The 44459-nt window shown below is 69.8% G+C and carries 51 protein-coding genes and 2 tRNA genes; 11 read left to right on the top strand and 42 right to left on the bottom strand.

Features of this window, described 5'->3' with window-relative positions; genetic code table 11:
* Positions 1-349 precede the first annotated feature (349 nt).
* The 7 genes from H9I38_RS10175 to H9I38_RS10205 all read right to left on the bottom strand — a co-directional run bounded on the left by H9I38_RS10175 (position 350) and on the right by H9I38_RS10205 (position 5568).
* Complete coding sequence (locus tag H9I38_RS10175) at positions 350-733, bottom strand: barstar family protein (protein WP_226338714.1); 384 nt, start codon at positions 731-733, stop codon at positions 350-352.
* The gene (locus tag H9I38_RS10180) at positions 730-1194 is read right to left on the bottom strand and encodes a ribonuclease domain-containing protein (protein ID WP_226338715.1); all 465 of its coding nucleotides are present in this window, start codon (positions 1192-1194) and stop codon (positions 730-732) included. The genes H9I38_RS10175 and H9I38_RS10180 overlap by 4 nt, the downstream gene beginning before the upstream one ends.
* Complete coding sequence (gene rlmB, locus H9I38_RS10185) at positions 1191-2186, bottom strand: 23S rRNA (guanosine(2251)-2'-O)-methyltransferase RlmB (protein WP_226338716.1); 996 nt, start codon at positions 2184-2186, stop codon at positions 1191-1193. The genes H9I38_RS10180 and rlmB overlap by 4 nt, the downstream gene beginning before the upstream one ends.
* A 71-nt stretch (positions 2187-2257) precedes the next feature.
* Positions 2258-3700 (bottom strand): cysteine--tRNA ligase, encoded by a 1443-nt coding sequence (cysS, locus tag H9I38_RS10190; protein WP_226338717.1) that lies wholly within the window; start codon positions 3698-3700, stop codon positions 2258-2260.
* Between the two features lie 9 nt (positions 3701-3709).
* Positions 3710-4243 (bottom strand): 2-C-methyl-D-erythritol 2,4-cyclodiphosphate synthase, encoded by a 534-nt coding sequence (gene ispF, locus H9I38_RS10195; protein WP_226338718.1) that lies wholly within the window; start codon positions 4241-4243, stop codon positions 3710-3712.
* Entirely contained in the window at positions 4240-5067 is an 828-nt protein-coding gene (ispD, locus tag H9I38_RS10200; protein WP_226338719.1) for a 2-C-methyl-D-erythritol 4-phosphate cytidylyltransferase, read from the bottom strand. Before ispD ends, ispF begins: the two co-directional genes overlap by 4 nt.
* Before the next feature lie 18 nt (positions 5068-5085).
* Positions 5086-5568 (bottom strand): CarD family transcriptional regulator, encoded by a 483-nt coding sequence (locus H9I38_RS10205; protein WP_226338720.1) that lies wholly within the window; start codon positions 5566-5568, stop codon positions 5086-5088.
* A 212-nt stretch (positions 5569-5780) separates the two neighbouring features.
* Between H9I38_RS10205 and H9I38_RS10210 the strand changes: the two genes are divergently transcribed.
* The gene (locus H9I38_RS10210; RefSeq protein WP_226338721.1) at positions 5781-6338 is read left to right on the top strand and encodes a hypothetical protein; all 558 of its coding nucleotides are present in this window, start codon (positions 5781-5783) and stop codon (positions 6336-6338) included.
* Positions 6339-6500: 162 nt separating this feature from the next.
* Here the strand turns inward: H9I38_RS10210 and H9I38_RS10215 are convergent, their stop codons facing one another.
* Both H9I38_RS10215 and H9I38_RS10220 read right to left on the bottom strand, forming a co-directional pair.
* On the bottom strand, positions 6501-7181 hold the full coding sequence (locus tag H9I38_RS10215) for a winged helix-turn-helix domain-containing protein (protein WP_226338722.1): 681 nt from the start codon (positions 7179-7181) through the stop codon (positions 6501-6503).
* Positions 7178-8332, bottom strand: a complete 1155-nt coding sequence (locus tag H9I38_RS10220; protein WP_226338723.1) for a sensor histidine kinase — start codon at positions 8330-8332, stop codon at positions 7178-7180. The genes H9I38_RS10215 and H9I38_RS10220 overlap by 4 nt, the downstream gene beginning before the upstream one ends.
* A 181-nt stretch (positions 8333-8513) precedes the next feature.
* Between H9I38_RS10220 and phoU the strand changes: the two genes are divergently transcribed.
* Entirely contained in the window at positions 8514-9176 is a 663-nt protein-coding gene (phoU, locus tag H9I38_RS10225) for a phosphate signaling complex protein PhoU (protein WP_226338724.1), read from the top strand.
* Between the two features lie 101 nt (positions 9177-9277).
* Here phoU and H9I38_RS10230 read toward each other — a convergent pair whose 3' ends face one another.
* Positions 9278-10027: a phosphoglyceromutase gene (locus H9I38_RS10230; RefSeq protein WP_226338725.1), complete on the bottom strand. Its 750-nt coding sequence runs from the start codon at positions 10025-10027 to the stop codon at positions 9278-9280.
* A gap of 67 nt (positions 10028-10094) precedes the next feature.
* On the opposite strand from H9I38_RS10230, the gene H9I38_RS10235 reads away from it, so the two are divergent.
* Complete coding sequence (locus H9I38_RS10235) at positions 10095-10940, top strand: class I SAM-dependent methyltransferase (protein WP_413463542.1); 846 nt, start codon at positions 10095-10097, stop codon at positions 10938-10940.
* 31 nt (positions 10941-10971) lie between these two features.
* On the opposite strand, the gene H9I38_RS10240 is transcribed toward H9I38_RS10235, so the two are convergent.
* Positions 10972-11301 carry a DUF2516 family protein gene (locus tag H9I38_RS10240; RefSeq protein WP_226338727.1) on the bottom strand — a complete coding sequence of 110 codons (330 nt, stop codon included), beginning with the start codon at positions 11299-11301 and terminating at the stop codon, positions 10972-10974.
* Between the two features lie 19 nt (positions 11302-11320).
* The gene (locus H9I38_RS10245; protein ID WP_226338728.1) at positions 11321-12523 is read right to left on the bottom strand and encodes a trans-sulfuration enzyme family protein; all 1203 of its coding nucleotides are present in this window, start codon (positions 12521-12523) and stop codon (positions 11321-11323) included.
* 82 nt (positions 12524-12605) lie between these two features.
* On the opposite strand from H9I38_RS10245, the gene tmk reads away from it, so the two are divergent.
* From tmk to H9I38_RS10260, 3 genes are all read left to right on the top strand, one after another.
* Complete coding sequence (tmk, locus tag H9I38_RS10250; RefSeq protein WP_319002230.1) at positions 12606-13298, top strand: dTMP kinase; 693 nt, start codon at positions 12606-12608, stop codon at positions 13296-13298.
* Positions 13295-14533, top strand: a complete 1239-nt coding sequence (locus tag H9I38_RS10255; RefSeq protein WP_226338729.1) for a DNA polymerase III subunit delta' — start codon at positions 13295-13297, stop codon at positions 14531-14533. Before tmk ends, H9I38_RS10255 begins: the two co-directional genes overlap by 4 nt.
* A 90-nt stretch (positions 14534-14623) precedes the next feature.
* A complete protein-coding gene (locus H9I38_RS10260; RefSeq protein WP_226338730.1) occupies positions 14624-16213 on the top strand; it encodes an alpha/beta hydrolase in 1590 nt (529 codons plus the stop codon).
* Between the two features lie 99 nt (positions 16214-16312).
* Here the strand turns inward: H9I38_RS10260 and H9I38_RS10265 are convergent, their stop codons facing one another.
* The gene (locus H9I38_RS10265) at positions 16313-17062 is read right to left on the bottom strand and encodes an HAD family hydrolase (protein WP_226338731.1); all 750 of its coding nucleotides are present in this window, start codon (positions 17060-17062) and stop codon (positions 16313-16315) included.
* 244 nt (positions 17063-17306) lie between these two features.
* On the opposite strand from H9I38_RS10265, the gene H9I38_RS10270 reads away from it, so the two are divergent.
* The 3 genes from H9I38_RS10270 (at position 17307) to H9I38_RS10280 (ending at position 19849) form a co-directional block, all read left to right on the top strand.
* Positions 17307-18032, top strand: a complete 726-nt coding sequence (locus H9I38_RS10270) for a LysE/ArgO family amino acid transporter (protein WP_226338732.1) — start codon at positions 17307-17309, stop codon at positions 18030-18032.
* A 330-nt stretch (positions 18033-18362) separates the two neighbouring features.
* On the top strand, positions 18363-19172 hold the full coding sequence (locus tag H9I38_RS10275) for a tyrosine-type recombinase/integrase (protein WP_226338733.1): 810 nt from the start codon (positions 18363-18365) through the stop codon (positions 19170-19172).
* Between the two features lie 38 nt (positions 19173-19210).
* On the top strand, positions 19211-19849 hold the full coding sequence (locus tag H9I38_RS10280; RefSeq protein ID WP_226338734.1) for a hypothetical protein: 639 nt from the start codon (positions 19211-19213) through the stop codon (positions 19847-19849).
* A 58-nt stretch (positions 19850-19907) separates the two neighbouring features.
* Here H9I38_RS10280 and H9I38_RS10285 read toward each other — a convergent pair whose 3' ends face one another.
* The 22 genes from H9I38_RS10285 to H9I38_RS10395 form a co-directional block, all read right to left on the bottom strand.
* Complete coding sequence (locus tag H9I38_RS10285) at positions 19908-20150, bottom strand: hemolysin XhlA family protein (protein ID WP_226338735.1); 243 nt, start codon at positions 20148-20150, stop codon at positions 19908-19910.
* A gap of 246 nt (positions 20151-20396) precedes the next feature.
* Positions 20397-21293: a peptidoglycan DD-metalloendopeptidase family protein gene (locus tag H9I38_RS11020; protein ID WP_319002231.1), complete on the bottom strand. Its 897-nt coding sequence runs from the start codon at positions 21291-21293 to the stop codon at positions 20397-20399.
* Between the two features lie 9 nt (positions 21294-21302).
* A complete protein-coding gene (locus H9I38_RS10300) occupies positions 21303-21977 on the bottom strand; it encodes a hypothetical protein (protein WP_226338736.1) in 675 nt (224 codons plus the stop codon).
* Positions 21978-21989: 12 nt separating this feature from the next.
* Positions 21990-23252, bottom strand: coding sequence for a polysaccharide deacetylase family protein (locus H9I38_RS10305; protein ID WP_226338737.1), 1263 nt, complete (start codon positions 23250-23252; stop codon positions 21990-21992).
* Complete coding sequence (locus H9I38_RS10310) at positions 23249-24511, bottom strand: hypothetical protein (protein WP_226338738.1); 1263 nt, start codon at positions 24509-24511, stop codon at positions 23249-23251. The genes H9I38_RS10305 and H9I38_RS10310 overlap by 4 nt, the downstream gene beginning before the upstream one ends.
* Positions 24511-26805 carry a hypothetical protein gene (locus H9I38_RS10315; RefSeq protein WP_226338739.1) on the bottom strand — a complete coding sequence of 765 codons (2295 nt, stop codon included), beginning with the start codon at positions 26803-26805 and terminating at the stop codon, positions 24511-24513. Before H9I38_RS10315 ends, H9I38_RS10310 begins: the two co-directional genes overlap by 1 nt.
* Positions 26806-26856: 51 nt before the next feature.
* Positions 26857-27219 (bottom strand): hypothetical protein, encoded by a 363-nt coding sequence (locus tag H9I38_RS10320; RefSeq protein ID WP_226338740.1) that lies wholly within the window; start codon positions 27217-27219, stop codon positions 26857-26859.
* Entirely contained in the window at positions 27220-27600 is a 381-nt protein-coding gene (locus H9I38_RS10325) for a hypothetical protein (protein WP_226338741.1), read from the bottom strand.
* Positions 27601-27602: 2 nt separating this feature from the next.
* Positions 27603-28082: a hypothetical protein gene (locus H9I38_RS10330; RefSeq protein ID WP_226338742.1), complete on the bottom strand. Its 480-nt coding sequence runs from the start codon at positions 28080-28082 to the stop codon at positions 27603-27605.
* Positions 28079-28435, bottom strand: coding sequence for a hypothetical protein (locus tag H9I38_RS10335; RefSeq protein ID WP_226338743.1), 357 nt, complete (start codon positions 28433-28435; stop codon positions 28079-28081). The genes H9I38_RS10330 and H9I38_RS10335 overlap by 4 nt, the downstream gene beginning before the upstream one ends.
* Before the next feature lie 11 nt (positions 28436-28446).
* Complete coding sequence (locus H9I38_RS10340; RefSeq protein WP_226338744.1) at positions 28447-28743, bottom strand: hypothetical protein; 297 nt, start codon at positions 28741-28743, stop codon at positions 28447-28449.
* Complete coding sequence (locus H9I38_RS10345) at positions 28740-30380, bottom strand: HK97 family phage prohead protease (RefSeq protein ID WP_226338745.1); 1641 nt, start codon at positions 30378-30380, stop codon at positions 28740-28742. Before H9I38_RS10345 ends, H9I38_RS10340 begins: the two co-directional genes overlap by 4 nt.
* The gene (locus tag H9I38_RS10350; RefSeq protein WP_226338746.1) at positions 30377-31546 is read right to left on the bottom strand and encodes a phage portal protein; all 1170 of its coding nucleotides are present in this window, start codon (positions 31544-31546) and stop codon (positions 30377-30379) included. The genes H9I38_RS10345 and H9I38_RS10350 overlap by 4 nt, the downstream gene beginning before the upstream one ends.
* 80 nt (positions 31547-31626) lie before the next feature.
* Positions 31627-33099, bottom strand: coding sequence for a terminase large subunit domain-containing protein (locus H9I38_RS10355; protein WP_226338747.1), 1473 nt, complete (start codon positions 33097-33099; stop codon positions 31627-31629).
* Positions 33096-33479 (bottom strand): hypothetical protein, encoded by a 384-nt coding sequence (locus H9I38_RS10360; protein ID WP_226338748.1) that lies wholly within the window; start codon positions 33477-33479, stop codon positions 33096-33098. The genes H9I38_RS10355 and H9I38_RS10360 overlap by 4 nt, the downstream gene beginning before the upstream one ends.
* An 83-nt stretch (positions 33480-33562) precedes the next feature.
* On the bottom strand, positions 33563-33781 hold the full coding sequence (locus H9I38_RS10365) for an HNH endonuclease (protein ID WP_226338749.1): 219 nt from the start codon (positions 33779-33781) through the stop codon (positions 33563-33565).
* 43 nt (positions 33782-33824) lie between these two features.
* Positions 33825-34046: a helix-turn-helix transcriptional regulator gene (locus tag H9I38_RS10370; protein ID WP_226338750.1), complete on the bottom strand. Its 222-nt coding sequence runs from the start codon at positions 34044-34046 to the stop codon at positions 33825-33827.
* A complete protein-coding gene (locus H9I38_RS10375) occupies positions 34046-34234 on the bottom strand; it encodes a hypothetical protein (protein WP_226338751.1) in 189 nt (62 codons plus the stop codon). The genes H9I38_RS10370 and H9I38_RS10375 overlap by 1 nt, the downstream gene beginning before the upstream one ends.
* The gene (locus H9I38_RS10380; protein ID WP_226338752.1) at positions 34231-34389 is read right to left on the bottom strand and encodes a hypothetical protein; all 159 of its coding nucleotides are present in this window, start codon (positions 34387-34389) and stop codon (positions 34231-34233) included. Before H9I38_RS10380 ends, H9I38_RS10375 begins: the two co-directional genes overlap by 4 nt.
* Positions 34390-35443: 1054 nt before the next feature.
* Positions 35444-35752, bottom strand: coding sequence for a hypothetical protein (locus tag H9I38_RS10385; RefSeq protein ID WP_226338753.1), 309 nt, complete (start codon positions 35750-35752; stop codon positions 35444-35446).
* A complete protein-coding gene (locus tag H9I38_RS10390) occupies positions 35749-36300 on the bottom strand; it encodes a hypothetical protein (protein ID WP_226338754.1) in 552 nt (183 codons plus the stop codon). The genes H9I38_RS10385 and H9I38_RS10390 overlap by 4 nt, the downstream gene beginning before the upstream one ends.
* Positions 36297-36545, bottom strand: coding sequence for a helix-turn-helix domain-containing protein (locus H9I38_RS10395; protein WP_226338755.1), 249 nt, complete (start codon positions 36543-36545; stop codon positions 36297-36299). Before H9I38_RS10395 ends, H9I38_RS10390 begins: the two co-directional genes overlap by 4 nt.
* A gap of 108 nt (positions 36546-36653) precedes the next feature.
* Here H9I38_RS10395 and H9I38_RS11080 point away from each other — a divergent pair, with 108 nt between their 5' ends.
* Complete coding sequence (locus H9I38_RS11080) at positions 36654-36962, top strand: helix-turn-helix domain-containing protein (protein WP_226338763.1); 309 nt, start codon at positions 36654-36656, stop codon at positions 36960-36962.
* On the opposite strand, the gene H9I38_RS10405 is transcribed toward H9I38_RS11080, so the two are convergent.
* The 6 genes from H9I38_RS10405 to H9I38_RS10430 all read right to left on the bottom strand — a co-directional run bounded on the left by H9I38_RS10405 (position 36918) and on the right by H9I38_RS10430 (position 42168).
* Positions 36918-36990, bottom strand: a tRNA-Thr gene (locus H9I38_RS10405). The genes H9I38_RS11080 and H9I38_RS10405 overlap by 45 nt on opposite strands.
* Before the next feature lie 176 nt (positions 36991-37166).
* Positions 37167-38009: an aldo/keto reductase gene (locus H9I38_RS10410; protein ID WP_226338756.1), complete on the bottom strand. Its 843-nt coding sequence runs from the start codon at positions 38007-38009 to the stop codon at positions 37167-37169.
* Between the two features lie 141 nt (positions 38010-38150).
* Positions 38151-38603: a hypothetical protein gene (locus H9I38_RS10415; protein WP_226338757.1), complete on the bottom strand. Its 453-nt coding sequence runs from the start codon at positions 38601-38603 to the stop codon at positions 38151-38153.
* Positions 38603-38818: a YbdD/YjiX family protein gene (locus tag H9I38_RS10420; protein WP_226338758.1), complete on the bottom strand. Its 216-nt coding sequence runs from the start codon at positions 38816-38818 to the stop codon at positions 38603-38605. Before H9I38_RS10420 ends, H9I38_RS10415 begins: the two co-directional genes overlap by 1 nt.
* Positions 38811-41054 (bottom strand): carbon starvation CstA family protein, encoded by a 2244-nt coding sequence (locus tag H9I38_RS10425; RefSeq protein ID WP_319002232.1) that lies wholly within the window; start codon positions 41052-41054, stop codon positions 38811-38813. The genes H9I38_RS10420 and H9I38_RS10425 overlap by 8 nt, the downstream gene beginning before the upstream one ends.
* Before the next feature lie 142 nt (positions 41055-41196).
* Positions 41197-42168, bottom strand: a complete 972-nt coding sequence (locus H9I38_RS10430; RefSeq protein ID WP_226338759.1) for an NAD(P)H-quinone oxidoreductase — start codon at positions 42166-42168, stop codon at positions 41197-41199.
* Positions 42169-42298: 130 nt separating this feature from the next.
* On the opposite strand from H9I38_RS10430, the gene H9I38_RS10435 reads away from it, so the two are divergent.
* A tRNA-Ser gene (locus H9I38_RS10435) sits at positions 42299-42386 on the top strand.
* A gap of 119 nt (positions 42387-42505) precedes the next feature.
* Here the strand turns inward: H9I38_RS10435 and H9I38_RS10440 are convergent.
* Positions 42506-44314 (bottom strand): hypothetical protein, encoded by a 1809-nt coding sequence (locus H9I38_RS10440; RefSeq protein ID WP_226338760.1) that lies wholly within the window; start codon positions 44312-44314, stop codon positions 42506-42508.
* Positions 44315-44459 lie beyond the last annotated feature (145 nt).

Raw genomic sequence — 44459 nt, forward strand, 5'->3', positions numbered from 1 at the left:
AGATAAAACTCTACACACCCGCCACCGACCACGCAAATCGAAGAGCTCCCCCACCGCCAGAGCGCTCCTGGGGCTCACCCTCCGCTTCAGAAACCCCGTCATCTCGCGGATGTGCCGTGCAGCCGGGCCGCGTCCCGGACGGCGCAGCCGCCGTCGTCGTCGCCTTCTGAGGTTCATGACTCCCGTCACAACGCCAGCGGCGGCCCTCCTCGGGATGAGGAGGACCGCCGCTGGTTCGGGGTGAGGCCGCAGGGGACGCGACTGCGCGGGCTGAGGGCCGTGGCCTGTGGCGTGTCCCTAGGGGTGGGGAAGAAAACCGTGTCCCCCTGGGGAGAGGTGAGCGAGGGCGTCAGGCTCCCTCGGCCTTGCGGGACGTCTCGGGCTTCACGAGCACCACGTCGAAGGGGATGATGTCCCCGGCGTCCTGCTCGGTGTCCTCGAGGATCTGCTCGATGACGGCCTCGTCCTCGGTCGCGGCGAAATCGGGGTGCACGCCCACGATGAGGGTGGTGGGGCCCACGAGGGCATGGAGGAAGTCGTGCATGGCGTCCGCGAGCGCGTCCAGGTTCCGCCCGAAGTACTCAGGGAAGGAGAGACGGCGCGCGAACTCGCGGATGACCTCGTCCTTGGTCTCGTAGGGGAAGACCACGAGGGGAATGCGCCCCTCGGACACGGCCTCGTCCCCGAGGCGCTCGAGCTCCGCCTCGACGTCTGCGGCATGGATGACGTTCATCGGCCCTCCTCAATGAACCGGAAGTGCTGGTAGTGGTCGCTCGTGTAGTACTTCTCGTGCCCGGCGCCCACGACGATCCGGTGGGCCCCTCGGTTCGAGGCGCCCGGCGTCTTCACCGTGTACTCCTTGTAGTACCCGCTCTTCTTCTGCGGCAGGACGCGCTCGTAGTTGCCGAAGCGCACGCCGTCCCGCTCATACGGGAACGGGCCGCCCGTGCGGATGAGGCCCAGGGTCTTGCGCGCCTCCGCGGGAAGCCTCGACTCCTTGACGGACGGAAGGTCCGAGGGATTGCTCGGCGCACTCGCCGCGGGGCCTTCTCCCTGCGGGGCGGCAGATCCGCCGCTGCCCGAGCCGTCCGCTCCTCCGCATCCGGCGAGGAGGAGAACGAGCGAGGCCGCGGCCCCTGCCCGCGCGAGGAGCGAACTCCGCTGTCCTCGCGGCCCGGGCTGCAGCGCCGTCACGCGGAGGCGCTCCGCTGCCGGGCCACCTCGTAGAGGCTGATGCCCACGGCCATCGAGGCGTTGAGGGACTCCATCTCGCCGTCGATCGGGATGGAGACGATCTGGTCGCAGTTCTCCCGCACGAGCCGGGACAGTCCCTTGCCCTCCGAGCCGACGACGATGACGATCGGCTCCTGCGCCAGGGCGAGGCCGGGCAGGGAGACCTCCCCGCCGCCGTCGAGCCCGAGGACGAAGCAGCCGAGCTTCTTCGCCTGGCCGAGCAGCGTGTTGAGGTTGGTGGCCTTGGCCACGGGGACGCGGACCGCGGCGCCCGCCGAGGTCTTCCACGCCGAGGCCGTCATGCCCGCCGAGCGGCGCTCCGGAATGATGACGGCGTGGCCGGAGAACGCCGAGACGGAGCGGATGATGGCGCCGAGGTTGCGGGGATCCGTGATCCCGTCCAGCGCCACGATGATCGGCGCGGCCGAGAGGTGTCCCTTGTTCCACTGGTCCGTGAGGCGCTGCACCGTGGCGAGCCCGTCCGCGTACTCGTAGGGCGGGATGTGGAGGGCGAGGCCCTGGTGCACCGCGTCCTCCGTGAGGCGGTCCAGCTCGGCCTTGCTCGCCTCGAGCAGCGGGATGCCGCGCTCACCGGCGATCTTGAGGGCCTCCTTGACGCGGTCGTCCATCTCGATCCGCGTGGCCACATACAGGGCCTTGGCCGGGATCTCGGCGCGCAGGGCCTCCACCACGGAGTTGCGCCCGGTCACGGTCTCCGCGGACGTGCGCGTCCGGGAGCGCTGGGCGCCGCCGCGCTGCGCTCCGCCGTGCTTGGCGGCCGAGCGCTCCGCGAGCTGCTTGGCCCGGTGCGCCTTGTGGTAGACGCGATCCTCCGCCTTGGGCGTGGGGCCCTTGCCCGCCAGGGCCTTGCGGCCGTGGCCGCCAGTGCCGACCTGGGGGCCCTTCTTCTTCGAGGGTTTCCTCTGTGCGCCGGGACGCTGATTGCCTGCCATGCCCTCCACCTTACGGGAGGCGCTGGGCGCCCGGGCCGCGTGCGGGGGCTCCGCCGAGCGTGACGCTCGCCCTACCCCTTGACGGACCAGCGGGAGCCCGCGGCCGAGTCCTCGACGACGACGCGGGCGGCCGCGAGGAGATCCCGCAGCCGGTCCGCCTCGGCCCAGTCTCTGCGGGAGCGGGCCTCCTGACGGCGGGCGAGGACGTCCTCCACAAGGGTGGCCAGAGCCGCTTCCGCGGAGGAGTCCCGGGAGGCGCCGGTGCCGGCGTCGTCGAGCCCGAGGACCGAGGTCATGGCCCTCACGCTCGCCGCGATGCCGCGGGCCTTCTCCGCGTCCCCCGCCGCGAGGGCGCTGTTGCCCGCGCGGACGTGCTCGTGGATGACGGCGACGGCCTGGGGCGTCGAGAGGTCGTCGTCCATCGCGGCGCCGAAGGCCTCCGGGACCTCGGCTGCCGGCTCCACGTCCCCCGCGTTCTCGAGGAACGAGTCGATGCGGGCCACCGCCGCAGCGGCCTCCGCGATCGAGGAGGGCGCGTCTTTGGACGCGGGACGGTAGTCCAGCACGGAGCGGTAGTGGGCGGCGGTGAAGTAGTAGCGGACCACGCGCTCGCCGACCTCGTCGATGAGCTCCTGGGGAGAGACGGTGTTGCCCACGGACTTGGACATCTTCTCCCCGCCCATCGTCACGAGCCCGTTGTGCATCCAGATGTCCGCGAAGGCATCCCCCGCGGCCGTGGACTGGGCGAGCTCGTTCTCGTGGTGCGGGAAGCGGAGGTCCAGGCCGCCTCCGTGGATGTCGAACCGGGAGCCGAGGTACTTGGCGGCCATGGCGGAGCACTCGAGGTGCCAGCCGGGGCGCCCGCGTCCCCACGGGCTGGCCCACGCGGCGGACTCCGGCTCGCCCTCCTTGTGGCCCTTCCACAGCGCGAAGTCCCGGGGGTCCTTCTTGCCGCGGGGGTCCGCGTCTGGCGCCGCCTGCATGTCATCGACGGACTGCCGCGTCAGCGCTCCGTACTCCGGGAACGAGCGGACGTCGAAGTACACGTCCCCCGAGCCGTCCAGCGCCGGATAGGCGTGGCCCCGCTCGATGAGGCGCTCGATGAGGGCGAACATCTCCGGGACGTGCCCCGTGGCGCGGGGCTCGTACGTGGGCCGGCGGACGCCGAGACGGTCGTACGCGCGGTTGAAGGCCTGCTCGAAGCGGTACGCGAGCGCCCACCACTCCTCGTCCGGCACCTGGCCCGGCGCCGGATTCTCCACGCCGCGGGACTCGACGGACTTGGCGAGGATCTTGTCATCGATGTCCGTCACGTTCCGCACGGTGGTGACGCGGAGGCCGCGGTGCTCGAGCCAGCGGCTCAGCGTGTCGAACGCGACCGCGGAACGGACGTGCCCCACGTGCGGCTCGCCCTGGACCGTGGCGCCGCAGTAGTAGAGCCCCACGCGGCCGGGGACCACCGGCTCGAAGTCGCGGATCTCTCGGGTGCGGGAATCGTAGAATCGCAAGCTCACGCCTCCAGCCTATGCGCTCGGTGAGCCGTCCGAGCGGGCGGCGGGCACCAGGAGCGCGCTCGCCATGGCCATGGCCCCCTCGGCGCGGCCCAGGAAGCCGAGGCGGTCCGTCGTCGTCGCCGAGACCGAGACGGGGGCGCCCGCGATCTCGGAGAGCCGCGCCTCCGCCTCCAGCCGGCGCGGGGAGAAGACGGGGGCCTGGGCCACGAGCTGCACCGCGATGTTGCCGAGGACGAAGCCGGCCTCCGTCACAAGCCGGACCGCTTCCGCGAGGATGCGCTCGCCCGAGGCGCCGCGCATGTCCGGGCGGTCCACGCCGAAGTTCGAGCCGAGGTCCCCGAGCCCGGCCGCGGAGAAGAGGGCGTCCGCGCAGACGTGCGCCACGACGTCCCCGTCCGAGTGCCCCTCGAGCGCCCGCTCCCCCGGCCACTCCAGGCACGCGAGCCAGAGCGGGCGGTCCGGGTCCTCGCTGAAGGCGTGGACGTCCACGGCCACGCCGGTGCGCGGGATGACGACGGCGGGGGTGCGCTGCTCTGCGTTCACTTCTCTCCTGGTTCTGGGCGGGGCTGGTCTGGACGGGACTGGTCTGGGCGGGGCCGCCGGGCGGCGAGGACGTGCTCGGCGATGACGAGGTCGATCGGCGAGGTGATCTTGAGGGCGTCGGGGTGTCCGGCCACGAGCCGGACCTCGCCTCCGGCGGCCTCCATGAGCATCGAGTCGTCCGTGGCGGCCGCGGAGGGCAGCTCCGAGGCGGCGGCGTGGGCGGCGCGCAGCGGATCCGTGCGGAAGCCCTGCGGGGTCTGGACGGCGCGCAGCCGGGAGCGCGCCGGCGTGGACTCGATCCGCGTCCCGTCCTCGGAGACGGCCTTGACCGTGTCCACCACGGGGACCGCGGGGATGGCCCCGTCCGCACCGGCGCGGACCGCCTCGGCGACCTCGGCGAAGACGGCCGGAGGGGTCAAGGCTCGGGCGCAGTCGTGCACGAGGACGATGGGGCGGCGGACCGCTTCGAGCCCCGAGCGGACGCTGTCCGAGCGCTCCTGCCCGCCGGGAGCCCACGCGAACGCCGCAGCCGCCTCGCCGAACGCGGACTCGACCGCGGTCTTGAGCGCCTCCGCCTGCTCCGGGGCGGGCGGATGGAGGATGACGACCTGGGCGCCGGGGAGCGCGGCCAGGACGCCCCGGAGGGCGTGGACCACGAGGGGCTCCCCCGCGAGGAGGGCGAGGGCCTTGGGCATCCCCGCCCCGAGGCGGGTTCCCTGGCCGGCGGCGGCGAGGAGGACGGCGACGTCCTCCTCACCGGAAACGCCGGAAGGCGCCGCAGAGACTGCGGCGCCTTCCGGCGTGTTCACCGTTCCGGCGGTCACGATGCCTGAGAGCGGCGGCTAGGAGGCGAGGACTTCGTCCAGCACCGTGGCGGCCTGCTCCTCATCCGTCTTCTCAGCGAGCGCGAGCTCGGAGATGAGGATCTGGCGGGCCTTGGAGAGCATCCGCTTCTCCCCCGCGGAGAGGCCGCGGTCATTGTCCCGGCGCCACAGGTCACGGACCACCTCGGCCACCTTGATGACGTCTCCGGAAGCCAGCTTCTCCAGGTTGGCCTTGTAGCGGCGGGACCAGTTGGTGGGCTCTTCGACGAACTCCGCGCGGAGGACGTCAAACACATGCTCGAGGCCCTCCTTGCCGACCACGTCACGCACGCCGACCATGTCCACGTTCTCGGCAGGGACCTCGATGGTGAGGTCTCCCTGGGCGACCCGCAGCTTGAGGTACATCCTCTCCTCACCCTTGATGACGCGCGTCTTGATCTCCTCGATCGTGGCAGCGCCATGATGGGGGTAAACGACGGTCTCGCCAACCTCAAAAATCATGTGGATATTCCCCTTTCGCGGCCTCCATCCTAGCACGGAAGCGCCGAGAGTCCGCGTTCGGCTTTACTTCCGACAACCGTCCGGGATAGGTTCGAAGGTTCGCCTCCCTGCCTTAACCCCGCAGCCGCTGAGAACGGGTATCCTGGGAGTGATCTGTCAGTCTGCCAGCCGTTTCGAGGGCGCAGGATCCACACGCCACAGGAGTATTGAGAGTGACCAACGTTCGAGCATTCAGCGCCCGCCGGATCGCAGCGGCGTCGCTCATCGCCTTCTCCCTCGCCGGGGCCACCGGATGCGCCTCGATCAACGAGCAGGCCACCACCAAGGACTACAACCCCTCGGACGGCGTCCGCGCCACCGTCCAGGACGGCCAGTCCCAGGTGGACTTCCGCAACCTCATGGTCGTGAGCAACGGCAAGGGCAAGGAGGGCCGCGTGCTCGGCCGCATCGTCAACAACGGCGACTCCCCGGCCACGGTCACCATCAAGGTGGACGGCAAGCCGGCCGGCGAGCAGATCAAGGTCGGCACCGGCCAGAAGAACTTCGCGGATCTCGCCTCGGACACCCAGAAGGCCATGGTCCAGAGCGTCTCCAAGGCGCCGGGCGAGGGCATCAGCGCCACGGTCACGGCCAACGGCAAGTCCCAGGACGTGGACATCCCCGTTCTCGACGGCTCGCTGGAGCAGTACCGCAAGTACCTGCCGGGCGGCTACTCGCCGGCGCCGTCGCCCTCTGCTTCCGAGAAGTCCTCGGAGAAGAAGTCCCACTGACGCTCCGCCGAGGAGCAGGGCAGCAGACCCGAGCATCACAGAAGGGCCCTGCCGTCTGGCGGGGCCCTTCTGCGTCCGGAGTCGAGACGGCCGCCCAGGCTGAGGAGGCCGTGTGGGCTGAGACGGCCGCCCGGGGCTGGGGAGGCCGTCCGGCGCGGGGCCTCAGGCCTCGAACTTGTAGCCGAGGCCGCGCACCGTGATGAGGTGCTGCGGCGAGGAGGGGTCCGGCTCGATCTTCCCGCGCAGGCGCTTGACGTGGACGTCGAGGGTCTTCGTGTCCCCGACGTAGTCGCTGCCCCAGACCCGGTCGATGAGCTGGCCGCGTGTGAGCACGCGCCCGGTGTTGCGCAGGAGCATCTCGAGCAGCTCGAACTCCTTGAGCGGCAGCGAGACCTGCTCACCGTTGACGCTCACGACGTGCCGCTCCACGTCCATCGAGACCGGGCCGGCCGAGACCGCGCTGGAGACGAGCTCCTCCGGCTCGCTCTGGCGGCGCAGCACCGCGCGGATGCGGGCCACGAGCTCGCGGGAGCTGTACGGCTTGGTGACGTAGTCGTCCGCGCCGAGCTCGAGGCCCACGACCTTGTCGATCTCGGAGTCCTTCGCGGTCAGCATGATGATGGGGACGTTGGAGGACTGGCGGATGGTCCGGCAGACCTCCGTTCCGGAGAGCCCCGGGAGCTGGAGGTCCAGGAGGATGAGGTCCGGCGAGAAGCGGGCGAACTCGGTGAGCGCCTTGTTTCCGTCCTCCGCGACAAGGGGCTCGTACCCCTCCTTGCCGAGCAGGTAGCTCAGAGGATCGCTCAGCGATTCTTCGTCTTCGACAATGAGGATGCGGGTCACTCGACTTCCTTTTCCTTGACGTCGGCCAGCGCCGATTCATCGATGGGCATGCGCACGGTGAACGTGGAGCCGTGGCCCGGCTGGGACCACACGGCCACGTCTCCGCCGTGGTTGCTGAACACGTGCTTGACGATGCTGAGACCGAGGCCGGTTCCCCCGGTCTGCCGCGAGCGCGCGGAGTCCACGCGGTAGAAGCGCTCGAAGATCCGCTCCTGGTCCTCCGGTGAGATGCCGGGGCCCTGGTCCGCCACGGAGACCGAGACGACGCCCTCGCTCGCCCGGGCGCCGACCCCCACCGCGGTGCCCTCCGGCGAGTAGCGGATGGCGTTGTCGATGAGGTTCCGCAGCCCCATGGTGATCTGGTCCGCGTCCCCGTGGACCACGACTCCGGAGGGCGGCCCGGTCTTGATGGAGATGCCCTTGCTCTCCGCCGCGAGCGTGTTCTGGTCCACCGCCTCGGTGATCGCCGAGTCGATGGCCACGGAGGAGCCCTTCACCGTGACGTTGGTTCCCTGGAGGCGGGACAGCTCGATGATGTCCTGGACGAGCGCGGAGAGCCGCTTGGACTCCTTGTGGAGGCGCTGGGCGAAGCGCCGCACCTCGTCCTCGTCCTCCGCGGCGTCCTCGACGGCCTCGGCGAGCAGCGAGATGGCCCCCACGGGGGTCTTGAGCTCATGGGAGACGTTGGCCACGAAGTCGTTGCGCACCGCCTCGGTGCGCGTGACCTCCGTGCGGTCGTCCGCGAGGAGCACGATGAACTCCTCCCCCAGCGCTGCGGCGCGGACGTGCACCACGATGTTCAGCCCGCTCATGGGCGTGCGCGGGAGATCGAACTGTGCCTCCTCGATGACGCCGTCCCGCCGCACGCGCTCGGCCATGGTCCGCAGCTCCTCGTGCACGAGGCTGTGCCCCTTGATGAGCCCGTAGGCGTACGCGGAGGGGTTGGCCTTGACGACCCCGTTGAAGGAGTCGACGACGACGTAGGCGCGGCCGACGACCGAGAGGACCTCGGCGGCGCCGTCGCCGATGGTGGGGGCGACGACGTCCCGCTCGCGCCGGCGGCGCTCGGAGGCGTGGAAGGCTCCGACGGCGATCGCGCCGACCACCACACCCAGGAACAGGGCGAGGACGGCGACGACGAGGGAGCTCACCCCACCAGCATAAGCAGGGCGCGCGCCGCAGAGGAGGGCTCCGGAGCGGAACCGCGGGTCCGTTCAGCTAGAGTTCACGCAGGCTGCCACGGGTGTTCACGCCCGCGTGACAGTCTCACGGACGTGGCGAATGCTCCGATGCACGTCACCCACCACGACGCGACCACGCAAAGGATGTCCAGTGCGCAAGGCTTTCCAGGAAGAATTGGCCACCATCAACGAAGAGCTCATCAAGATCGCCGAGCTCGTGGCGAACGCCATGGACGAGTCCGTCGCGGCGCTCCAGGCCTCCGACACGGAGAAGGCCCAGGAGGTCATCGCAGCCGACGCCCGGATCGACTTCCTCCAGCACGAGCTCGACGAGCGCTCCATCGACGTCCTCGCGCTCGAGGGCCCCGTGGCCTCGGACCTCCGCCTCGTCGTGGGATCCCTGCGGATGAGCATCTCGCTGGAGCGCATGGGCGACCTCGCCCGGCACATCGCGCAGCTCGTCCGCCTGCGCTTCCCCGCGGAGGTCATCCCGGCCTCGATCCGCCCCACCTTCGAGGAGTTCGCGGCGACGGACCGGCAGATCGCCCGGGACCTCGTCGAGCTCCTGCGCACCCGCGAGCTCGACGTCGCGCAGCGGATCGTCGAGGCGAACACGCGCGTCAACGAGCTCCACGCCTCGGTGTTCCAGCAGATCGCCGCGGGCGAGTGGGACGCGAACGCCGCGACGAGCGTCGACGTCGCGCTGGCCTCCCGCTACTTCGAGCGCTTCGCCGACCACGGAGTCTCCGTGGCCCGGAAGGTCACCTACCTCGTCTCCGGCGACTGGGAGCCGATGCACAACGGCATCGGCTGACCCGCCGCCTGAACCGTTCTCCCACGCAGAGCGCCCCTCCCGCTGAGCAGCGGGAGGGGCGCTCTGCGTCTGAGACGGCCGGGACGCCGTCAGGGCTGCGGCTAGGCCTTGCCCTTCTTGCCCTGGTTCGCCACGGCCTGGGCGGCGGCCTCGGCGGCCTCCGGGTCCAGGTAGCGGCCGCCCTTCTGAACGGGGCGCAGGGACTCGTCCAGCTCGTAGACGAGCGGGATGCCCGTGGGGATGTTGAGGCCCACGATGTCCTCGTCCGAGATGCCGTCGAGGTGCTTGACGAGCGCGCGGAGCGAGTTGCCGTGGGCCGTGATGAGCACGCGCTTGCCGGACTTGACGACCGGGGCGATCTTCTCATCCCAGTACGGCACGAAGCGCTCGATGACGTCCTTGAGGCACTCGGTGCGCGGCACCTCGAGGCCCTCGTAGCGCGGATCCTCCGTCTGGGCCCAGCGGTCCGCCGGGTCGATCGCGGGCGGCGGGGTGTCGAAGCTGCGGCGCCAGAGCATGAACTGCTCCTGGCCGTACTGCTCGAGCGTCTCCGCCTTGTCCTTGCCCTGGAGTGCGCCGTAGTGGCGCTCGTTGAGGCGCCAGTCCCGGGTCACGTCGATCCAGGTGCGCTCCGCGGACTCGAGCGCGAGGTTGCTCGTGACGATGGCGCGCTGGAGGCGGCTCGTGAAGAGGTGGTCCGGGAGGAGGTCCGCCTCCTTGAGGAGCTCGCCGGCGCGCTTGGCCTCGGCCCGCCCCTGCTCGGTGAGCGGGACGTCCACCCAGCCGGTGAAGAGGTTCTTCTCATTCCATTCGCTCTGCCCGTGGCGCAGCAGGATCAGTGTGTACGTCATGCCCCTCACTCTAGCCATTCGAGGGGGAGCGCGGAGACCCGCAGGGCACCCAATTAGGATGCCTAACGTGGTGGAGAAGGCGAGAGCGCTGCAGGCGCGCCCCGGACGGCCCGTGGGCCATGCGACCCGGGGCACGACGGCGGCGAACCGCATGCGCCGCGTGGACCGGTGGCTCGCCCAGACCCACGCCTCCCTCCTCGCGTCCGAGGAGAGCCCGCTCATCGTGGACCTCGGGTTCGGGGCGAGCCACGTCACGCCGCTCGAGCTGTTCCGCCGGATGCGGGTCCCCGCGCCCCTGGCCGAGGTGGTGGGACTCGAGATCGACCCGGAGCGGGTGCGCCGCGCCTCCGCCTTCGCCGAGCCCGGGCTGAGCTTCCGGGTGGGCGGGTTCGAGGTGCCCACCGAGCGCCGGCCCGTGGCCATCCGGGCCTTCAACGTCCTGCGCCAGTACCCCGAGTCGGACGTCCCCGCCGCCTGGAGCGCCATGACCGCGCGGCTCGCGCCCGGCGGCGTCCTCATCGAGGGGACCTGCGACGAGATCGGACGGATTGCCACCTGGGCCGCCGTCGACGTCCGCGGGCCGCAGACCCTCACGATCGCGGTCAACCCGTGGCGGATCGGCCGCCCCAGCGACGCCGCCGAGCGCCTCCCAAAAGCCCTCATCCACCGCAACGTCCCCGGAGAAGGGGTCTACGAGCTGTTCCGGGCCGCGGACCGGGCGTGGGAGCTGGCCGCGGGCCTCGGCTCCTTCTCCCCGCGGCAGCGCTGGATGGCGACGGCGAACGCCCTCGCGGCGGACGGATGGGTGCTCGGGCCCGGCAACCGGGACGGGCGGGTGCTCGGAGGGCCGCAGCGCTTCAGGCTGGGCGAGATGACCGTGCCGTGGGAGCGGGTGGCGCCGTCGCCGTCGTGATCCGCGGGGCGCGCACGGCGGGCCGGGGGCGTCAGGCGAGGGCGCGCTTGACGTCCGCGAGGTAGATGCCCGCGGCGATGACCGCGACGACCTGGAAGATCTGGCCGCTGAAGTGGCCGGCGACGAGGCCGTTGCGGAGCGTGAAGGAGAGGATCGCGAGGACGTTTCCGACGCAGACGAGCGCGGCCACGCCGGTGATCGCGGCCCAGAACCCCTTGGTGCGCTTGCCCATGACCTCGAACATGCGCGCCGGGCGGCGCAGGCAGTCCGCGAACGCGACGACGGCGACGACGCCGGCGAAGAGCGAGAGGCCCGCGTCCACGACGAAGAGGATTCCCTGGAGCAGCATTCCGATGGTCATAGTGGCTCCAGTCTACGGCTCAGGCCTGCCCGGAGGCTGAGCCCGCGCCGGGGGCCGAGTCCGAATCCGCCTCCCGGCCCGGCTGCGGGAAGACGGAGGCGAGCGCCTGCTCGAGGTCCGCCCAGAGGTCCTCGACGGACTCGATCCCCACGGAGAGGCGGATGAGGCGCTCGGGGACGCTCGCGACCTCGCCCGGATGCCGGTGGCGCCGCTCGAGCGTGGACTCCACTCCCCCGAGGCTCGTGGCGCTCGTCCAGAGGCGCAGGGCCGCGATGACGGCGTCCGCCTCCTCGACGCCGCCGCGCAGGCAGACGCTCACCACCGAGCCGAAGCCGTCCATGGTGCGGGCGGCCGTCTCGTGCCCGGGGTCAGACGGGAGCGAGGGGTGGCGGACCGTCTCGACGGCGGGGTGGCACGCGAGCCTCGCGGCGAGCTCGGCCGCGCTGGCCTGGGAGCGCTCGACCCGGACGGCGAGGGTCCTCAGACCGCGCAGGGCCAGCCACGCCTCGAACGGCCCCGCGATGGCCCCGTGGAGGGTGCGGTGGGAGACGAGCCGCCCCCGCAGCTCCTCCGTGGCGGGCACGGCGGCGCCGAGGACCACGTCCGAGTGGCCCGCGAGGTACTTGGTCACGGAGTGCACGACGACGTCCGCCCCGGACTCGAGCGGGCGCTGGACGAGCGGCGTGGCGAACGTGTTGTCCACGAGGCTGAGGACGCCGCGAGCGCGGGTCTCGGCGAGGAGGGCCGGGAGGTCGCTCACCTCGAGCATCGGGTTGGTGGGCGACTCGAGCCACACGGCGGTCCGCTCCGGGGCCAGGGAGGCGAGGCGCTCCGCGAGGGGATTCGAGCCGTCCACGTCGAAGAACTCGAGCTCGAGGAGTCCCCGCGCCTCGAGGTCCCGGGCGAGGGCGATGGTGCCCGGGTAGGTGTGGCGCGGCATGAGCAGGCGCGCTCCCGCGGGCACGAGCGAGAGGGCGCCGGCCACCGCGCCGAGCCCCGAGGCGAAGAGCACGGCGGGGACGGGCGCGCCCTCGAGGTCCCCGAGGGCCTCCTCGAACGGCTCCCACGTCGGGCTGGACATCCGCCCGTAGGTGCGCAGCCCGGACGCGTCTCCCCGCCCCACGAACGTGGAGGCGACGGTGATGGGCGGGTTGAGCGGCTGGTCTTCCTCATGGCCGGGGCGGCCGAGGCTGACGAGGCGGGTCTCGGGGCTGAGCGTCATGGACCCAGGGTAGTGAGAGAGAGTTGTCCACATGAAGCCGGCTCCATATCGTGAACGGAAGGCCGGGAGATACGCTGGGAGGGTGAGCCAGAGCATGCCCGAGCCAACCGTCCGCCAGCCCGAGCGCAGGGGCCTGTTCGTGGTGTTCGAGGGCGGGGACGGAGCCGGGAAGAGCTCCCAGATCCCCGAGCTGGCGGCGTGGCTGACGAGCCTCGGCCATGACGTCCTCGCCACGCGCGAGCCGGGAGGAACGGAGATCGGCGAGAGCATCCGCCCGCTCATCCTCGAGCACGGCCACGGAGACGTGGACGCCCGGACCGAGGCGCTGCTCTACGCGGCGGCGCGGGCCGCGCATGTGGAGCAGGTCATCCTGCCGCGGCTGCGGAACGGGGGCTCGGTGGTGTGCGACCGCTTCGTGGACTCCTCCGCCGCCTACCAGTCCGCGGGGCGGGAGCTCTCGAAGGACGAGGTGCTCGCCGTCAACGCGTTCGCCACCCAGGGGCTGGTCCCGGACCTCACGGTCCTCCTGGACATCTCTCCGGAGGAGGGCCGGGCCCGCCGCTCCTCCTCCCGCCCCGGCGAGGACCGGATCGAGTCCGAGCCGGACGGCTTCCACGCCCGCACCCGCCAGGCCTTCCTCGACCTCGCCGCGGCGAGCCCGGAGCGCTACGAGGTGATCGATGCCCGCCTCTCCAAGCGGGAGATCCAGGAGCGCGTGCAGTCCCGCGTGGCGGAACTCCTCGCGGAGCGCGGCGAGCAGGGAGCGCGGCCGTGAGCCCCGCAGGCGCCGGCGTTCCGGAGCGGAACGTCCCGGAGCAGGGCGTCCCCGGAGCGCAGCTCGAGCTCTCGGGCGTCTGGGCGGACCTCGTGGGCCAGGAGCGGGCCGTGGAGCCCCTCGCCGCAGCCGCGGCGTCCGAGACCCCGCACCACGCCTGGCTCCTGACCGGGCCTCCGGGGTCCGGCCGCTCCAACGCCGCGCTCGCCTTCGCGGCGGCGCTCAACTGCGAGCGTCCGGACGTCTCGCCGCGCGGCTGCGGGGAGTGCGAGTCCTGCGTGCTCGCCCGGGCCAAGAGCCACCCGGACATCACGCGGATCGCCACGGACAAGTCCGTCATCACCATCCAGGAAGCCCGCGAGATCGTCCAGCGGGCCTTCGACCGCCCCACGCGCGGGCGCTTCCGCGTCATCGTCATCGAGGACGCGGACCGCATGGCGGAGCGCACCACGAACGTCCTCCTCAAGGCCATCGAGGAGCCCCCGCCGCACACGGTGTGGGTCCTCTGCACGCCGAGCCCCGGGGACGTGCTCGTGACCATCCGCTCGCGGTGCCGGCTCGTGAGCCTCAAGCTCCCGGACCCGGCGGACGTGGCGCGGCTCCTCGTGGAGCGGGACGGGTTCGAGCCGCAGACGGCGGAGCTCGCGGCCCGTGCGGCCCAGAGCCATATCGGCGTGGCCCGCCGCCTCGCCTCGGACGCGGACGCGAGGAGCCGGCGGAAGGACATCGTGACCCTGCCGCTGAGGCTGAAGACCGTGGCCTCCGGCATGGGCGCGGCCCAACGGCTCGTGGAACTCGCGGACTCGGAGGCGGAGGCCTCGCTCGCGGAGCGGAACGCGGCCGAGAAGGCGGATCTGCTCCGCCAGCTGGGCGTGGAGGAGGGGGCCCCGGTCCCGCCCCAGCTGCGCATCCAGGTCAAGCGCCTCGAGGAGGAGCAGGCCCGCCGGGCCAAGCGCAGCCGGAACGACTACTACGACCGCGCCCTGACCGACCTCCTCTCCTGGTACCGGGACGTGCTCATCCTGCAGACCGGCGTCTCCGCGGAGGACTCCTCCCGCTCGCTCGTGAACCCGGACCTCGCCGAGGACCTCGCGGAGGCCGCGCGCAGCACGCCCCCGGAGGACACCCTGCGCTCCATGGACTCCATCAACTCGACGCGCCGCCGGCTCGTCACCACCAACGTGGCCCCCGCCCAGGCCATCGAGGCGATGATGGCGTCCCTGGTCCCCCACTGATCCCGCTCCCCCGCTGATCCTGCCCCCTCGATCCCCTCCCCCGCCGACCTGTTCCGCCGACCAGCCGCCACACCGAACCGAGGAGATTCCGTGATCCAGTCCCGCCCGTCCCAGACGTCCCGGAGACGCCCTGCGCTCGCCGCCGCAGCGCTCGCGCTCTCGCTGGCCGCGGCGGGCTGTTCCGGCCCCTCCGCGGGCGGGGACAAGAAGGCGGACGGCGCGGCGTCGGGCGGCTCGGCGTCGTCGTCCTCGAGCGCGGCGCAGCCGATGCCCTCGACCGACCCGGCGCTCGCCCGCTTCACGGGGCAGACCGTCCACTGGAGCTCCTGCGAGGGGGACAAGGAGTGCGCGGACATCACCGTCCCCGTGGACTACGCGCACCCTGACAAGGAGACGATGCGCATCCGCGCCATCCGGATCCCGTCCTCGAACCCCAAGGCTCCCGCGCTGTTCGTCAACCCCGGCGGGCCGGGAGGCTCCGGCTACGACCAGGTGAAGGACGACGACGGGAAGTTCGACTCGGACGCCATCCGCTCCCGGTACAGCGTGGTGGGGTTCGACCCGCGCGGCGTGAGCCGATCGGAGGGCATCCAGTGCCTCACGGACAAGGAGAAGGACGCGGAGCGCGCCGCGAACATCGACGACTCCACACCGGATGGCCTGGCGAAAGCCCATGCGGCGGCCAAGGCGCTCGGGCAGAAGTGCAAGGAGAAGTCCGGACCGGTCCTGGCGCACATGGACACCGCGAGCGCCGCCCGGGACCTCGACGTCATGCGGGCCGCCACCCAGAGCCCCCGGCTGAACTACCTCGGCTTCTCCTACGGGACGTACCTCGGCGCCATGTACGCGCAGCTGTTCCCGGACAACGTGGGCCGGTCCGTCCTGGACGGCGCCGTGAAGCCGAATGCGACGCCTCAGGAGATCGACGAGGGCCAGGCCGTGGCGTTCGAGAAGTCCTTCACCGCCTACGCCAAGAGCTGCGCTCAGCGAGGCGACTGCCCGCTCAAGGGCGAGCCCAAGGAGCAGCTCGCCCAGCTGACCGAGCTCATCGCGAAGTACAGGAAGACGCCCGGCAAGACCTCCGACGGGCGCGTCTTCACGGCGGACGACCTGGTCCAGGCCCTCATCCTGCCGATGTACGAGGACAGCATCTGGCCCATGCTGGACAAGGCGATCCGCGGAGCGATGGAGGGCAAGCCGGACGCCGCCATGCGGATCGCGGACCTCTCCCTGGAGCGTGACGAGTCAGGCCACTACTCCGGCAACCAGGACGTGGCGTTCTCCGGCGTGCAGTGCCTCGACCACCCCGGACGGCCGAGCGACGCCGAGATGAAGGCGGACGCGGAGCGGCTCAAGAAGAAGGCCCCGTTCACCGCGCCGCTCATCTCCTACTCGCAGCTCCCCTGCGTCGAGTGGCCGGTCACCCCGGCCAAGGGCGCTCCGGCCATCAAGCCGGCCAAGCCCGTGACGGCGCTCGTCATCGGCACCACGGGAGACCCGGCCACCCCCTACGAGTGGTCCAAGGACCTCGCGAGCACGCTCGGCGGCGACTCGCGCGTGCTCACCTCCGTGGGCCACGGCCACACCGCGTTCGGCCGTGCCGGCTCCTGCGTCACAGACGCGGTGCTCGACTACCTCTCCGAGGGCCGGCTGCCCAAGGCCGGAAAGGTGTGCACGTAGGAGGCCCCGCCTCGGGGTGCCGGCGTCGGGGCCCGGCCTCGGGAATCGGTACCGGGCCCCTGCCTCGGGGACCGGTGCCTGGGCGAATGTCTCGCGGCCTTACCCCCGCTCCCCGGAGAGGAGCCCGGGCAGCCCCGCCACTGAGTCCATGACGTCCGTGGCGCCGGCGTCCCACAGCTCGCCCGCGCTGAAGGCGCCCGTGGTCACGCCGACCACATCCGAGGCGCCCGAGCGCAGTCCCGCCGTCATGTCGTTCGGGGTGTCCCCCACCACGACGACCTCCCGGACGTCGTCGACGTCCAGCGCCAGCACCGCCGTGAGGACGATGTCCGGAGACGGCCGCCCGCGCCCGGCGTCGGAAGGGCAGAGGCTGAGGTCCGCGAGGCCCATCCACCCCAGCGACTCCAGGATGGTGTTCTGGGTGTGGCGCGCGAGCCCCGTGGCCAGGCAGACGAGCACGCCCTCCGAACGGAGCCAGGCGATCGCATCTGCCGCTCCCTCCACCGGGCGGACGCCGCGCTCGCGGACGAGCTCGTCGTAGCGGTCCTCGAAGCGGCGGTTGGCCTGGTGGGCCGTGCTCACGTCGTCGTGGAAGAGGCTCCGGAACACGCCGAAGCGGCTCGTGCCGTGCGCCTGCCGCCACAGCCTCTGCACCTCGGACTCCGCCTCGGATCCCGCGGCGATCCCGTGGGCGTCGAGGACCTCGCGCAGACAGTCCTCCTGGATGAGGCCGTCGTCCACCGTGGTGCCGGCCATGTCGAGGACGGCGAGCTGGGGCCGGCGCACGGGCCGCGGCGAGCGGGCGGACTGGTCGGAGCGGGGCGGACGGAGGACGGACAGCGAGGGCACGGACGGCTCCTCTCGGGAGACACGGCGGACGGACGGGAGAGGGCGGGCAGGCGCCCGGGCGCCGTCGGGCATGCCTCGCACGCTGTGGCGGACGGGACTCGGGCGACGGGGCCGTGGAACCTCTCCGGGACGTCCATCCTCCTCAGCGGAGATGGCGAGCCGCGCAAACGACCCGTGTCCACTGCGTGAATCTTGAGGACGGCCCGCGCGGGGAGCAGGGCCGCCCGACCGTAGGATGTGGGTCATGCTCCTCGCCGCCGTCCCCGCGCCCCTCCACGCCGCCGCCTCCGGCCTGGGCACGGGCCTCGCCCTCATCGCGGCCATCGGAACCCAGAACGCCATGCTCCTGAGGCAGGGAATCCGCCGGGACGCCGTCACACGGCTCATCGCCGTCTGCACGCTCTCCGACGTGCTCCTCATCTCAGCCGGGGTGGCGGGGATGGGCGCGCTCGTCCAGGCCGCCCCGCAGCTCATCACCGCCGTGACGTGGATCGGCGCGGCGTTCCTCTTCGTCTACGGGCTGCTCTCGCTCAAGAAGGGGCTCTGGGGCCCCGGGGAGACCATGCAGGCGGACGCCGCCGCGCCCGACGCCTCGAGGCGAGGCGCCGGGGCCGAGGCCGAGGCCGAGACAGGGTCCCAGGCCGCCGCCGGGGCCGGGGCTGCCGGGCGCCGGCCGCGGCTCGGCCGTCACGGCCGTGCGGTTCTCACCATGCTGGCCCTCACGTGGCTCAACCCGCACGTGTACCTGGACACGCTGGTCTTCCTCGGATCCGCCGCGGCCGCCCACGGAGCGAGCCGCTGGCCGTTCGGCTTCGGCGCCATGCTCGCGAGCCTCATCTGGTTCTGCGCCCTCGGCTACGGCGCCCGCTTCCTCGCCCCGCTCTTCTCCCGCCCAGTCACGTGGAAAGTGCTCGACACCGCGGTGGGCGTCCTCATGATCGTCCTCGGCGTCATGCTCCTGCGGGGCTGACGGATGAGAGAGGAAGACGGCGGCGGAGCGGGACGACGACGGCCCGCGAATGCCGATGAGTATCCTTGAAACGGCTCAGCTGGCCCACGGGCTGTCCGCAGCGATCCCGCGAGCTGCAGAATCGCGCAGCGCTGATGCGGGCATGCGAAAGGCCCCCGCTCCGAAGAGCGAGGGCCTTGGCTGAGCCCCCTGCCGGGATCGATCCGGCGACCTTATCATTACGAGTTGCCCGTTGCTCTCGCCCTCGTGGCGTGATTGCGATCTGTTACGTCTGCAATGCTTCGCAACGGTAGCTTTTTGCCGGTCGGCTTTCCGGGTATTTAACTCGCCATGAGCACGACCCGCCTTCTCGTAGACTTCGCGGCCTACCAGCGCGCTGCAGGCCTTTCCCACCGCACCATCCGAGAGCGCGAGGGTGTGCTCCGGCAGCTCTCCCAGCACGTCAGCCTCGAGCGGGTGAGCGCCCGGGAGGTTATCCGCTTCATCGGCCGGCCAGGACTCAGGGCGTCGAGCCGGGCGACGTACCGGACGAGCATCGCTGCCTACACAAAATGGGCATGTGAGGAGGGCATCCTCGGCATGGACCCCATGGACCGGGTCCCTCGCGTAAAGCGACCGAGACTCGTGCCCCGCCCCATAACGGCAGCCGATATCTCCCGGCTCGTGGAGTCCTCACGGCGTCTCACCCGCGTGAAGATCCTCCTCGCAGCGCTCGCCGGCCTTCGCGTCCACGAAATCGCCAAAATCCGCGGCGAGGACATCGACCTCGACGCCCGCACCCTCACGGTTGAAGGCAAGGGCGGGCACATTGCACTCATTCCGCTGCACCCGCAGCTTGTCGAGATCGCGCAGGGCATGCCGCGAATTGGCTTCTGGTTCCCCTCCGAGACACGGCGCGGGCATGTCCACGCCCGCGCTGTCGGAAAAGCCATCCAACGCGCAATCGACCGGGCTGGCGCCGACGGCACGCCTCACCAGCTGCGCCACTGGTACGGATCAAGCCTGCTCGCGAGCGGCGCGGACCTACGCACCGTTCAAGAGCTAATGAGACACGTCTCCATCCAATCGACTCAAATCTATACGCTCGTCCCAGATGAAAGACGACACGAAGCGGTCTCCCGCCTCTCCATAGCCGCGTGAATCTTGCATTTCCAACCAAGTCGAATTATGATCGCGGTATGGATATTTTCAGCCATATTTCCGAAGTTTTCAAGGCCGTTTATGCGTTCCTCAAGGATGCCGCCCCCATCGGCGGACTCATCGCAGGAGGATACGCGGTAAGACAGTTCCGATTAAATCGGAAGAATAGCGATGCACAGACGCGACCATACATCTCCGCAAGACTGCTCCCAGGAATTTGGGGGCCAGGCAACTACGACCTCCTCGTCGAGAACCACGGAAAGTCAGCAGCCCGTGACATCCGCCTGACCATCGACGGGTCGATCGACGACCCCAAGGGAGATGGAGCACTCGCGGAATCGCTACGAAAGCCCTACACGGGCAACTACTCGTTTGACCTCCCGCCCGGAGCCCGTCGCAGGTTCGCCTGGAAGCTCAAGATTTCCGCCGCCACCCACGAGGGCGTTTCTTCCGGGCCAGTCCCCCTCAATATCACGTATACAGACAGCATTCATTTGAACAAGAAGAAGGATAAGTATTCCGAAAATATTTCCGTTGACGCGGAAGAATTGGGGAAGTTGCTCGCCGCCCCACTGGAAGGGTTTCACCCCGCGGACCGCAAGAGCTACACGTTGAAGCACATCGCCGATCGACTGGCTTTGCTCGTCCGCGCCATCGAACGTAACCACATCGAATAGTTCCCCTACGAAACGGTGGTCTCTCGCGCGGATTTTTGCGAGAGACCACCGTTATTTTCTACCGGCTTCCTAGCCGGACTGCGACGTCGATGACGAGGCCGACGAGGCCCGTGCCGATGAGTCGAGCGATCCAGGTCTGCGCGGACTCAAGACGCTGCACCCGGTCACGGAGCGGCTGGACCTCGCCCCGGAACTCCGCCTTCGTCGGATGAGCTGTGTCCAATTTCGTCTCGATGCGGTCGAGGCGGCGGACGACCTCGCCGAGGGTGATGTCGTCGAGGCTCGTGTCATCGGCCACCACGCACCGCCCTCCGCCCCCGGGCCACGGCACGCCGCGGCGCCACACGTTGCGTCGCCTCGGCGGGGTGCTCCTCGCGTGGCGTGCGCTTGAGGTACCCGCCCGCGAACGCCAGGATCGCGGTGAGGGCAGCCGCTGCCTCCGACGGCACCTGAAGGTGGCAGACCTCCTCCGCGAACCACACGATGAGGACGGCCAACGATCCGGCGAGCCCGGCGGCCGTGACTTTCGCTGTTGGTCTCATAGCCGTTATCCCTTCTGGACCCAGGCCCGGTTGCCGGCGTACACGATGGTCGAGACCGTCCAGCCGTTGAGGTGCATGATGTGCTCGCCGGAGAGCCCGTACTGGCCGCCGATGGCAGCCGCGACGCCCTGAGGAGACGCGACATCCGCCGCGGTGACGGTGTGGACCACGGCCCCCGGGATGAGGATGCGCTGCCCCACCTCGATCCGGTCCGGGTGGCGGATGCCGTTGTGCTGGGCGAGCTCGGCGATGGTCTTGCCGTAGTGGGCGGCGATCCCGCCGAGCGTGTCCCCCGGGTCGACAATCCAGAACAGCCCCGCCGGGGCGATGGCGTGGCGCGGCGTCACGGGACGGGCCGCGGCGCGTGCGGCGGCGAGGGCGGCGGCTTTGTTCTCCGCGTCGATCTGCAGCTGCGGGTCGTACCGGGCCCACAGAATGCCGGCCACCTTGCCGGGGGCGAGGTCTACGCGGGCTTCGAGGATGCACTCGAAATGCAGGTGCGGCCCGGTGGACTGGCCGGTGTTGCCGGAGAGGCCGATGACCTGCCCGCGGGTCACCCGCTCCCCCGCCGCCGGGTACCGGTGCGAGAGATGCGCGTAGCAGCTGATCCAGTCGCCATGGTCGATGTACACACAGAACCCACCCTCCTCCGAGCTGTTGTCGGGCAGGACGGCCTTGCGCTCGAGCTCGTCATCGGTGATCTTGTGGCCCCAGTCGGCCCAGAGGACCGTGCCGTCGGCAATCGCCCGCACCGGGGTGCCCACGGGACACGGGTAGTCCTGACCGAGGTGGCCGCCGGTGTGCCGGTTCCAGGGGAAACGGCGGCCGTGCGGGTCCTCCCCGAAGCGCTGCGAAATCGTGCGAGCGAGCTCATCGGGGACGGGGTAGACGTCAGTGCTCATGGATGCCTCCTAGACGGTCAGGGTGAGGGCGGTGCGGGCATCGGTGAGTGCCTGGGCCTGCTCCTCCGCCGTCAGGACGCGGGGCCAGACCTTCAGCAGCGCGTACTCCTCGGAGACGTCGCTGCTGTAGACGTTGGTGCCGAGGGTGTACCGGGTGGAGGCCGAGGGCTGCAGGGCCAGGTCGGGGCCCGCGCTCGTGCCGTCGATGCTCGCCGTGACCCGCCCTGCCGTCAGGGTGAGCAGGTACACGGCCAGGCGTGCCGGCGGGCTCGACTGGAAGCTCGCGGTTGTGGTGCCGGAGACGGTGAGCTTGCCCGTGGCGCCACCGCCGATGACCCAGCCCGGGACGCCGATCTGGGCGCTCTTGGCGGCGGCGAGGCGGGCGACGAGCAGCACCGTCTGCCCCGTCGGCGGGGCCTGGCCGGGGGCGCTCATCCGGTCCGCGCCCGCGGCGATGGTCACGACCGGGCACGGCCCGTCCACGAACCGCACGCCCGTGGTGCCGGTAGCCAGAGGTGTGGTGCCGGTGATGTCCGGCAGCTCGCGGACCGGGCCGTCCGTGCCGCGCAGCGTCGCGGCGGCCCACATGTGCGAATAGTCACGGGGCCCGATCGTCGGCGGAGTGAACACCGCCGCCGGGTCGAGGACGGGCGCCCCGGTGGGGATGCCTTTGGCTGCTTCCATGATGCGTTCTCCTTAGCTGGTGGTGATACGGGTGTGGTGCCACTGGGACAGCAGCACGAGGTCCAGGTCACCGGCATCCCGCCGCGCGGCCAGCCGGTCGAGGAAGCCCTCGAAGCCGGCGCGGGTGACCCTGCGGGGCGCGCCGCCGCCGTCGAGGTAGCAGGCGTGCAGGCTGAGGATGGTCCCGTGGCCGCGCTCGATGGCCGCGGCGACGTGCCGGTCCCCGATCCCGCCCGGCTTGACGCCGGCGTCGTCGGGGTAGTCGAGCCACTGCCGCCCGGCCAGGGTCACGGGCCGCCCGTCGAGCGGGTGCGTGATGACCCCGCCGTCGCCGGGACGCCGCTGAGTGCCCCCGGCCCAGGCGTGCCCGCCGAGCACGAGCCGCGCGAACTCGCTCCCGAGGTAGACCTCCTCATCCGTGATGAGCGGGGCGGTCTTGTAGCGGATGCCTTCGGGGTAGTCGCACCCGGGCGGCAGCCACCCGAGGATCGCTTGACCGGTCTCGGCACGCAGCCGGGCCCGGGAGCCGAGGATCTCCGCCTCGAGCGCGTCCACGTCCCTCACGTCGGCATGGGAGGCGCCGTGGTTGACGATCTCCACCCGGGACGGGTCCAGGGCCCGGATGTCCGCCCACGAGGCCCCCGCACTGAAGCGGGCATAGGAGTAACCCGGGTCGAAGGCGTTACCGTTCAAGGCCCAGCTGCAGGGGATGTTCCGGGCGGCCAGCAGCGGCAGGACGAGCTGGAGGGTGGCGGCCGGGTAGTCGTCGACGACGAGCGCGACCTGAGCCCGCGGCGAGGTGCGGGCGTGCAGCCGGCGGGCTTTGGCCTGGAGCAGGTCACGGGCGAGCCCGTACCGGACCCGGTCCACGGCCGCGTTGACCGCCACGGCGCTCACTCCCCCGCCCACAGGCCTGCCCCTCCAGTTCGTTCCGGTCTCGAACGTGCCGGCTGCGGGTGCGTCACAGGCGACGAGGAGGCGCTCATCGCCGTTGAGGACGGCTCCGAGGCCGGTGAGGATCGCCGGCATGTCGGCGGGGGTAGGCATCGGCAGCCCGCGCCAGTTGCTGCCGTACTGGTAGAGCCCGCTCGCGGCGGCGTCGATGGGCTGCATGGTGGCGGCCGCGACGGTGGCGATGCGGCGGCCAAGCTCGGCGTCGGCGGCAGCGGCCGCGCGGGCGTTCTGGGTGATCGCGTCGTCGCCGTCGCGGATCGGGGCGTCCCCGTCAGGCAGGGCGAATCCGGCCTGGAGGAGGGCTTCATCGGAGATGGTCACTTCTGGCTCCATTTCTCTGTGACCGCGTTCCAGCGGGTGGCTTTCGGGTAGGCGGTGTGCCAGGTGGTTCCCGCGATATCGGGGCTGGGATCGCCGGTGACGAGCTCGTGTGGGGTGAGGCCGAGCGTCATCTGCCATGTGTCCGAGCGGATCTCTTCCTGGATCTGCTGCACGAAGTAGACGCTGCCGACGGGCTCGGGCCAGTCGTGCGAGAGGGTGATGGGGTCGCCGTGCTCCATGGCGAGCAGCTGTCCGGCGAGGTGGCGTTCGCTGGGCTTGTCGCTGGAGAGGAGGGCGAGGAGGTCTACTCGGACGGTCGGGACTCGGTAGCGGGCGCCGCCTTCGCGGACGGCGCGGGCCTTCATGGCCTTGTCCAGCTGCCCGGTTCGCGGCCAGATGTGCGTGAGGTCCACGGGCTCGGGGCGGGCCACGTAGCGGGAGTCCGACGTTGTCCAGGCTTTCTCCACGGTGGCGCCGTAGGCGCTGGTGGGGTCTCGCATGATGTAGCGGACCTCGATAGCGGTGGTCTTCTGCTGCTCCCAGGACGCGGCGGAGAGCGCCGCCCGTCGTGTCAGGGGGTGGGGCCAGCGCTGCTTCCATTGGGAGGCCAGGAACGCGCGGAAGCTGAGGTTTTGGGCTTCCAGGTCGCCGTTGCGCAGCGTGCGGACGAAGATTCCGAGGTCTTCGCAGTATCGGGACCGGATGTCGGAGGCGGTGAGGGTGATGGGGCCGGACTCGAGCCCGGCGACGGCGTCCCACGCGTGGCCGGCTGCGAGGCGGGCGAGCCCTACGGGGATCCCGGAGGCCTTGAGCAGCGCCCTGTAGACGTCCGGCAGCGCGGAAGACTCGGGGGTGACGACGACGCTGCGGTTCATGGGCTCGATGAGCGCGGACCAGTCCGAGCAGACGAGCTGGGTGCTCTGCCGGGTGTCTGAGCGGTCCTCCACGCTCTTCATGGCTAGGCGACCGAAGAACCGGTGTTCGAGGCTTGCCGCGGGGTAGCTCGTGATCTCGTGAAGGCGTCGAGCGCCGTAGGCGGTGAGCTTGAGCCGGACGGAGGTGTCGCGGGTGATCGGCTCGGCGCCGGGCAACCGGGTGGTGAGTGTGGACGGGCTCCACCCGATGGGCGAGCCTGCGTCGCCTCGGCTGATGCTCAGGCTGATGATGGTGTGGTCGTTGCGCCATGGGCGGCCAGCGATCTGCAGCTCGAACAGCGGCGCGGCGGCGCCGAGGGCTCGATGGAGGCGTTTTGAGGCCATTACGCCTCCCCCATGATGGTTTCGTACTCCCGGATCACCCTCTTCACCTCGCGGCCGAGGGCGACGGGGTCCGTGCCGAAGCCGGCGTTGATGGTGATGTTGATGACCGCGGGCTGGTGCGGAGGGTCTCCCGGCCGTCCGCGGTCCCGGCGGGGCTGCGAGTCCTCATAGCCGGGCTCCGCGCCCGGTTCCGTCTCCACGCGGAGGGGAACGTACGGGCGGACGCCTGTCTCGACGGCAGCGGTGACAGCGGCAATCTGCTCTTGGAGGGCGGGCATGCCGCCTTTGAGGCCTCCGACGAAGCCGCCCATGATCGCGAGGCCGGCGGGGATGAGCAGGCGCCGGTCGTAGCTGATGGGGCCCTTGTGCTCGGCGATCCACGGGCCGATGCCCTGGATGAAGTCTGCGACCTTGCCCCATGTGTGCTTGAGGCCGGCGAAGAGTCCTTCGATGATCGCTTTGCCGGCGTTGACGAGCAGTCCCCCTACCCCGCCGAGGGCACGGAGGATCTGCCCGGGCAGGTCGCTAAAGAGCGAGACGACTCCTCGGATGCCGGCTTGGGCGATGGCTCCGAGTGCCCTGAGGGCACCGCGTGCGAGGGCGAGGATTCCGTCCCACGCGGAGGAGAGGATCTGGGCTACTCCGGTCCAGGCAAGCTGCCAGTCTCCGGTGAGGAGGCCGGTGAAGACCTTAACGATGCCGTGGACGATGCCGAGGACGGATCGGATGACGGCTGCCACGGTCTCGAAGGCCACCGTGACCACGGGGATGAGGTTCTGGACCACGCCGACGAGGACGACGCCGAGGATCTCCACGAGCGGCGTGAAGGCCGGAAGCAGGGCGGTGACGGCGGAGCCTACGAGCCCGAAGATGTCGATGACGGGCGGGATCACGCTCGATACAAGGTCGAGCAGGATGGGTGCTAGTGAGGTGACGAGCACCGTGGCCACGGGGACCACGGCCTCGAGGATCCCCGAGACGGCAGGGATGAGTGCCGACGCTGCACCCTGGAGGGCTGGAAGGGCTGCGCCCGCAAGCTCGCCCAGTGCGGGGCCAAGCTGCCGGGCGAGGCCGCCGACGAGGTCGAGGACGCTGCCGACGAGCTCGCCGAGTGCCTGGCGCAGCGGCTCCGAGTGGGCCACGGCGCCGAGGAAGAGCGCGGAGACGATCCCGAGCGGGCTGGCGACGAGGCCAACGACGCGGGCGAGAGTGCCCAGGTGGCCGAGCAGGGGCGCGATGAGCGGGCCGACGGCAGCGAGCACCGCCTTGAACGGTGTGAAAGCGAGGGCGACGGCGCCGACGGCGGCCGCCACACCTGCGAGCTGTGTTCCGCCGAGACCGCGGAGAGTGTCTCGGACTCGGCGGACATGATCGCCCAGCCCCGTTAGGAATGAGGTGGTGCCCAGCACGGCCGCGCCGAGGCCGCTGGAGGGATCGAGGCCGAGTCGTTGGACGAGGTCTACGGGGCTGGCGCTGTCCTTGAGCGCGGTCACGGCAGCGGCGCCGCGCTGGAGAGCGGGGACCACGGTGCTGTTGACGAGCTTGGCGCCCCGTGTGAGCACGGGCAGGAAGATGCTGGCGATCTGTGTCTGGACATCGCTCATGGACGCCTTGAAGACCTGCACCTGGTGCGCCCATGTATCGGTTTCCTTGGCGAAGTTGCCGTGGGCGTCTTTGGTCTGCTCCATGATGAGCGCGAGGGTGGCTGCCTGGGAGGCTTCTGCGGAGAGCGCGCCTCCGACCTTGCGGAAGCCGAGCTCGGCGGCTTTGGCGTCGATGCGGGCCTGGTTGAGGCTCACGCCGTAGCGCTCGATGGGGTCGCGCTCGCCCTTGAGTGCAGATGAGAGCGCGCCGACGGCGTCGGCGGTGGTGCCGCCGAACATGGAGGCGAGGTCGGCGCCGAGGGTGATGAGCTCGTTTGTCTTGGGCGCGAGGGCATCCATGGCGGTGCCGCCGTTCTTCAGCTGCGTCCCGATGAGTGTTCCGAGCTCGTTGTATTCGTTCTTGGTGAGGCCGAGGGCCGTGGAGGCCGTGTCGGCCCACTTATGGACGGTGGCTGCGTTCTCCTTGAAGACGGTGTCCACGGCGCCGATGGACTGCTCAAGGTCGCCGGCTTTGGAGATGCCGGCGAGGACGTAGGCGCCGGTGGCGACGGCGGCCGCGCCCACTGCGGCCGCCGTCGCCTTCATGCCCTTCTGGAGGGCGCCCGCGGCACGCGAGGATTCCTGCATGCTGCGGATAGCCGAGGTCGCGTCGCCGAGGATCTTGACGGCGAGGATCGCGGACTTAGCCATGTGTTTCGGTCTCCAGAATGTCTAGGGCGGTGACGAGTTCGTCGTGGTTTTTCAGCCAGTGGTCGGCGGGAATGCCGGATCTGAGGGCGAGGACGACTGCAGCTCGGTGTACAGATCCGGCTGGGTAGGGTCCGTGAACTGGCCGATTTCGGGTGTCTCGGGGGCCTTCTCGGTGATGCCGGCGTCGATGGACTCGGCTACGAACTGACTCCACTCAAGGGCGTGCAGCCCGGCTTCTCGGGTCGCGTGCCAGGCCAGGAAGATTGACGCATGGATGGGGGTGGTTTCGAGGCTCCACCCGTTCGCCCGTGCGCTGACCTCGAACTGGAGCTTGCTCTGCACTCCGACACGGACGCCTTCGAAAATGCGCCCGTCTTTGAGTTCGGCGAACGCCCACTGCTTCTTGATGTTCATTTAGGTTCCTTTCACTTGGTCGAGGATCTTGACGACGCCTCTCGCGTAGACGCCCACCCATCGGGGCTCACTCGCTTTGGCTGCGTCGGTGAGGTAGAGGCTTTGGCCGATGCCTCGGGCGGGCCATCCCCAATGGACGGGCCCCGCATAAGGGATGGCCTTGCGGCCGGCGCGGATCGAGACGCCGGTCTGTCGTGGTGAGACGCGGATCGATCCGACGAGACGGCCTCGCCGCCGTGGTGTGCGCTGCCGGGCGCCGTCGGCGACGATCTCGCCTACCTCCCGGTGCAGCGCTTTCAGACGGCTGAGGTCGTCGCCTGCGGCCCTGAGGGTCTTGCGCAGCTGGTAGCCGCCTGCGAACTCGACGAGGGCGCGGGCCATGGTCAGACCGTCGTCGGCGCCGCGAGGCCGACGGTGCTGCGGTTCTCGGTCTTGAGCCAGTCTTCGGTGATCTTCGTGTCGCCGGCGTAGAGGTCGTACATGCCGACGCCCTCGAACTCGAAGTCGGAGGTGTTGCGGTCCTTGACCTTGCCTCCGATGGTGAGTTTGTGGACGAGGACCTCGCCGCGGACGGAGAGCTCGTGCTCGCTGTTCGGCGTGAAGATGAAGGGCACCTTCTTGCCGGAGTGGACGTGGCACCACGCGAGGAAGGATCGCCGGTCGTAGGTCTGGTAGAGCGCGCCCTTGAGGGTGAACTCCTCGTCTCCGGCGATGCGGTCCCCGGAGAGGACGTCTACGCCCTTCTCGGTCTTGGGCTCGACTGCGCCGGATTCGATGCCGACGGCGAACTCGACGGCGTCTCCGACCTTGCCGAGTTTGAGCGAGCCGGGGCCGAGCTTGTGGGATCGGGCTTCGTTGGTCATGTCGTGCTCCATTCGTGGTTGCTGGTAAGGCGGTAGGCGGGCCAACCGGGCCCTTGGACGTCGTGGAAGGTGACCGGCTCAGCCCGGTCGGCCTCGAGGGGGATGCGCAGCGCCTCGATGACGGGCATGATCCGGTCGAACGCGGCGTTCGGCTCGGACTCTGGGCCCGCGATGACGAGGACGCTGATCTCGGCTGTGGTGATGTCCCACGTTGTGAAGTCGAGGGTCGGCGGGTCCGTAAGGACGACGACGCGGCCTTCTGTGAGGTGGAGGGCCGCGCTGCGGGCGTCGTCGATGACCTGGACGTCCTCGATTCCTGCGGTGTCCAGTGCTGCGCGGAGTCGCTCTGTCATGCGGTGCCAGTTCATGCGATGACCGGGGCGAGGTAGGGCCGTAGCAGCGGGTAGGCGGCGGTCATGGGATCGGTGCGGACCCGCAGCGGCTGCACGTCTGGGCCGTCCAGTCCGACGACGCCCAGCCGGGCCCGCTGCCGGTGGTAGAGGTCCGCGCCGACCTCGAGGACCGCGCGCGCGAGGATGGCCTCGGGGACGCTCGCTGTGCCGATGTGCTGCGCCACGAGCGTCTCGGCCTGCGCAGCGCAGTCTCTCGTGAGCTCGCTCTCGGCGGAGAGGCCGAGGTAGGCGTGCAGCTCCATGCTCATCCCTTGAAGTTCACGGGGAGGAGGGCGTCCGGGTGCGGGGTGAGGTGCGCCAGGTACCCGTAGACCGCGAAGTCCCGCGAGAGGTTGAGTACGTTGTCGTCCTGCAGCTGGAAGGGCGCCCCGGCGGACTCGCGGACCTGAATCGCGATGGGGTCATAGAACATGGCGCGCCCGGTGGTCCCGTGCAGCACGTTGACGGGGACGCGGAGCAGGTCACCCGAGGCCTGCGGGAGGTTCAGCGTGCCGACGATGTTGACTCCCTGCCCGGAGACGGTGAGCAGGGGCCGCCCGTCTGTGCCGGCCTCGTGGGCGAGGGCCTTGAACTTGTCCGGGGACAGGGCGAGTGCCTGGAGGTCGTAGCCACGATCCTCGAAGATGCCGGCAGCATCGACGATGACGTCGATCCAGTCGAAGGCGGAGTTGCCGTCAAGGTCGATGGCAGCTTGTTCCGTGGGGCTGGACTGGTGGGCGGTGAGCCGCTTGTCGAGCTGCTGGATGGCGTAGGCCTTGGTCGCGGCCTCGGTCTGGCGTGCGTAGGCCAGGGCGAACGCCTCGAACAGAGAGGTGAGGGTGCTGGACTCCATGCGGTCGATAACCTGGCGCGAGAGCGTCTCAGCCCCGCCGAAGGTTCGGACCTTGGACGACGCCGCCTCAAGGGTGAACTTGGCGCCCTTAGCGAGCTCGTCGAGCTGGTTCTCCTGCTCAGCAACGGTCGCCGTGGTCTTGGTCTTGACGTAGTCGAGGGTCATGCCCTTGGCCGGCAGGGGTGCGCCCGTGAAGCGATTGGTCCAGCGGCGGCGCTCGTTCACCTTGCGGGTGAGATCGCCGATGAAGCCGGGCGCGCCCGCCTTGTCTGCTGTCGGGATGTTCGCCGTAGTGATGTCGCGGTAGAGGGTCGCGGCCGCCTCGTGACGAGCGTTCTTCGGGTTGGCGATGGCCTGGACGAACTCGCCGAAGCTGCTGAACTGGGCAGCGCGGGTGAAGATCGCCTCGACCTCGCTGGGCTCGGCGGTGGCGGCAGAGGCAGCGCGGCGCTCGATGTCCTCGAGCTTGGCGGTAAGGGCGGTCAGGGCGTCGTCATGCTCGGCGCGGGTGATGAGATTCTCGTGGCCCATGGGTGTCTCCTTAGACGTGGTCGATGTGCGGGAACGGGTGGATGAGACGGCTGCGGTCTCGTAGGCAGGGAAGGGGACGAGCGAGTACTCGCGGACGCGGATCTTCTCGTGGACGATGAGCGGCACCTCGTCATCGTCGGAGTGCTCCTCGCGCCACTGGACGGGCTCGAAGCCGACGGAGAGCTTGTCGATGACGCCGTCGGCGAGGAGGGTGCGGACCTCGGCTGCGCGGGTGGTGCGCGAGAGGGCTGCGGTGATCTCGCGGCCGGCGTCCGTCTCGGCGGCTGCGGTGACGCGCCCGATCGGCTCGTCGTGGCGCCAGAGGATGAGGGCGGCGGCGTCCTCGTCGTCTGGAACGCAGCCGGGCTCGAAGCGCTCACGGAACCACGGCGTCTCGTAGGTCTCGCCGTAGACGAGGCCGAGGCCGGTGAAGCCGCCGCCGTCGTCGGAGCGGGTGAGGCGGCCGAGCGCGCGCTGCGCGAGGGCGTTTCCGCGGGTGAGGTCTTCGAGGGTGATGGTCATAGCGCGGCTGTGTCCTTCGCTGGCTTGTGGGCTTCGATCTGCTTGCGCTGCTCCGTCGTGAGCGGAGGCAGGCCCTCGATCTCGCGTATCTCGTCGGGGGTGCGCCACCCGTCGGCGAGGGCCGCGTGATGGGCCTTGTAGCGGGTGGTGGTGTCGGGGCGGAGGAGTGCCTCGACGTTGAAGCGGATGTCTTGGCCGAGCGGAGAGACCTCCGTGAGGGCGCGCTCGATCTTGCGGAGGTAGCCCATGAGGGAGAAGCGGACGAAGCCGAGCCATTCCTGATCGACGTTCGAGTAGGTCATAGAGTTGCCCTCGAGCGTGACGAGCATGAGGGAGGACGGGATGCCGAAGAGTCGGGCGACCTCGGTCACGGTGAAGGTCCGAAGGTCTAGCAGCTGGGCTTTCGCCGGGTCCGGGGTGAGCGGGGTGTAGGCGACGTCTCCTCCTATCACCCGGACGCCGGTCAGGTTGTCTGGGTCCGCGGCACTCACGTTCCAGGCTTTTCTGGCCTTGGTTGCGTCCTCCGGGGTCTTTGCGTACTTGAGCGAGAGCAGGCCGTTTGGCTGCCCCGTGCCTCGGAAGTGGAGCGCTGCGTAGGTGCGGACGTCGAGGGCACCGGTGATCTCGGCGCGAGCGGCCTGTAGCGGGCCGAGGCCTCGCTCACGGCCGGGGACGCGGAGATAGCGCTTGTGGACGATCTCGGCGGCGGAGTACGTCCGGCCGCTCCAGGCGTAGGAGACGCGCCGGGTTTGAGGGTCGCGGAGGATCGTCACTTCGTGCGGGGGCAGGACTCGGGCGGCGACGGTGCTTCCGTCCGTGCCCTGGACTTTGAGGAGGAACAGGTTCCCGTCGAGGGCGAGGGACATGATGCAGTCGGCGGTCCACTCGCTTTGGTCGCAGTCGGGGTCCGGACGGCGGACGAGGGCGGGGACGCTGCGCCCCTTGGCGACGACGCCGCCGCGCTCGCATGTGAGTGGGATCTGCTCGGCAGAGGTGGTGAGCACCTGCAGCGCCCGGAAGACGGGGATGAGGCCGAGTGCGCCGTCGATGGTGAACTCGGCCCCGATCTCCCTGGATGGCAGCCGGAGGTTGCTGCTCTGGGAGGCGAGCGCAGCGGCGCGCGCCTGCAGGGCGATGCCGGGGAAGATGCGCTCGAAGAACCTCATGCCGCCCATGAGAGCGCCCCCTTGCCTGTGGTGTCACAGGCAAGGGGGCGGGAGGTGTGAAGAGGTGACGGGAGGGACGGTCAGAGCACGAACGAGACGCCCTCCTCGACCTGCGGGTGTCGCAGCGCGTACAGCGCGACGACGGCCGCGATGACGGCAGGCACGGGGCGCGCGCAGTCGTCTCGGGAGATGCGGCGGACGCCGTTCCGCCGGCGGATCTCCAGCGCCGTGACCTGCTCCCGGACCTCGTTGTCGCCGTCGTGCGCTAGAGGCGCCGGCGAGTCCAGGCCGCGGGCGGATGCGACGGTGTCGAGCAGCTCCTCCGTGGCCTGACCGAACTCGTCCACGGTGAGCTGCCGGACCTCGTGCCCTTCATCCTCAAGGGTGCGGACGAACCGGCGGACGGGACCGGCCCCATCGGCTGCCAGCTGCCAGCCCTCAGCGGCGGCGAGCTCGAGGGCCATGGCCAGCAGCCACCCGGTTCCCGGCGCTTGGTGGACGACCTTGAACGAGGGCAGGCCCTCGGCATCGAGCCAGGCGGCGACGAGCGCGGCGGACTGGTTCTCTGGCGAGACCTCGAGCGCGAGCACGACGTCCGCGCCGTCCGGTGGCGGGGTCAGGCTGCGGGCGAGGTCGTCCCAAGCGGCCATGTCCACGAGCATGGCCTCGGAGGCGGAGAGGCGGTTGCCGTATGCGCGGATGAAGGTGGCCAGCTTCTCCGGCGATTCGGCGGCCCGGCGAGCTCGCTGGGCGAGGGCCTCCTCGGTGATCGTGTTTCCGAGCGCCGGGTGGTAGGTCCACCACGAGGCCGGGTCGAGGGGGTCGAGACCGTCCGCGAGCCCGTAGTCGATGTAGCAGAGGTCCGGGTCCGTGCCGGCGCGGCCCGTCTCCACGAGGTCGTTCATGAAGTCGGAGCGCAGCGTGCCCATGGTCGAGAACATCCAGACTTGGGCTTCGGAGCCCCAGGTGATCTGGCCGGGTTCCGCAGCGCCGAGCAGCGCCTCGCCGAGTTCCTTGGTGTAGTGCCAGATCTCGTCAAAGCCGACGAGCGGCGGGTGTTCGCCGTGCAGCGCCGAGAGTGTCGGTGAGAATCGCGTGATTTCGCACCCGGGTTTTCCGAGGAGCCTGAGGCCTTCCGCACCATTGGAGAGCTTGGCCTGGAATACGGCTTTCAGCGGGGAGTTTTGGACGAGGTCGATGAGCTCGACCATTCGCTTCCTTGCGTCTTGTCCGGTCTGCGCTGTGAACCAGACGCTCGCGGGCTTTCCGCGAGTCAGGATGCGGTGCAGCTGGACCGGCCCGTAGAGCGTGGTCTTCCCGGACTGGCGCGGCACGGTGATGAGAACTCGGGCGTACCGGTAGAGGCGCACGCTGCGCCCGCTTTGGTCTTTGCCGTTCCGGTATTGGGTGGCGACGGCGATGGCTTTGTGCTGCCAGGGCATGAGGGGGCGGCCGAGGAGGCGGGCAAGGCGTCCGATCTCCTCGGCCTCGTTCTTCCAGCCCGGCTCTAGCTCGGGGTGGAAGCGCGCAGGGGGCAGGTGTTCCCAGGTCACGGCAGGGCCGGAATCGGTGCGTCTTTCTCGGACATGATGGCAGCGATGAGCTTGTCCGCGGTGGAGACCTCTGCCGCGACGACCTCGGGCAGCTGGGCAAGCACGTCGTTCATCGCTTTGATGAGCATCGCGCGACCTGAGGGCTTGCCCTCCCCCATCGAGCGGTCGATGTCTCCCGCTGCCTGGATCGCGAGGACCGCTTGAGCCTCGTGCATCGGGGTCAGAAGGCCTTCCTTCTGCATCGCCCGAACCGTCCGGCGAGTCGCGCGCTCCAATTCGCCCATTTCCGGCTTCGGCGGGGCGAGTCCAGGAAGATACCCGTTGTTTTCGGCGTCATCCTGCACGATTTCGCCGGTCTGGAAGTTGACGATTCGGGCCATTTTCAGCCTCTTTCTCTAGTGCGTTTTTTCTGTGCGCCCAGGGGAGGGAGAAACACGGGGCGCGGGGTGTTCCGAGGGGTGGCTCACCAGAAGAATGAGCCGTTGCTGATGGTGCCGACGCTCGTGGTCGGCGAGCGGCCGGCGTCGGCGTAGTTGCAGGTGGAGTGAGCCAGTCCGAGGTTCGCGAGGTCGTGCGATCCGCCGTCTCGTCGTTTCGTCTTGTGCTCGATGGTCGCGGCCTTCGCGCTCTTGATCGGTGTTCTGCAGATGCAGCATGTGAGTCCGTCGCGCGCGAGCAGCATGGTCTTGATGGCTTGGCGTCGTCTGTATGGGACGCGGGCCCAGCTATTCTGCGGGCGAGCCATGGCGGTTCTCCTCGAGCCAGGCGTAGAGGTCGCGTGGCAGGTAGCGGACGCGCCGGCCGAGCTTGACGTACTCGGGGCCGGTGCCGGTGACCCGCATGCGCTTGACCTCGTCGGGGGTGATGGCGAGGAAGGCGGCTAGGTCATCGGTGGTGAGCATCCGCGGTGGCAGCGGGTTGCGCTGCGGTCCCGGCGCAGTTGTCATTAGGCGGCCTCTCTTTCGGTCTCGGGGGCGTGGTCGTGGACCATGAAGCGCTGCAGGGTGTTGACGGTCTGCTCGAGCGCGGCGATGGCAGCGCGCGTGGTCTCCACGGCCTGCTGGGCCAGGTGGAGCTCCGCGCTGGCCTCGGCCCAGGCGTTCCAGAGCTCGGCTTCGGTGATGTGCTTGCTCATCGGCAGCGCTCCTCGATGAGGCTCCAGGCTTCCTTGAGCCGGTCGATGCTGAGCATCGCCTCGTGGTGGCTCGTCGCGAGGCCTACCGGCATGCACCCGTGGCGGATGTTCCAGAGGCAGGTCTGCGGATCTCGGCGGACGTGGAAGCGGGTCACCAGGTGCCTCGCTTCGCGCTTCGGCAGCGGGGGCAGGTGAAGGTCTTCTCGCCGGCGAACAATCGCGGCCGGGCGTCCCCGCAGCCTACGCAGTTGATGTGGTGGTAGTCGTAGCCGCGGCGAGTGCAGAGGCGGCAGAACTTGGTCCGGCCGTAGGGCGGGTTCTTGGCGCAGTGCCAGCAGACTCGGGGCACGGCGGTGTAGACCGGCAGCGCCCTAGCTTTGGGTGTCGGCGGCTTTGCCTTGAGTGCCCTCTCCCCCGGGGTGACGAGTCGGAGGGGCGTTCGGCTGCGTCCCATGATCGTGCTCCTTTCGTGTGTATACAGACGGATCCGCTGCGCGGCTGTGGAGGCCCTGCGGGCCCGCTCCCGGCGGCTCCCTCCTCCATGGTTTTCCCCGAATCTGTGCGCCATCTTCGAGCAGGCCAGCACCTCTAGCCCGCTGTCATCGAGACAGCAGGCGTGTGCTGCACGGCGGGCAGGTGATCGGCCTGCGTCCGTCGCGGCTGGGTTCGGAGTCCCTGGCACTCCCACTATCGATTTGGCTGCAGGGCCGTCCATCGGTTTCGGCGTGAGGACGTGAAGAGGAGCCGCCGAGCGCTGCAGAGCCGCCTTCCGCTGGCGTGCGGTGGCGGGCGCTCTGAGAGGTGTCGAGGGGTCGGCTATCGCCTCCCCGGGGCTGTGAAGGCGTGCAGCTCGCGGCGCCGGTCGCGCTCGATGCGGGCGTGCCGCTCGGCGAGGTAGGCGTTCAGGGACGCGGTGTCGGCGCGGCGCCGGGCTTCGCGGTGAGCGGCTAGGCGCTCGGCAGCGGCCCGGCGTTCAGGGTTGCAGCAGGGGGCGCAGAGGCCCCGCTGCTCACCTTCCGGGACGGCGAATACTCCGCGCGGGCGACATTGGCCCGCGGGGACGTACTTCTTCCCGCAGGCGGCGCACTTGGGCAGGTAGACGGTCTTACGTGTCATTGGCGATCCGTTCGCGGATGACGTCGATGAGGACAACGGAGAGGGGGCCGCCGAGGCCCAGGCCGAGGATGAAGTACCAGCCTTCGAGGCCGCTCATGGCGTGACCTCCTCGTCGCCCCAGAGGTAGACCTCGAGCCACGTCTTCTCGAAGGCGGCCAGGCATGGCCTCGGGTGGCGCTGCCAGTGCTCGAGAAGCTCCTCGGAGGCGTAGCGCTTGGCATGCTCCAAGGGCCCGTTGAACAGCTCGAGCGGATGGACACCGCGCTGCTTGGCTGCCTTGTTGAGCAGGAAGCCGTTGCAGTCCGTCTCGGCGCGGAAGTACGCGATGCGGAGGTCACGGTCAAAGTCCCTGCGCATCCTCTGCCAGAGTTTGCCGGCGTAGTCGTAGATCGCGCTGCTCACGACGCTGGCTCCTCCTGTACCTTTGAGGCAACCAACCGATTGTTCTGGCAACAACAAGTACAGGAGGAAGAATGGAAGGCACCCTTCACCTTGCCGGGAAAGAGTTCCCGATAGACCTCGAGAAGTGCAGCGCCTATGACTTTTTGACTCGCGTGGGCTCTGCATCCACCGGGGCACAACTCGGCGCCGTGGTACTCCCGCTGAAGGGCGGAGACTGGCTCAACACCCGACTCAACCCCAGCATTCCGTACGCGATCACCCTTGACCACGAAGCGCTCGTGGCCTTTAAGAACGCGGAAGAGCTCGGCCCGCTCCAAGCGTGCAGCGACTCGTCCGCGGCTTACTCCGAAACCGATCAGCCGCTCCGGCGAGTAGACCAATAGGTCAATGTCGCCCTGATTGCCGCGGACCTTGCTGGCGTCGTCGCCGAAGAGTTCTTCGAGGCGGTCGACGGCGAAGCCCCAGCGGTAGACGTCCTCAGCGTCCTGCAACGTCCGTGGCTTCGGGGTGTAAGCGTGCCGGCGGGGGCCGTTCAGGGTGTTGCTCATCGCGCCGCCACCTTCGGCAACCTGCTGCCGAGAGCCGCAGCGCGAACTTGTGCGAGCTCCTGCACCTCGGCACGAGAGAAGAAGAAGGCCCCGCGAGCACCCGGGCTCTTCAGCTGCGGCGACAGCTCCCCGCGTCGCACGACCTGATGAACGGCGCTGACAGTGAGGCCTAGCAGCCGCGCAGCCTCCCGGGTCGTGAGCACCTCGGGACTATCCACAAAATTGGGAATCTTCACAACGCTCATGGGAAGCAGAGTAGAGCATCGCCCAAGATTGTGCAACTGCACAACCTTGACGACCAGCCCTAGAACCGGCTACATGCAAACGTTCACAAAGTTGGTAACGTTAGAAGTATGAGCATCGAAGCAGTGGGAATCATCCCTACATGGTCCATTGGGGACCGCCTCCGCAAGGCGCGCGAACTGGCCGGCTTCGACCAGGGGCAGCTGGCGAACGCCTTGGACATCTCACGGAACACTGTGAGCAACTACGAGAAGGGGAACGTGGAGCCCCGGAAGATCGTGTTGAAAGCTTGGAGCTTCACCACGGGCGTCAGCCTCACGTGGCTTGAAACAGGTGTGGCTCCCTCCCCGAACGGGGAGGGAGCCACTAATCTGAGCCCCCTGCCGGGATCGATCCGGCGACCTTATCATTACGAGTGATACGCTCTACCATCTGAGCTAAGGAGGCACGTTGTTCTTGCGAACAACAGCCACCACTCTACCGGACCGCGATCACGGCCGCAAACTCAGGGCGAGGGCGGGGAGCCGGGACTCGAGCTCTCCCGACGTCGGCCCCAGCGCCGGCCCCAGCACCGGCCCCGGGGACGGCCCGAGCCCCGCGAGAAGGCTCCTCCCGAGAGGGTCTTACTCGAAGTCCGCCTCAGCCGGGTTCGGGCCCATGCGGCCGTCCTCGCCCTTGTCCAGCCCGTTGATCGCCTCGACGTCCTCCTGCGTCAGCGTCACGTTGACGGACTCGAGGTTCTCCGTGATGCGGGACGGCGTCACGGACTTCGGGATGACCACATTGCCGAGCGCGAGGTGCCACGCGAGGATGACCTGCGCCGGGGTGGCGCCCAGACGGTCCGCGATCTTGACGATGACCGGGTCCTCGAGGACCTCCTTGCCCTGGCCCAGCGGGGACCAGGACTCGTGGAGCATGCCGAAGTCCTTCTCGAACTCCCGCAGCGCAGCCTGGTTGAAGTACGGGTGGGTCTCCACCTGGTTGATGACCGGCGCCACGCCCGTGAGGTCCGTGATCTCGCGGATGGCGTCCGGCGTGAAGTTGGAGACGCCGATGGACTTGACGAGACCGCGCTTCTGCAGCTCGACGAACGCCTTCCAGGTGTCCACGTACTTGCCCTGCTTCGGCTGGAGCCAGTGGATGAGGTAGAGGTCCACGTACTCGAGCCCCAGACGCTCGAGGGAGGCCTCGAGGGCCTTGATCGTGGACTCGTAGCCCTGGTCCGCGTTCCAGAGCTTCGTGGTGACGAAGAGCTCCTCGCGCTTCAGCCCGGACTTCGCAATGGCCCGGCCCACGCCGGCCTCGTTCTCGTAGACCTTGGCGGTGTCGATGTGGCGGTATCCGGCCTTGAGCGCCTCGAGGACTGCCGTCTCCGCCTCGCTGTCCTCGACCTGCCACACGCCGAAGCCGAGCTGCGGGATCGTGCGGCCGTCGTTCATCTTCAGGTTCTCAACTGTGTTGGTCATACCGTCAGTCAACACCCCGCCACGCCGATGCGCCAGGCCTCCCGCGGGTGTTCGCGGGTGCCGAACGGCGGAATATCGGGCCGGCCCGCGCACTCCTTGGAGAAACAGTCCTCGGAGAAGCCGCCCCCGGGAGGCGAAGCCCTAAGAGAAGTCGGCGGACTCCTCCGCGGCGGCGATCTCCTCGAGAACGGCCTCGGCCCGGCGGCGCACATTCTCCACGTTCGCGGAGGCGATGCCCCAGCGGTCGAAGTCCAGGCAGCTCATCGCGGCGGCCTCCGCCGTCGTCGCCAGCGCGTTGCCCGCGCGCGAGAGGCGACGGTGCACGGCGATGGCGGCTCCCCCGGGGACGTCGAGCCCCTCGCTGGGGAAGCGGCGCTGAGCCGCGGTGCAGAGGGCTCGGACGCGCGGCAGCCCGCCGGCGAGGGCGTTCGCGACGACGACGAGCTCGTCGTACAGCTCCCCCTCCGCCATCTCGAGGACCTGGTGGTAGCGGTCCAGCCCGCGCACATAGCGGTCATGGGTGCGGCGCCAGATGCCCTTGCCGAGCTCGGCCTCGTCCCGGCGCTTGGCCCGCACGGTCCCGAAGAGCGCCATCAGCAGCACCGCCCCTGCGGCTCGCGGTCCAGGCGGTCCGTCTTCTCGCGCCAGAACTCCCGCTCGGAGAGCACGGGCTCGCAGCACTCCCCCGCGGCGGCGCGGCGCTCGTGGTGGGCCAGGTACTTCTCATAGGCGTCCGCGCCCACGACTCCCCGCAGGTATCTGCGGCCGGCGTCGAGGGCGCCGAGGACGCGGCGGGCGATGTCAGCCATGATGCGATCGTACGGGAGCCCCGCGCACCTCCGCCCACTGGCGATCGAGCTCCTTCTCCGCGGGAGACGAGACGAGGCCGGCGGGGGCGAAGGTCTCCGAGGGGACGTACGGGTCCTCGGTGGACTCCTGCTCGCCGCGGCGGACGGCCCTGACCGTGGCGAGGACGGCCGCCGCGATGACGATGACCGTGAGGACCACGAACAGGATGGACAGCGAGCCCTGGACAAAGGTGTTGCGCACCACGGCGTCCATGGCCTCCGGCGTCTTGGCGGTGCCGAGGCTCGTCTTGCCCGCCGCGATCGCGTCCTTGTACTGCGCGTGCTGCGCCCAGTAGCCCACCTTCGGATTGGCGGAGAAGATCTTCTGGATGCTCGCCACCACGGTGACCACGGTGACGAACGCGAGCGGGACCACGAGGATCCACAGGTACCGGGCCCGTCCGGCGCGCGCCGCGATGGTCATGCACACCGCGAGCGCGATCGCCGCGAGGAGCTGGTTGGCGATGCCGAAGAGCGGGAACAGGGTGTTGATGCCGCCGAGCGGATCGGTCACGCCCATGACGAGGATGGCGCCCCACGCGGCGACCATGATCGCCGTGCAGATCCAGACGCCGGGCCGCCACGTCATGTCCTTGAAGCGCGGAGCCACGTTGCCGATGGCGTCCTGCAGCATGAACCGGGCCACGCGCGTGCCGGCGTCGACGGCGGTCAGGATGAAGAGCGCCTCGAACATGATGGCGAAGTGGTACCAGAAGCCCATCATCGCCACGCCGCCGCCGACCTGGTGCATGATGTGCGAGAGGCCGACGGCGAGGGTGGGCGCGCCGCCCGTGCGGGAGACGATGCTCTCCTCCCCGACGTTGTGGGCGAGCTGCGTGAGCATCTCCGGCGTCAGGTTCACGCCGGTCAGGCCGAGCCCGTTGACGAACTTCACGGCGCCCTCGGGACTGCCCATGGTGAGCGCCGGCGAGGCGTTCATGGCGAAGTAGACGCCGCGGTCGATGGAGAGCGCCGCGACGAGGGCCATGATGGCCACGAAGGACTCCATGGCCATGCCGCCGTAGCCGATGAGCCGCGTCTGCCGCTCCTTCTCCACCATCTTGGGGGTGGTGCCGGAGGCGATGAGCGAGTGGAACCCCGAAAGGGCGCCGCACGCGATGGTCACGAACAGGAACGGGAAGAGGCTGCCGGGCACCACCGGGCCGTCGGCGCGGCTCGCGTACTCCGAGAACGCGGGCACGTGGAGCTCCGGGCGGACGACGACGATGGCGAGCGCCAGCATGACGATCGTGCCGATCTTCATGAACGTGGAGAGGTAGTCGCGCGGCGCGAGGAGCAGCCAGACCGGGAGGACCGCGGCCACGAAGCCGTAGACGATGATGATCCACGCGATGAGCGGGCGGTCCCAGTGGAAGAACTGGGAGCCCCATGCGGACTCGCCGACGTACCGGCCGCCGATGATGGACGCCATAAGGAGCACGAACCCGATGACGGAGACCTCCATGACCCGGCCCGGGCGGATGAAGCGCAGGTAGACGCCCATGAACAGCGCGATCGGCAGAGTCATGGCCACGGAGAAGACGCCCCACGGGGACTCGCCGAGCGCATTGACGACGACGAGGGCGAGGATGGCGGTGATGATGACCATGATCGCGAGCGTGGCGATGATGGCCGCCGTCCCGCCGAACCGTCCGAGCTCGTCCCGGGCCATCTGGCCCACGGAGCGGCCTCCGCGCCGCATCGAGAAGAAGAGGACCACGTAGTCCTGCACGCAGCCGGCGAAGACGGCGCCCGCGATGATCCAGACCGTGCCCGGCAGGAAGCCGAGCTGCGCGGCGAGGACGGGGCCCACGAGCGGCCCGGCGCCCGCGATCGCGGCGAAGTGGTGGCCGAAGAGCACGCGGCGGTCCGTGGCGGCGAAGTCCTTGCCGTCCGCCTTGTACTCGGCGGGGGTGGCCCGCTTGTCGTCCGCCTTGAGCAGGCGCGTCTCGATGTAGGTCGCGTAGAAGCGGTAGGCGATGAGGTAGCTGCCCACGGCGGCGAAGACGAACCAGATCGCGTTGATGCTCTCCCCGCGGGAGAAGGCGAGGAACGCCCAGCCGACGGCGCCGACGAGGGCGACGCCGATCCAGACGGCGATCTGCAGCGGGCTCATCCTCCGGCGCTCGGCCGCGACGACGTCGTCGTCGAGACCCGCGGGAGGAAGGGAGGGGGAAGGGGAAACGTCTGCGCTCACGGACACCTCATCGCACGGAAGCCCCGGCCTCGCGGCCGCGCGAGGCGCGGCGGGCACGGGGCGGCGTCAGCGGTGACGCCATTCACAATCTTGCCACGCAGCTCACAGACGGCGTCAAGGCGAGGGCCGCGAGGGGTCTCGCTCAGCGGACGCGGAGGAGGACCTTGCCGCGGTGGCGGCCGGAGTCGAAGTACGCGTGCGCCTCGGAGGCCTCGTCCAGCGGGAAGACGCGGTCCGTCGTGACGCGGATCCGCCCCTCCTCGACGAGCGGCCAGACCGTCTCCCGGACGCCCGCCATGATCTGCCGCTTCTCCTCGAGCGGGCGGGCCCGGAGCGTGGTGCCGATGACTCGGGCGCGCTTGCCCATGAGCAGGCCCAGGTTGAGCTCGCCCCGGCTGCCCTTCTGCAGGCCGATGACCACGAGGCGGCCTCCCGTGGCGAGCGCTTCCACGTTCTTCTCCAGATAGGCGGCGCCCACGACGTCGAGAATGACGTCCGCGCCGCCCATGAGCTCGCCGATCCGCTCGGCGAAGTCCTCGGTCCGGTAGTCGATCGCGGCCTCCGCGCCGAGCCGGCGGCAGTGCTCCGCCTTCTCCTCGCTGGAGACGGTGGCGACGACGCGCGCGCCGAGCGCGGCAGCGAACTGGATGGCGAACGAGCCGATGCCGCCCGAGCCGCCGTGCACGAGGAGGCGGTCTCCCGCCTTCAGGCCGGCCTCGAGGACCAGGTTGGAGTAGACGGTGGCCGCCACCTCGGGCAGGCCGGCCGCGTCCTCGAGGGAGACGCCCGCGGGGACAGGGAGCACGAGGCCCTCGTCCACCGCGACCTGCTCTGCATAGCCGCCGGAGGCGAGGAGCGCCACAGCCTCCTCCCCCTCGCGCAGGCCGGAGTTGCCGGGAGCGGAGGCGACGCGGCCGGACACCTCGAGGCCCAGCACGTCCGACTCCCCCGCCGGTGGCGGATAGACGCCCTTGCGCTGCTGGACGTCCGCGCGGTTGACGCCGGCGGCCGCCACGTCGAGGAGCACCTGCCCCTCTCCGGGCACGGGCGCGCTGCGGTCCACGGCCTCCAGGACCTCGGGACCGCCGGACTGGGAGGCGATGACTGCTCGCATGCCCTTCACCCTACGCGGCTGGCGCCGAGGGGAAAACGGGCTCCGGGGCTGTGCGGTGGGCTCCGGGCCTGTGCCGCGCCTTCACCGGCTGTGCCATGGCCTCGCGGGCTGTGCCATGATGGTTCTTTGAGGAAGGTTGTCCGAGCGGCCTAAGGAGCTGGTCTTGAAAACCAGTGTGCGGCAACCCCGCACCAAGGGTTCAAATCCCTTACCTTCCGCTCCCGAGGGCTGAACAGCCCTGGAACCGCGAGAGCCCCTCGCCCCGGTGAAGTCGGGGCGAGGGGCTCTCTGCGTGCCCGCCTCAGGGCAGCTGCCGGAACGGCCGCCGCGAGGAGCGCTACTGCGCGTTCTTCGCCGCGAGCTGGCCCTGCCAGCCCCGGCCGACGACGAACGGGGCGCCGAAGCCGGAGCCGTCCGCCTTGACCGGGTAGAGGTAGAGCTCGTTCGTCGTGTTCTTCCGGGCGAGGATGCCGGCCTCCGTGGCCGACATGACGGTGAAGCCGTTCCAACCGCGCCCGACGATCCGGCGGCTCTCGTTGTAGAACTGCCCGTACCCGTTGGTGCGGTAGAGCAGCAGGTTGCCCGCGGAGTTCCGGGCGAGGACGTCCACGCGGCCGTCCTTGTCGAAGTCGACCGGCGTGAGGCTGTTGAGCCCCTGCCATCCGGCGCCGATCTGCGTGTTCGTCGTGGGCGTCCGCGAGCGGAGCACGCCGTTGGGCTCCTTGGTGATGACGGCGGGATCGCCGCCCTTGACGAGATCCGCGGTGAACATCTCCACGCCCGGGACCGTGTTGAGGACCTCGAGGGGCTGCAGGCCGCTCGCCGAGCCGCGGGAGAGGCCGAGCGTTCCGTTGGTGAAGTGCGAGACGACGTCGTTGTAGCCGTCCCGGTTCCAGTCGATGACGGAGAGGCTCCGGGCCCCCGCCCATCCGGGGCTGAGGGCGGTGACGCGGCGGATGACCTGATCCGGGTCGATCTTGTAGTTGTTGAGCGTTCCCTTGTTCATGCTCACGAGGCTCGAGCTGTCCGGCTGGGCCGAGACCGTGCGGGCCGGGGTGATCGAGACGGTCGCCGTCGCGCCCGTGCTGAGGATCTGCACGCGGGTGCCGCCCACGGTGGTGAAGCTCTGGCCCGCCTTCCACGTGACGTTCGAGTCGATGAGCTGGCTGTTGGGAAGCGGGTTCGGCATGTTGACCAGGGTGGCGATCTGGTCCGAGGCGTAGTTCCGCTTGGTGATCTTCACGCCGGCGTTGCCGCGGCCGTAGAAGACGGCGTCGTAGCCCACGGGCGTGCGGTATTCGAGGCCGTAGGTCTGGCCGTTGGCGTCCTGGAAGCTCACGGCGCGGTGCACGCCGGGCGCCGCCCACGGGGAGAGGACGGCCGTGCGCGGGGCGGCGATGAAGCCGAGGCGCCGCACGTCGTCGCCGCGACCCAGCTGGTCGTCCTGGACGGCGAGCGAGGAGACGGCCGGGGTGGGGACGTCGGAGATGCCCATGACGTCGCCCGCGTCGCCGTACGGCTTGATGGAGCAGTTCGGGTTGGCGAGCTTGCCGCTCTGCGGGAAGAAGGCGTCCTGGGACCCGTCCTTGCACTGGAGGGCCTCAGCGTGGCCCACGCCGAAGACGTGGCCGAACTCGTGCGTGATGATCGAACCGGAGTACGGCGAGGGGCGCGGCATGAGGATGAGCCCCGAGCCGTTGCCGAGGTCCCAGCCGGCGCCGAAGGCGTCATACTTCCCCGTCCCCGGCCGCTTCAGCGCGGACACGGGCACGTAGGCGACGACGACCTTGTTGCGCGCCGTCGCGAGCCCCAGCTCCTTCACCATGGTCTGCATCATCTGGTTGAAGTCCTGCTTGCTCGTCGCCGCCGAGCGGTAGGACGAGTCCGCGGTGCGGTTGAGCGAGAACCGGCCGGCGGACTCGTAGGACCAGAAGGAGCGGGCCTGGGCGAACTGGCTCGCCTTGAGGCCGGCGTCCGTCGTCGCCCCCGAGGCGTCCGCGAGCTGGACGTCCATGAGGGTGACGTTGATGGCGCGGGTGTCCACGAAGGTCGCGGAAGCTGAGGTCGGGGCGATGAGGTCGAGGGGCAGGGCGAGGAGAGAGGCCGCGAGAGAGAGGATCGCGAGCCGGGGGCGGCGGAGCGTCACTGGCAGGGTCCTTGTCGTGAGAGGGGGATGTCAGGAGGGATGGGGGAAGCCCTCCCCGCCAGGACGGACGCGTCCGTCGCGGCGGGAGGCGGTCAGATTCCGGCCTGGTAGTGCTGGAGCACCTCTGTGGCCGTGAGCGGGCGGT

Origin of the sequence: Arthrobacter sp. UM1 (assembly GCF_020483305.1) — a bacterium.
Lineage (GTDB): Bacteria > Actinomycetota > Actinomycetes > Actinomycetales > Micrococcaceae > Falsarthrobacter.

Excerpts from the sequence above, each read along its gene's own strand:
- H9I38_RS10175 (WP_226338714.1), bottom strand. The coding sequence starts at position 733 with ATGAACGTCATCCATGCCGCAGACGTCGAGGCGGAGCTCGAGCGCCTC.
- rlmB (WP_226338716.1), bottom strand. The coding sequence starts at position 2,186 with ATGGCAGGCAATCAGCGTCCCGGCGCACAGAGGAAACCCTCGAAGAAG.
- H9I38_RS10205 (WP_226338720.1), bottom strand. The coding sequence starts at position 5,568 with ATGATTTTTGAGGTTGGCGAGACCGTCGTTTACCCCCATCATGGCGCT.
- H9I38_RS10230 (WP_226338725.1), bottom strand. The coding sequence starts at position 10,027 with ATGACGTACACACTGATCCTGCTGCGCCACGGGCAGAGCGAATGGAAT.
- H9I38_RS10240 (WP_226338727.1), bottom strand. The coding sequence starts at position 11,301 with ATGACCATCGGAATGCTGCTCCAGGGAATCCTCTTCGTCGTGGACGCG.
- H9I38_RS10245 (WP_226338728.1), bottom strand. The coding sequence starts at position 12,523 with ATGACGCTCAGCCCCGAGACCCGCCTCGTCAGCCTCGGCCGCCCCGGC.
- H9I38_RS10270 (WP_226338732.1), top strand. The coding sequence starts at position 17,307 with ATGCTCCTCGCCGCCGTCCCCGCGCCCCTCCACGCCGCCGCCTCCGGC.
- H9I38_RS10275 (WP_226338733.1), top strand. The coding sequence starts at position 18,363 with ATGAGCACGACCCGCCTTCTCGTAGACTTCGCGGCCTACCAGCGCGCT.
- H9I38_RS10280 (WP_226338734.1), top strand. The coding sequence starts at position 19,211 with ATGGATATTTTCAGCCATATTTCCGAAGTTTTCAAGGCCGTTTATGCG.
- H9I38_RS11020 (WP_319002231.1), bottom strand. The coding sequence starts at position 21,293 with ATGAGCACTGACGTCTACCCCGTCCCCGATGAGCTCGCTCGCACGATT.
- H9I38_RS10300 (WP_226338736.1), bottom strand. The coding sequence starts at position 21,977 with ATGGAAGCAGCCAAAGGCATCCCCACCGGGGCGCCCGTCCTCGACCCG.
- H9I38_RS10310 (WP_226338738.1), bottom strand. The coding sequence starts at position 24,511 with ATGGCCTCAAAACGCCTCCATCGAGCCCTCGGCGCCGCCGCGCCGCTG.
- H9I38_RS10315 (WP_226338739.1), bottom strand. The coding sequence starts at position 26,805 with ATGGCTAAGTCCGCGATCCTCGCCGTCAAGATCCTCGGCGACGCGACC.
- H9I38_RS10320 (WP_226338740.1), bottom strand. The coding sequence starts at position 27,219 with ATGAACATCAAGAAGCAGTGGGCGTTCGCCGAACTCAAAGACGGGCGC.
- H9I38_RS10325 (WP_226338741.1), bottom strand. The coding sequence starts at position 27,600 with ATGGCCCGCGCCCTCGTCGAGTTCGCAGGCGGCTACCAGCTGCGCAAG.
- H9I38_RS10330 (WP_226338742.1), bottom strand. The coding sequence starts at position 28,082 with ATGACCAACGAAGCCCGATCCCACAAGCTCGGCCCCGGCTCGCTCAAA.
- H9I38_RS10335 (WP_226338743.1), bottom strand. The coding sequence starts at position 28,435 with ATGACAGAGCGACTCCGCGCAGCACTGGACACCGCAGGAATCGAGGAC.
- H9I38_RS10340 (WP_226338744.1), bottom strand. The coding sequence starts at position 28,743 with ATGAGCATGGAGCTGCACGCCTACCTCGGCCTCTCCGCCGAGAGCGAG.
- H9I38_RS10345 (WP_226338745.1), bottom strand. The coding sequence starts at position 30,380 with ATGACCATCACCCTCGAAGACCTCACCCGCGGAAACGCCCTCGCGCAG.
- H9I38_RS10350 (WP_226338746.1), bottom strand. The coding sequence starts at position 31,546 with ATGAGGTTCTTCGAGCGCATCTTCCCCGGCATCGCCCTGCAGGCGCGC.
- H9I38_RS10360 (WP_226338748.1), bottom strand. The coding sequence starts at position 33,479 with ATGGCCCGAATCGTCAACTTCCAGACCGGCGAAATCGTGCAGGATGAC.
- H9I38_RS10365 (WP_226338749.1), bottom strand. The coding sequence starts at position 33,781 with ATGCTGCTCGCGCGCGACGGACTCACATGCTGCATCTGCAGAACACCG.
- H9I38_RS10370 (WP_226338750.1), bottom strand. The coding sequence starts at position 34,046 with ATGACAACTGCGCCGGGACCGCAGCGCAACCCGCTGCCACCGCGGATG.
- H9I38_RS10375 (WP_226338751.1), bottom strand. The coding sequence starts at position 34,234 with ATGAGCAAGCACATCACCGAAGCCGAGCTCTGGAACGCCTGGGCCGAG.
- H9I38_RS10390 (WP_226338754.1), bottom strand. The coding sequence starts at position 36,300 with ATGAGCAACACCCTGAACGGCCCCCGCCGGCACGCTTACACCCCGAAG.
- H9I38_RS10395 (WP_226338755.1), bottom strand. The coding sequence starts at position 36,545 with ATGAGCGTTGTGAAGATTCCCAATTTTGTGGATAGTCCCGAGGTGCTC.
- H9I38_RS11080 (WP_226338763.1), top strand. The coding sequence starts at position 36,654 with ATGAGCATCGAAGCAGTGGGAATCATCCCTACATGGTCCATTGGGGAC.
- H9I38_RS10410 (WP_226338756.1), bottom strand. The coding sequence starts at position 38,009 with ATGACCAACACAGTTGAGAACCTGAAGATGAACGACGGCCGCACGATC.
- H9I38_RS10415 (WP_226338757.1), bottom strand. The coding sequence starts at position 38,603 with ATGGCGCTCTTCGGGACCGTGCGGGCCAAGCGCCGGGACGAGGCCGAG.
- H9I38_RS10420 (WP_226338758.1), bottom strand. The coding sequence starts at position 38,818 with ATGGCTGACATCGCCCGCCGCGTCCTCGGCGCCCTCGACGCCGGCCGC.
- H9I38_RS10430 (WP_226338759.1), bottom strand. The coding sequence starts at position 42,168 with ATGCGAGCAGTCATCGCCTCCCAGTCCGGCGGTCCCGAGGTCCTGGAG.